The organism is Pseudomonas sp. TH10, assembly GCF_016651255.1.
GTDB lineage: Bacteria > Pseudomonadota > Gammaproteobacteria > Pseudomonadales > Pseudomonadaceae > Aquipseudomonas.
In genome coordinates, this window is the sequence record NZ_JAEKEG010000167.1 from 1 (window position 1) to 45,566 (window position 45,566).

Genomic DNA, 45,566 nt, shown 5'->3' on the forward strand with positions numbered 1-45,566 from the left:
TCCCGTTAGTGCGAGATAGGTCGACATTACCTTGTCGTATGCCGGAAAGAATGCAGGGCCCGTGCCGGATTAACGAAGCCGATGAGCCGCGCAGGAAAAAACTGGCGAAAGGTTGTTCAAAAATCCACCAGTCCCGGTATGATCGCGCGCCCTGATGCACACACGCCTGGTAACTCCCGATGATGAAGCCCAACCTGATTGCCGCCGCCGAGATCGATCGTCTCGATACGTGGGCAAAATATTCAGCCCCGATGTGCGGCTCCTGCGTGTCCAGCTGCTGCACGCTGCCGGTTGAAGTGAAGATCAAGGATCTGGTGCGCATCGGTGTGGTCGACGAGTTCGAACTGGGCGACCCGCCGAAAAACATCGCCAAGCGTCTGCAAAAGGAAGGCCTGGTCGAACGCTTCAATCAGAAATCGGGGATCTTTACCCTGCAGCGCATGAGCAACAACGATTGCTACTACCTGGATCGTAAGAGCCGCCTGTGCACCATTTATGACAAGCGCCCGGATACCTGCCGCAATCACCCGAAAATCGGCCCGCGGCCGGGTTATTGCGCGTACAAGCCGAAGGAAGTGGTGCGCGAGACCAGCAGCTCGCGGCGTACCCTTGAGAAGTTCTGATCCAGAATCTCGCTGACTGACCGGGCCTCATCGCTGGCAAGCCAGCTCCCACAGATAGTGCGCTGATTTGAAATAGCGCAGAACCCTGTGGGAGCTGGCTTGCCAGCGATAGCATCGGCCCTGACAACACCGAAATCCCAGACAAACAAAAACGCCCCCGGTCTCTCGACCGGGGGCGTTTTCATTCAGCCGGAACTAATGACTCAGTTCTTGGCTTTCTTGGCAGCGCGGGTACGCTCGCTTTCGTCCAGGATCTTCTTGCGAAGACGGATGGACTTAGGAGTAACTTCGCACAGCTCGTCTTCCTGGATGTATTCCAGAGCCTGTTCCAGAGTGAACTTCACTGGTGGAACCAGAGCGATGGTTTCGTCTTTACCCGAAGCACGCATGTTGTCGAGCTTCTTGCCCTTGGTAGGGTTAACGCCCAGGTCGTTGTCACGGCTGTTCTGACCAACGATTTGACCGTTGTAGATCTCTTGACCGTGTTCTACGAACAGCTTGCCACGAGCCTGCAGGGTTTCCAGCGAGTAGGTCAGTGCCTTGCCGGTTTCAACCGAAACCAGAACGCCGTTCTGACGGCCGGACATGTGGCCCGACTTGACGGTGTCGTAGCGATCGAAGATCGAGGTCAGGATGCCAGCACCGTTGGTCAGGGTCAGGAACTGGTTACGGAAACCAATCAGACCACGAGCAGGGATGTTGTATTCCAGACGAACACGGCCCTTACCATCCGGAACCATGTTGCTCAGGTCGCCCTTACGCAGACCCATCTCTTCCATGACCTTGCCCTGAGCTTCTTCAGGGATGTCGATGGTCACGTTTTCGAACGGTTCTTGCTTGACGCCGTCAACTTCACGAATGATTACTTCAGGACGGCCCAGGGCCAGCTCGAAGCCTTCGCGACGCATGGTTTCGATCAGTACCGAGAGGTGCAGCTCACCACGGCCGGAAACCTTGAACTTGTCAGCGGTGTCGCCTTCTTCAACGCGCAGAGCAACGTTGTAGAGCAGCTCTTTGTCCAGACGGTCCTTGATGTTACGGGACGTCACGAACTTGCCTTCTTTACCGCAGAAAGGCGAGTCGTTTACCTGGAAGGTCATCGAAACGGTTGGCTCGTCAACGGTCAGAGGCTTCATCGCCTCGACAGTGTCCGGGTGGCACAGGGTGTCGGAGATGAACAGCGAGTCCATACCGCTGATGCAAACGATATCGCCTGCTGCAGCTTCTTCAACGTCAACGCGGTGCAGACCGTGGTGACCCATCAGCTTCAGGATACGGCCGTTACGGCGCTTGCCGTCGGCACCGATCGCCACAACCGGAGTGTTCGGCTTGACGCGACCACGAGCGATACGGCCAACGCCGATAACACCCAGGAAGCTGTTGTAGTCCAGAGCGGAGATCTGCATCTGGAACGCGCCATCACGGTCAACGGCCGGAGGCGGAACATGGTCGACTACCGCTTGGTACAGCGGGGTCATGTCTTCAGCCATGGCGGTGTGATCCAGACCGGCAATGCCGTTCAGGGCCGAGGCGTAAACAACCTGGAAGTCCAGTTGTTCTTCGGTAGCACCGAGGTTGTCGAACAGGTCGAAGATCTGGTCCAGAACCCAGTCCGGACGCGCGCCTGGACGGTCAACCTTGTTGATTACCACGATCGGACGCAGGCCGGCTTCGAAAGCCTTCTTGGTCACGAAACGGGTTTGCGGCATAGGGCCGTCTTGAGCGTCAACCAGCAGCAGAACGGAGTCAACCATCGACATTACGCGTTCAACTTCGCCGCCGAAGTCGGCGTGGCCCGGGGTGTCCACGATGTTGATGTGGTAGCCGTTCCAGTTGATGGCGGTGTTTTTCGCCAGAATGGTAATACCGCGCTCTTTTTCCTGGTCGTTGGAGTCCATCACGCGCTCGTCGTTGAGCTCGTTGCGCTCCAGAGTGCCGGATTGACGCAGGAGTTTGTCTACCAGGGTGGTTTTACCATGGTCAACGTGGGCAATGATGGCGATGTTGCGTAGATTTTCGATCACTTGTGTATCTCGATCAGAGGATTCGGTTTGCTGACAAGTCTTGGCAGCGATTAGCAGTAGTGTCCGGCATGGCCGTTACAGCTTGACGGCGGTGTCGGGGGGCCGGTGACGCAGGCCACAGGCAAACAGCCCCGGGCACTTAGCTCGGTCGATAAACGCGCACATTGGCATGCCCCTCACTGAGCAAATGGTGAGCATGCAGGCGACTCATCACGCCTTTGTCGCAATACAGCAGGTACTGGCGAGTCGGATCCAGCTCCTTGAAACGAGCGTTCACTGCGTAGAACGGCATCGTCTGTACTTCTACGCCAGCGAGTTCCAGCGGCTCATCCTCGGCGGCATCCGGGTGACGGATGTCGATCACGATCTGGCCGGCCAGTGCTTCGCTGACTTCTTCAATCTGTACGTCCTGGCCCAGTTCGTCGATCACTCGATCGATCGGCACCAGTTTGGCGTTTTCGAGCGCTCGCTCGAGCACCGCCATGTCGAATTCTTTCTCTTCGTGTTCAACGCGCCCGCGTTTGGCGGCGGTCTTCGGATTGACCGAGATAACGCCGCAGTACTCCGGCATGTGCCGGGCGAAATCGGCGGTGCCGATCTCGTTGGCCGTGTCGATGATGTCCTGCTTGTGCGCGACGATCAGCGGCCGCAGGACCAGTTTGTCAGTCACGCAGTCGATCACCGACAGGTTCGGCAGCGTCTGGCTCGACACCTGGGAGACCGCTTCGCCAGTGACCAGAGCCTCGATTTGCAAGCGGTCGGCGATGTTGGACGCAGCGCGCAACATCATACGCTTCAAAACTACGCCCATATGACTGTTATCGACTTTCCCGAGAATTTCTCCCAGTACTTCCTCGAACGGTACACTGACAAATAACACGCGTTGGGAGCTGCCGTACTTCTTCCAGATGAAGTGCGCGACCTCCATCACCCCCAATTCATGGGCCCGCCCGCCCAGGTTGAAGAAGCAGAAATGGCTCATCAGCCCGCGGCGCATGATCTGGTAGGCGGCCACCGTTGAATCGAAGCCACCGGACATCAGCACAAGCGTCTGCTCCAGGGCACCCAGCGGATAACCGCCGATGCTGTTGTGCTGGTTGTGGATCACGAACAACCGTTTGTCGCGAATTTCGATACGAACTTCGATTTGCGGCTCTTTCAGAGAGATTCCGGCGGCGCCGCACTGACGACGCAGCTGGCTGCCGACGTATTTCTCGACATCCATGGAGCTGAATTCATGCTTGCCGGCGCGCTTGCAGCGCACCGAAAAATCTTCCCGGCCAGGGCATCACCGAAGTGCAGCTTGCACTTGGCGACGATGTCGTCGAAGTCGCCCAGCGGATACTCGTCGATCTGCAGAAAGTGCGCGATGCCCGGCATGCAGGTCAGGCGCTCACCCATCTCTTTCAAGGCTTTGGGGTCGGTAACGCGGGTTTCCAGCTCGAGATTGTCCCACACACCGTTCACCACCACGGCCGGGTCCAGGTCGCGGAGCACGGTGCGGATGTTCTTGGCCAACTGGCGGATGAATTTCGTCCGGACAGGTCGGCTTTTGATGGTGATCTCGGGGAAGACTTTTACGATTAGTTTCATGAAAACAGCGCGCGCTGGGCCAGCCGAAAAAGGGGGCGCGGATTATAGCGGAAATTGCTCAAGGTTTAACCAGTTAATATGCAGAACCTTTGTCGCGCACCAAAACGGGTCATTTGTGTGAAAATGCGCCACATAAAGGGGCGAGTTTTGCCGTTTATGAACGCCATACATCTATATAAGCGTGAAATTGGGGCAAAAAACCCATGCTGGGGCACTGGCATGCAATTTGCTCCCTTGTGAGGCAGGTTGCCTTGGCAGAGTATCTGCGCCGGCATCACCAAAATTCCAAGGGCTATCCACTACCAAGCCCGAAGCCACCCGGAGGACACTATGTCGAAGTCGGTTCAACTCATCAAAGATCATGACGTCAAGTGGATTGATCTGCGCTTCACGGACACCAAAGGCACTCAGCACCACGTGACCATGCCGGCTCGCGATGCGCTGGATGACGACTTCTTCGAAGTCGGCAAAATGTTCGACGGTTCCTCCATCGCTGGCTGGAAAGGCATCGAAGCCTCCGACATGATCCTGCTGCCGGACGACGACACTGCCGTTCTCGACCCGTTCACCGAAGACGCCACCCTGATCCTGGTGTGCGACATCATCGAACCTTCGAGCATGCAAGGCTACGACCGCGACCCACGTGCGATCGCCAAGCGCGCCGAAGAGCACCTGAAAGCCACCGGTATCGGTGACACTGTGTTCGCCGGTCCAGAGCCAGAATTCTTCATCTTCGACTCGGTTAAATTCAAGTCGGACATCTCCGGCTCGATGTTCAAGATCTACTCCGAGCAAGGTTCGTGGATGTCCGACCAGGACATCGAAGGCGGCAACAAAGGTCACCGTCCAGGCGTCAAAGGTGGCTACTTCCCGGTTCCGCCGTTCGACCACGACCACGAAATCCGTACCTCCATGTGCAACGCACTGGAAGAAATGGGCCTGACCGTCGAAGTTCACCACCACGAAGTGGCAACTGCCGGCCAGAACGAAATCGGCGTCAAGTTCAACACCCTGGTGAAGAAAGCCGACGAAACCCAAACCCTGAAGTACGTTGTACACAACGTTGCTGACGCCTACGGCCGCACCGCGACCTTCATGCCGAAGCCACTGTACGGCGACAACGGTTCGGGCATGCACGTACACATGTCGATCTGGAAAGACGGCAAGAACACCTTCGCAGGTGAAGGCTATGCCGGCCTGTCCGATACCGCTCTGTACTTCATCGGCGGCATCATCAAGCACGGTAAGGCCCTGAACGGCTTCACCAACCCGGCGACCAACTCCTACAAGCGTCTGGTGCCAGGCTTCGAAGCCCCGGTAATGCTGGCCTACTCGGCTCGCAACCGTTCCGCTTCGATCCGTATTCCTTACGTGTCGAGCCCGAAAGCCCGCCGTATCGAAGCACGCTTCCCGGATCCGGCTGCCAACCCGTACCTGGGCTTCGCAGCTCTGCTGATGGCCGGTCTGGACGGTATCCAGAACAAGATCCACCCAGGCGACGCTGCTGACAAAAACCTGTACGACCTGCCGCCTGAAGAGGCGAAAGAGATCCCACAAGTTTGCGGCAGCCTGAAAGAAGCCTTGGAAGAGCTGGACAAGGGCCGCGCGTTCCTGACCAAGGGCGGCGTGTTCTCCGACGACTTCATCGACGCTTACATCGCGCTGAAATCCGAAGAAGAAATCAAGGTTCGCACCTTCGTACACCCACTGGAATACGAGCTGTACTACAGCTGCTGATCCGGTAGCGCCAGCACTCGCGGCGTGACAAAAAGAGGCCTCCTTCGGGAGGCCTTTTTTATGCGTACAAGATCAAAAGATCGCAGCCTTCGGCAGCGCCCACAGGCGCGTAGGAGCTGCCGAAGGCTGCGATCTTTGCTCCTGCTTTTTCATACCGAAATATTAACGAGTTGGGTCAAGCGCCAGCCCTGACCTATGCTGCAACCCATCGCTTTCGTTTCTGGTCGATTTCATGGGTCGCACCTTTTCATACATCCTGCTGGTGATCGCCCTGCCCGCCGCCGCGCAGATCTACAAGTACACCGACGCCAACGGCAACACGGTGTACAGCGATCACTCGCCGGACGGGGTCAAGGCGCAGCCGGTGGAGTTGCCGCCGCTAAACAGCGTCGAATCACAACCACCTGCTGCGCCGCCTGTTGACGCCGTCACTGACGAACAGCCGCGCAGCGCATACGAAGTGCTGGAATTGACCAACCTGCCCACCAGCGAAGCGTTACGCGCCAATAACGGCACCTTCACCGTGAACGTGTTGATCAAACCACGCCTGCAGGGCCCGCATCTGTTCCGGCTGCTGCTGGATGACCAGCCCTACGGCCAGCCTGGCAACGTGCCAGTCCTGCAGTTGGTAAACATCGATCGTGGCACCCACAGCCTCGCGGTACAGGTGATCAGCGGGGAAAACGTCGTGCAGCAAAGCCCGACCGTGACCTTCACCGTGCAGCGAGTCCACAAGCCTTGAAAGGGTGGCTGTTGGCCGGACTGCTGATTGCGCTGCCCGCGTCGGCAGAAATATTTACCTACGTCGATGCCCAGGGCAATCGGGTCTTCACCGATCAGCCCGGCTCCGGCAACGCGAAGCGCGTACCGCTGGTGCCGGGTAATCGCATGTCCGCCAATCCGGGCAACGCCAAACCGGCGACACCCAGACAACAAGCCGCAGCGCCCTCCCTTTTTCGCTACGACCTGCTGAGGGTGCTGGTACCCGAACCTGACGCCACGCTGCGCAGCAGCGCCGGTGAACTGATCGTCAGTGTGACCAGCGAGCCCGGCCTGCAACGGGGTCACCGGTACCGCCTGCTGCTGGACGGCAAACCCACCGCCGAACCCGGCCTCAGCCCGGTTTTTGCCCTGACCAACGTCGATCGCGGCAGTCACAACCTGTCCGTTGAAATCCTCGACCAGCAAGGACGCACCGTAGAGCGCACCGCCAACCAGCCCTTTCATATGCTGCGAATTTCCCTTGCCCAGAAACGCCAGGTCAAACCCTGCGCCCTTACCGACTTCGGCCAGCGCCCGGAGTGCCCGCTCAAGGACAAACCCGAAGAGGAGAAAAATCCCTTTCTGAAGTTCTTTTAGCCCTCAGCCTGCTTGCGCACTATATTGGTGCGCGCAGAGGCGCAGTACCCACTTCTCATCCCATTTTGGTTCGAAACTACCCGTCGAAGCTGGCAAAACGCCACGCAAAAGAGCGTCAAACGCCTGTTTCAGGCGATCGACGCTTCTTTTCAGAGCCTTGGTTTGTTTTTTGCATTTTCCAGTCACAAACGCTTTTTCTTGCGCACGCCCTGCTCCAAAAGAGGTCCTGATGACCATTAGCGACGCAATCCACCGTTTGCTGCTCGACAACCTGACCACCGCCACCATTCTGCTCGACGCACAACTGCGCCTGGAGTACATGAACCCGGCGGCAGAAATGCTCCTGGCAATCAGCGGGCAGCGCAGTCACGGGCAATTCATCAGTGAATTGTTCACCGAGTCCACCGAAGCGCTGAATTCCCTGCGCCAAGCGGTAGAACAAGCGCACCCGTTCACCAAGCGCGAAGCGATGCTCACCGCCCTCACCGGCCAGACCCTGACCGTGGATTACGCTGTGACGCCGATTCTCAGCAACGGCGCGACCATGCTTCTGCTGGAAGTCCACCCGCGCGACCGCTTGCTGCGGATCACCAAGGAAGAGGCGCAAATTTCCAAGCAGGAAACCAGCAAGATGCTGGTGCGCGGCCTCGCCCATGAGATCAAGAACCCGCTCGGCGGCATCCGTGGCGCGGCGCAGTTGCTGGCCCGCGAACTGCCGGAAGACAGCCTGCGCGACTACACCAACGTGATCATTGAAGAGGCCGACCGTCTGCGCAACCTGGTCGATCGCATGCTCGGTTCGAACAAACTGCCGTCGCTGGCGATGTGCAATATTCACGAAGTGCTCGAACGCGTCTGCCATTTGGTCGAAGCCGAAAGCCAGGGTTGCATCACCTTGGTGCGCGATTACGACCCGAGTATTCCCGACGTACTGATCGACCGTGAGCAAATGATTCAGGCGGTGTTGAACATCGTGCGCAATGCGATGCAGGCGATCAGCAGCCAGAACGAGTTGCGCCTGGGCCGCATCAGCCTGCGCACCCGCGCCATGCGCCAGTTCACCATCGGCCATATCCGCCATCGTCTGGTGACCAAGATCGAGATCATCGACAACGGCCCGGGGATCCCCGCGGAACTTCAGGAAACCATTTTCTTTCCCATGGTCAGCGGCCGTCCGGACGGTACCGGGCTGGGCCTGGCCATTACCCAGAACATCATCAGCCAGCACCAGGGCCTGATCGAGTGTGACAGCCATCCAGGCCACACCACGTTCTCGATCTTTCTGCCACTGGAACAAGGAGCCACATCGACATGAGCCGTAGTGAAACCGTCTGGATCGTCGATGACGACCGTTCTATCCGTTGGGTTCTGGAAAAGGCCTTGCAGCAGGAAGGCATGACCACGCAGAGCTTCGACAGCGCGGATGGCGTGATGAGTCGCCTGGCCCGTCAGCAGCCGGATGTGATCATTTCCGACATCCGTATGCCGGGTGCCAGTGGCCTGGATCTGTTGGCGCGGATTCGCGAGCAGCACCCACGGCTGCCAGTGATCATCATGACCGCTCACTCCGATCTGGACAGCGCTGTCGCGTCCTATCAGGGCGGCGCGTTCGAGTACCTGCCAAAACCGTTCGACGTCGACGAAGCCGTATCGCTGGTCAAGCGGGCGAACCAGCACGCCCAGGAGCAGCAAGGTCTTGAAGTCGTTCCGACCCTGACCCGCACTCCGGAAATCATCGGTGAAGCGCCGGCGATGCAGGAAGTGTTTCGCGCCATCGGACGCTTGAGCCACTCCAACATCACCGTGCTGATCAACGGCGAATCCGGCACCGGTAAAGAACTGGTCGCCCACGCCCTGCACCGCCACAGCCCACGCGCGGCTTCGCCGTTCATCGCGCTGAACATGGCGGCGATCCCCAAGGATCTGATGGAATCCGAGCTGTTCGGCCATGAGAAAGGCGCGTTCACCGGTGCAGCAAACCTGCGTCGCGGGCGCTTTGAGCAGGCTGACGGCGGCACACTGTTCCTCGACGAAATCGGCGACATGCCGGCGGACACGCAAACCCGTTTGCTGCGCGTTCTGGCCGACGGCGAGTTCTATCGTGTTGGCGGGCATGTGCCGGTCAAGGTGGATGTGCGCATCATCGCGGCGACTCACCAGAACCTGGAAACCCTGGTGCACGCGGGTAAATTCCGCGAAGACTTGTTCCACCGCCTCAACGTCATCCGCATCCACATTCCACGACTGTCGGACCGCCGCGAAGACATCCCGACCCTGGCCAAGCACTTCCTCAGCCGCGCCGCGCAGGAACTGGCAGTGGAGCCCAAGCTGCTCAAGAGCGAGACCGAGGAGTACCTGAAGAACCTGCCGTGGGGCGGCAACGTGCGTCAGCTGGAGAACACCTGCCGCTGGATTACGGTGATGGCTTCCGGTCGCGAAGTGCACATCAGCGACCTGCCGCCAGAACTGCTGAACCTGCCGCAGGACTCGGCACCGGTGACCAACTGGGAGCAGGCGCTGCGCCAGTGGGCAGACCAGGCACTGGCCCGAGGCCAGTCGAGCTTGCTCGACAGCGCAGTGCCGGCGTTTGAGCGGATCATGATCGAGACGGCGCTCAAGCACACGGCTGGGCGTCGACGTGATGCGGCGGTGTTGTTGGGTTGGGGGCGTAATACCCTGACTCGCAAGATCAAGGAATTGGGGATGAAGGTTGATGGTGGGGATGATGATGAGGGGGAAGAGGGCTAAGTACCCTGTAAATCATCGTCGCTGCATAGATCCATTCGCGGGCAAGCCCGCTCCCACAGAGAACCCGGTGTTTTCACGATTGCGTGAACAACACTGGCCCCTGTGGGAGCGGGCTTGCCCGCGATGCTTTTGGCCCCACCGTGCACCGACTGAATGCACCGTGAACCGCAATCGCGCACGAATGCTGATTTAGAACCCCGCCTGCTTTCGCAATCGAACCCTGACCGAAAAAACACGAAAGCCCCGAATTCCGGGGCTTCCGCGTTTCTGAGCGGTTTTTTTGTTTCATCAGATTAAAAACTGGCACGCCCCCTGCAATACCTCTTTCAGGTGATTCGATTCACCACCCGTTTCGGGGACCTTGGTACAGGCAGGCCGGGGATTCCCCTCTTTACACCGGGCTCACACCGCACAAGCGACGAGCCCAAACAGTTTTGGGGCCCTTGATACAGGCAGGTCAGGGGTTCCTTCTTTACACCGGGCTTTCGTCGCCATGCGCGAGCCCTGCCGTTTTGGGATCCTTGGTACAGGCAGGCCGGGGGTTCCCTCTTTACACCGGACCGACGCGTCACGCGAAGTCCACGCCGTTTTGGGAACCCTGATACAGGCAGGTCAGGGATTCCCGCTTTTATTGCTCGCGCAGATGAATCTCCAGCCGCCAGCGGTCATCGACCTCGCTGCCGGCCCAGTCGCCCTGCAGCGGCCGCGCCGCCAGCACCGTCAGCAACAACCCACCATCACTCAAACGCACTCGCCAGTTCACGCTTTTATCATTGAGCTTGAGCTGCCCTTTCTGCGCCTTGCCTTCGGCCGCGAATAGCAGCGCAAGGCTGCCGTCGACGATCTCGCCATGGGTCTTGGGTTCGTTGCTGAACCACACCACCAATCCGTCACTCGTCACCTCGACCTGTTGCAGCACGGTCGGGTCCGGCGTGGTCAGGCGGCCGATCATCAAACCGATCATCAAGCCGACAATCGCCAGCGAACCGATCACGCGCGGGAATAGTTTCGAACGGTTGTCCACAGGCGGCGTAGAATGCCGCTCATCTTTACCTTCGGAGCCGTGCATGTTTCACGTCATCCTTTTTCAACCAGAAATTCCGCCGAACACCGGCAACGTTATCAGGCTGTGCGCCAACAGTGGCTGCCACCTGCATTTGATCGAACCGCTGGGTTTCGAGATGGACGACAAGCGTCTGCGCAGGGCGGGCCTCGACTACCACGAGTATGCCACCCTGCAACGTCACGCGGATCTCGCCAGCTGCCTGGAAAGCCTCGGTCACCCGCGCCTGTTCGCCTTCACCACCAAGGGCTCGCGACCGTTCCACGATGCCAGCTTCGCCGAGGGCGATGCGTTCATGTTCGGTCCGGAAAGCCGTGGCCTGCCGCCAGAAGTACTGGACGCTCTTGCGGCCGAACAGCGCCTGCGCCTGCCGATGCGCGAAGGCTGCCGCAGCCTGAACCTGTCCAACACCGTCGCAGTCGCGGTGTATGAAGCCTGGCGCCAGAACGACTTCAAGTAACCCGAAGATTATTTTCGCCTGACAGAAACAATCGCGGGCAAGCCCGCTCCCACAGGTTTTGCTCAATCCTGTGGGAGCGGGCTTGCCCGCGATTGCAGCAGCGCCGCTTATTGAACGGTTGGCGTCTCGCCGCTTTCCTGCATGCGCTGCAGTTCTTGCGCGTACAGGGCGTCGAAGTTCACCGGGGCCAGCATCAGCGCCGGGAACGAGCCACGGGTGACCAGGCTGTCCAGGGTCTCGCGAGCATACGGGAACAGGATGTTCGGGCAGAACGCACCCAGCGTGTGGCTCATCGAAGCCGCATCCAGGTTCTTGATCAGGAAGATACCGGCCTGTTGCACTTCAGCGATGAAGGCCACTTCGTCACCGTTTTTCACGGTCACGGACAGGGTCAGTACGACTTCGTAGAAATCGCCTTCGAGTTCTTTCTGGCGAGTGTTCAGATCCAGACCAACGGTCGGATCCCACTGCTGACGGAAGATCGCCGGGCTTTTCGGGGCTTCGAAGGACAGGTCGCGAACGTAGATGCGCTGCAAGGAGAATTGCGGTGCGGTGTCTTCTTCGCTGGCTGCAGTGTTCTGTTGGTCAGTCATCTCAGATCCTTTCTGATCTTGGGTCTTTTAGGGAGTGCTGTACGTGGGTGCAGCCGTTCAGGCCTTGAGCAGCGCGTCGAGCTTGCCGGCGCGCTCCAGGGCAAATAAATCGTCACAACCGCCGACGTGCTGGCTGCCGATCCAGATCTGCGGCACGGACGTGCGCCCCGCTTTCTGGGCCATGGCGGCACGCACCTGCGGCTTGCCATCGACCTTGATCTCTTCGAAGGCCACACCTTTGTTCGCGAGCAGTTGCTTGGCTCGCATGCAATAAGGGCAGTAATCGCTGGAGTAGACGATGACTTCGCTCATTTATTTCACCAGCGGCAGGTTGTCGCCTTTCCAGCTGGAGATCCCGCCGGACAGCTTGGCGGCGGTGAAGCCGGATTTCATCAGTTCGCGGGCGTGGGTGCCAGCAGTCTGGCCCAATGCGTCGACCAGAATGATGGTCTTGGCCTTGTGTTTTTCCAGCTCGCCGATACGCGCAGCAAGTTTGTCCTGGGGAATGTTCACGGCGCCAACGATGTGGCCGGCGGCGAAATCCTTCGCTGGGCGGATGTCCACCACCACGCCTGCTTCTTTGTTGACCAGCGCGGTCAGTTCGCCGGTGCTCAGGCTTTTACCGCCGCCCTGCATCGTGTGCGCCAGCAGCAGAGCCAGCAGTACGACGAAGATACCGACAAGAATGTAGTGGTTAGTGGCAAATTCAATCAGGTGAGCAACCATCGAAGGAGGTTCCAGGGCGTTAAAATGTCGGCCAGTATACACAGCCACTATGGTCGGCCAAACCCCGTCCGGCGGTGACGCGGTCGGAACTTAGCTTTAAACTCCAACTCCCTTTTCCATCGCCCTCTTCTTTATTAGCCACGAGTGGATTCCATGACTACCACGCCTAAACCTTTGGTTCTGATGATTCTCGACGGCTTCGGTCACAGTGACAGCCACGAGTCCAATGCCGTTTATGCGGCAAACAAGCCTGTACTGGATCGCCTTTGCGCCACCGTGCCGAACGGCTTGATCTCGGGCAGCGGCATGGACGTCGGCCTGCCGGACGGGCAGATGGGCAACTCCGAAGTCGGCCACATGAACCTCGGCGCCGGTCGCGTGGTGTATCAGGATTTCACCCGCGTGACCAAGTCGATCCGCGACGGTGAGTTCTTCGAGAACCCGACCATATGCGCCGCTGTGGATAAGGCCGTGGCCGCCGGCAAAGCCGTGCACTTCATGGGCCTGCTGTCCGATGGCGGCGTGCACAGCCACCAGGATCACCTGATTGCCATGGCCGAACTGGCGTTCAAGCGCGGCGCCGAAAAAATCTACCTGCACGCCTTCCTCGACGGTCGCGATACGCCACCGAAAAGTGCTGCATCGTCGATCGAACTGCTCGACGCGACCTTCCAGGCGCTCGGCAAGGGCCGCATTGCCAGCATCATCGGTCGCTACTTCGCCATGGACCGCGACAATCGCTGGGACCGCGTAGCCCAGGCTTACAACCTGATCGTCGATGGCAACGGCGAGTTCAATGCCGCCACCGCCCAGGAAGGCCTGCAAGCCGCCTACGACCGTGGCGAGAGCGACGAATTCGTCAAGGCCACCTCCATCGGTGAGCCGGTCAAGGTCGAAGACGGCGATGCCGTGGTGTTCATGAACTTCCGCGCCGACCGCGCCCGGGAACTGACCCGAGTGTTCGTCGAGGACGATTTCAAGGAATTTGCCCGCGCCCGCCAGCCGAAACTGTCCGGTTTTGTCATGCTGACCCAATATGCCGCCAGCATTCCTGCCCCATCGGCTTTCGCCGCAGGCAGCCTGGACAACGTACTGGGCGATTACCTGGCGAAAAACGGCAAGACCCAGCTGCGCATCGCCGAAACCGAGAAATATGCTCACGTGACCTTCTTCTTCTCCGGCGGGCGCGAAGAACCGTTCCCGGGCGAAGAGCGCATCCTGATCCCGTCGCCCAAAGTCGCCACCTACGACCTGCAGCCGGAAATGAGCGCACCGGAAGTCACAGACCGGATCGTCGACGCCATTGAAAACCAGCGTTATGACGTGATCGTGGTCAACTACGCCAACGGCGACATGGTCGGCCATAGCGGCGTATTCGATGCAGCAGTCAAGGCGGTTGAGTGCCTGGACCTGTGCGTGGGCCGAATCGTGGACGCGCTGGAAAAAGTGGGCGGCGAAGCGCTGATCACCGCCGACCACGGCAACGTCGAGAAAATGGCCGATGAAGAAACCCACCAGGCGCACACCGCGCACACCACCGAGCCAGTGCCGTTCATTTATGTCGGCAAGCGCGACCTCAAGGTGCGTGAAGGCGGCGTGCTGGCGGACGTGGCACCGACCATGCTGAAACTGCTGGGCCTGGAAAAACCGACGGAAATGACCGGCACCTCGATTCTGGTGTAATTCGCCCGATCAAACACCGTAAACCCTGTGGGAGCTGGCTTGCCAGCGATAGCAATCTGACAGCCAACAACTATGTTGAATGAGCAGACGCCATCGCTGGCAAGCCAGCTCCCACAGTGGTTTATGGAGTTTTCGAAATGGAATTCGCTGTATTGCTTGGTCCAGTTATCACACAGGCCCAATTGGGCGTTTTTTTTGCAGCCTCGGGCGGGCATACTAGGCCGTCCCTTACCCTGGTGCCGCCCGCCTCTATGCTCCGCGTCCTGATCGCCCTCGCTCTGACCTGCCTGCTCCAACCGGCCTTCGCTGACGAGCGCGCGCAAACCCAACAGCAGTTGGACGCCACGCGTCAGGACATTGCCGAGCTGAAAAAACTGCTGGGCAAGGTCCAGGAAGAAAAATCCGGCGTGCAGAAGGAGCTCAAGGGCACCGAGACCGAGCTGGGCAAGCTACAGAAACAGGTCGACGCCCTGCAGAAAGAACTGCAGAAAAGCGAATCCGAGCTGCAGCGACTCGATGCAGAGAAAAAAAAACTCCAGAGCGCGCGCACTGAACAGCAGCGATTGATCGCCATTCAGGCCCGTGCGGCCTATCAGAACGGTCGGCAGGAATATCTCAAACTGCTGCTCAACCAGCAGAACCCGGAAAGATTCGCCCGCACCCTCACCTATTACGACTACCTGAGCCAGGCCCGCCTGGAGCAGTTGAAAAACTTCAACGAAACCTTGCGCCAGCTGGCCAATGTCGAAAAAGACATCGACATGCAGCAGGCTCAATTGCTGGTGCAGAAAAGCACGCTCGATAGCCAACGCGACGAACTGGAAAATGTCCGCAAGGAACGCCAGCAAGTCCTCGCCAAGCTCAACGATGACGTGAAAGCCCGCGACCAGAAACTGGCCGCGCGCGAGCAGGATCAGGCAGACCTGTCTAAAGTCCTTAAAACCATTGAAGAAACCCTGGCCCGTCAGGCCCGTGAGGCAGAAGAAGCGCGGCAGAAAGCGCTGATCGCCCAGCAGGAAGCGGAAAAAAAGCGTTTACGTGAGGCGCAGGCTGAAAACAGCGACGCCCCACGCAAACCAGCCAGATCAACACCCGGCGCGCTGGTTTCCAGCAGCGGCGAGACCTTCGGTGGCCCTTTTGCTGCAACGCGGGGAAAACTTCCTTGGCCGGTTGATGGTCGACTGCTGGCACGCTTCGGCGAAAGCCGTGGCGACGACGCCCGCACCAAGTGGGATGGCGTGATGATCAGCGCCTCCGCCGGCAGCCAGGTGCATGCCGTACACGGTGGTCGCGTCGTCTTCGCCGACTGGTTGCGTGGTGCCGGGCTGCTGGTGATCCTTGATCACGGCAACGGTTTTCTGAGTCTTTACGGTCACAACCAGACGCTGCTCAAGTCGGCCGGTGACGTGGTAAAAGCCGGTGAGTCGATCTCCACTGTCGGTAATAGTGGCGGTCAGGACACACCAGCGCTGTATTTCGCAATTCGTCAGCAGGGTCACCCGAGTGATCCGGCGCAATGGTGCCACGCGCAAGGATAGGCGTTGAGTCACCAATTTTAGGAGTTCGTTCGACATGCTGCATTTGTCCCGTCTTACCTCGCTGGCCCTGACGATCGCCCTGGTGATCGGCGCGCCTCTGGCGTTTGCCGCTCAACCGGCCCCGGCCGTCGCTCCGGCAGGCACTGCCGCGACCTCCAAGGCCCCGCTGCCACTGGATGAGTTGCGCACCTTTGCCGAGGTCATGGACCGGATCAAAGCGGCCTACGTCGAACCGGTGGACGACAAGACCCTGCTGGAAAACGCGATCAAGGGCATGCTCAGCAACCTCGATCCGCACTCGGCTTACCTCGGCCCTGAAGATTTCACCGAGTTGCAGGAAAGCACCAGCGGCGAATTCGGCGGCCTGGGCATTGAAGTCGGCTCCGAAGACGGCTTTATCAAAGTCGTCTCGCCAATCGATGACACGCCAGCATCGAAGGCCGGCATTCAGGCTGGCGACTTCATCGTCAAGATCAACGGTCAGCCAACGCGTGGCCAGACCATGACCGAAGCTGTCGACAAGATGCGCGGCAAGATCGGCCAGAAAATCACCCTGACTTTGGTACGTGACGGCGGCACGCCATTCGACGTGACCCTCGCCCGCGCGGTGATTCAGGTGAAGAGCGTGAAAGCGCAGCTGCTTGAATCGGGCTACGGCTACATCCGCATCACCCAGTTCCAGGTCAAGACCGGCGAAGAGGTCTCCAAGGCCCTGGCGAAGATGCGCAAGGACAACGGCAAGAAGCTCAACGGCATCATTCTCGACCTGCGCAACAACCCGGGCGGCGTGTTGCAGGCAGCGGTGGAAGTGGTCGACCACTTCATCACCAAAGGCCTGATCGTTTACACCAAGGGCCGCATCGCCAACTCCGAACTGCGCTTCTCGGCCACCGGCAAAGACGAAAGCGAAGCGGTGCCGATGGTCGTGCTGATCAACGGTGGCAGCGCCTCGGCCTCGGAGATTGTCGCCGGCGCCTTGCAGGATCAGAAACGCGCCGTGGTCATGGGCACTACCAGTTTCGGCAAGGGCTCGGTGCAAACCGTGCTGCCACTTAATAACGACCGCGCCCTGAAGATCACCACGGCGCTGTACTTCACGCCGAATGGCCGCTCGATTCAGGCTCAGGGCATCGTCCCGGACATCGAAGTGCGCAAGGCGAAGATCACCAACGAAGCCGACGGCGATTACTTCAAGGAAGCCGATCTGCAAGGTCACCTGGGCAACGGCAATGGCGGCGAAGACAAGCCGACCGGCTCCGGCGGCAAAGCCAAGGCGATGCCGCAGGATGATGATTACCAGCTGGCCCAGGCGCTCAGCCTGCTCAAGGGTTTGAGCATCACCTCTGGCCGCTGAGATGTGCGTGCGGTTGCTGCTCGCCCTGTTGTGCTGCCTGGCGGGTGTTGCTCACGCGACGCCCGCCGCCGCCACGGCGCACAAGGCCTACATCAGCCTGATCATTGACGACCTGGGGCAGAACCTGCCCCGGGATCGCCGCGTGCTCGCGCTGCCTGGTCCGGTGACCACGGCAATCATGCCCGACACCCCGCACGCCACCGAGTTTGCCCGCGAAGCCCATCGCGCGGGCAAGATCGTCATCCTGCACATGCCCATGGACCCGGCCACCGGGCCTTATGCGTGGCACCCCGAACTGCCCATCGAAGAACTCGAAAAACGCCTGAACGCCGCGTTCAAAATGGTTCCTTACACCGCTGGCATCAATAACCACATGGGCAGCCGCATGACCGCGCAACCGGTGGCGATGGCGTGGTTGATGGGTGAGTTGCAGCGCCGACACAAATTCTTTGTCGACAGCCGCACCAGCGCGCAGACCGTCGCTGCGCAACAGGCGCAGAAGATCGATCTGGCGAGTGTTTCGCGGGATGTGTTTCTCGATGACGAGCGTACTGAGGCGGCAATCTACACGCAGCTACAGACGGCAATCAGCCTGGCGCACAAGCAGGGTTCGGCGGTGATGATCGGCCATCCGTATCCGCAGACGCTGGCGGTGCTGGAGCGAGAATTGCCGAAGCTGAAGGCCCAAGGGATTGAGTGGATTGATATTCGGCAGATGATCAGTGTGCGCAGTAACAAAGCCACTGCGGCACATGGGAAGGATGGCGTTTATCGCTAAAAGATCGCAGCCTTCGGCAGCTCCTACACGTCGGGGCGTTCGGCAACTCCTACACGTGGGTGCGTTCGGCAACTCCTTCACGTGGGTGCGTTCGGCCGCACCTGCAGGGTGGTGCGTTCGGCGTAGGAGCTGCCGAAGGCTGCGATCTTTCGATTTACCTAGAGATAGCGCGCCATGATCTCATCCACCACGCCTTCCTTGCGCAACTGATCCAGCGCGGCCTGCAGTTTGGCAACGGTGGTATCCGGCACGTCTTTGTTCAGCGCCAGATACAGCTCGGCGCTGTTAAATCGCAACACCGTCTTCAGCCCCGTCACGCCATCCTGCCGCGCCAGATAGCGCCCGGCCGGATCGCCCGTGGCCCATAGATCAATCTGGCCACTGACGAGTTTCTTGGCGTTGTCCTGATCACGCAACACCACCACCGGCTTCAAGCCTTGCTTGGTCAGCGTCTCGGCAATCGCATCGCCCTTGTAGGCGCCGATCTTGTATTTGCGCGCATCGTTGAGAGTTTCGAGGGTGATCTTGCTGTCGGCCTTGGCCAACATGATCCAGTCGTCCGGGCCGATCGGCCCGACCCATTTGAAGAGTTTTTCGCGATCCGGCAGGCGCGCCATCACGAAGGCCCCGTAGCCGGGATTTTCCAGCGCAAGTTTGTAGACGCGCTCCCATGGGAAACGCAGGGTCAGGCTATAGGTAATGCCGGCGCGCTGGAACATCTCACGGACGATATCGGTGGCGATGCCGTTGATGTTCTCACCCTGGGCGAAGTTCTTGCCGTTCTTCGCCATGTTGTACGGCGGGAAGTTTTCGGTGAGGAGCACCAGATCGGTGTCAGGACTGTTTTCGGCCCGGGCGTTGTTGATGAGCAACAACGAGGCACTGGCGAGAACAAGAAGCAGGCGTTTGATCATGTCGGGCTACCGAAATCCATGGCGTGCCCAAGAGTGCCTTGGGTACGCCATGCTGTCCACTGGCCTGTACGGTTTAGCGCATCACGATGCCGCGTTTGGCCATGTAAGCCTTGGCTTCCTGCACGGTGTATTCGCCGAAGTGGAAAATACTCGCCGCCAATACCGCGCTGGCGTGGCCTTCGAGAATGCCGTCGGCCAGATGCTGCAGGTTGCCGACACCGCCGGACGCGATCACCGGAATGCCCAGCGCATCGCTGATGGCGCGGGTCACGCCGAGGTCGAAACCGTTTTTCATGCCGTCCTGGTCCATGCTGGTCAACAGGATTTCACCGGCGCCCAGGCCTTCCATCTTCTTCGCCCACTCCACCGCGTCGAGGCCGGTTGGCTTGCGCCCGCCGTGGGTGAAGATCTCCCAGCGCGGGGTTTCGCCCGGGCCGGAGACTTTCTTCGCGTCAATGGCGACAACGATGCACTGCGAACCAAAATGCTGGGCAGCTTCGCCGACAAATTCCGGGTTGAACACGGCTGCGGTATTGATCGAGACCTTGTCCGCGCCGGCATTGAGCAAGTTGCGAATGTCCTGCACGGTACGCACGCCGCCGCCTACGGTCAGCGGAATAAACACCTGGCTGGCCATGCGCTCGACGGTATGCAGCGTGGTATCGCGGCCATCAACGCTGGCGGTGATGTCGAGAAAAGTAATCTCGTCGGCACCCTGCTCGTCATAGCGACGGGCGATTTCCACCGGGTCACCGGCGTCGCGGATGTTCTCGAACTTCACGCCTTTGACGACCCGACCGTTGTCCACGTCCAGGCAAGGGATGATGCGTTTGGCCAGCGCCATGGTCAGTCCTCAGCCTTTGTACGAATCGCAGAAAGCTTGCGCTTCGGCGACGTCGAGGGTGCCTTCGTAGATCGCTCGGCCGGTGATGGCGCCGATGATGCCCGGCGCTTTGGCGTCGAGCAGCGACTTGATGTCACCGAGATTGTGGATACCGCCGGAAGCGATCACCGGAATCTTGGTCGCAGCGGCCAGCGCAGCGGTAAACGGTACATTGCAGCCCTGCATCATGCCGTCTTTGGCGATGTCGGTATAAACGATCGAGGACACGCCGTCGGCTTCGAATTGCTTGGCCAGGTCGATGACGTTCACGGTGCTGATCTCAGCCCAGCCATCGGTGGCGACAAAACCGTCTTTGGCATCCAGACCGACGATGATCTTGCCCGGGAACGCACGGCACGCTTCAGCGACGAATGCCGGATCTTTCACGGCTTTGGTGCCGATGATCACGTAGCTGACGCCAGCCTTGACGTAGTGCTCGATGGTTTCCAGCGAGCGGATGCCGCCACCGATCTGGATCGGCAGGTTCGGGTAGCGTTTGGCAATCGCCGTAACCACTTCACCGTTAACCGGCTGACCTTCAAAAGCACCGTTCAGATCGACCAGATGCAGACGACGGCAACCGCCCTCCACCCACTTGGCAGCCATGCTCACCGGGTCATCGGAGAACACTGTGGAATCTTCCATGCGGCCCTGGCGCAGACGTACGCAGGCACCGTCTTTAAGATCGATAGCGGGAATAATCAGCATCTGGCAAACCTTCAAATTCGATTGTTCAGCTTCGCTCGGAAATCAGTTTTTTTCGAGCGCCCACAGGTCGCTTTCGATGCTTTCAAACCGCTCCTTGAGGTGGGTCTGCACATCGAAAATCGCCCTGTTGTAATAGTGCGGAGCAATTTCGCGGGTAAACAGCTCAAGAATCTCCGCCGCCTCGAACGACCCGAGGTCGAGTTCGAAACGATCTTCCATGAAGCGTTTGATCTTGTGATTGGCCTCGCTCTCCTGCTCGGGAGTGAGGGTCAGGATCGGCGGCTTGGACTTCTTGGCGGCCATTTACCAGCGACCATCCCACGCGGCGAAGTTCTGCAGCAATTGCAGGCCATGGGTATGGCTCTTCTCCGGGTGGAACTGCACGGCAAAGCGCGAGCCATCAGCCAGCGCCGCAGCGAAATCGACGCCGTAATGACCGCCACCCACCACTTGCCGCGCGTTGGCAGCCGCAATGTAGTAGCTGTGCACGAAGTAGAAACGCGCCATGTCCGGGATGTCATGCCACAGCGGGTGGCTGACCTTCTGCTGCACCTCGTTCCAGCCCATGTGCGGGACTTTCAGGTGCTCGCCGTCTTCATGCAGATCTTTGCCGAAAAACTTCACCGCGCCCGGAAACAGGCCGATGCAGTCGACGCCGTCGTTCTCTTCGCTGGTGTCGAGCAAGGCTTGCATGCCAACACAGATGCCGAGGAACGGACGATCCTGACTGACTTCACGCACCAGCGAGTCGAAACCGAGGCGACGGATCTCCGCCATGCAATCGCGAATCGCGCCGACGCCGGGGAACACCACGCGGTCGGCTTCGCGAATCACATTGGCATCGCTGGTGATCAGCACTTTGCCGGCACCGACATGCTCGAGGGCCTTGGCCACCGAGTGCAGGTTGCCCATGCCGTAGTCGATAACTGCAACCGTCTGCATTACAGAACGCCTTTGGTCGACGGCATTTGCCCGGCCATGCGTTCATCCAGCTCCACAGCCATGCGCAGCGCGCGGCCGAAAGCCTTGAACACGGTTTCGATCTGGTGGTGAGTGTTGGTGCCGCGCAGGTTGTCGATGTGCATGCTGACAAGCGCATGGTTGACGAAGCCCTGGAAGAATTCCTGGAACAGGTCAACGTCGAAGCCGCCCACGGTAGCGCGGGTGTAAGGCACGTGCATCTGCAGGCCTGGACGACCGGAGAAGTCGATCACTACGCGCGACAGCGCTTCATCGAGCGGCACGTAGGCGTGGCCGTAGCGACGGATGCCCTTTTTGTCGCCGATGGCTTTGGCAAACGCCTGGCCGAGGGTGATACCGACGTCTTCCACCGTATGGTGGTCGTCGATATGCAGATCGCCCTTGCATTCAATATCCAGGTCGATCAACCCGTGACGGGCGATCTGATCCAGCATGTGCTCAAGAAAAGGAACACCGATATCGAATCGGGCCTTTCCGGTGCCATCAAGGTTGATCGAGGCTTTGATCTGGGTTTCCAGAGTGTCGCGCTCGACAGAAGCCTTACGTTCGGCCATCACCAGCTCCGCAAAATCATTGGGCGAAAAAGGCAGCCATTATAGGCACGCGGGGCCGAAACAGAAACACGAGAGGTGATATCCCTGACAGACAGAAGCCCCGGTTGTCGCGGGTAGACATGTGCATACAAGCCATTACAGGCAACGTAAAAACAAATGTGGGAGCGAGCCTGCTCGCGAATGCGGTGGGCCAGCCAACATTTATGTCGACTGACATTCCGTCTTCGCGAGCAGGCTCGCTCCCACAGGGAACTGCGTTTTACCCATTACTTAGTGAAACAGTACCGCCGTTTTCTGCAAGGTCACCCACACACCCCACGCCAACGGAATACCCACCACCAGCCACGCAGCAATCGCCAATGGCTTGCTGCCCGGCGCGGCTTTCCACTCCAGCACGGTGGTTGCATCAGCACCTTTGTCGTGGCCCAGCGCCTGTTCGGCAGCCAGTTCGGCGTCGGTCATGAAGTACTTGTCGGCCACCGGGCGTACCAGCATGTTGCACAGGAAGCCCAGCACCAGCAGACCGGCGAGGATGTACAGCGTGATGTCGTAAGCCGCGGCGCGTTCCACGCCGATGCTCAACTGATACTCACGCAGGTAGTTCACCAGTACCGGACCGAGCACACCGGCCGCAGCCCAGGCAGTCAGCAGACGACCGTGGATCGCGCCGACCATCTGCGTACCGAACAGGTCAGCCAGATACGCCGGAACAGTGGCGAAACCGCCGCCGTACATCGACAGAATGATGCAGAACGCCGCCACGAACAGCGCAACGTTGCCCAAATGGCCGAGGTTCGGGATCAGCGCGTACAGGGCAAAACCCAGGGCGAAGAACACAAAATAAGTGTTTTTGCGGCCCAGATAGTCCGAGAACGATGCCCAGAAGAAGCGGCCACCGATGTTGAACAGGCTCAGCAGTCCGGTAAACCCGGCCGCAATCGCGGCAATCGAAGCCAGTTGGCCGGCGTCCAGTTGACCGAACGGCAGATCCACACCGATCAATTTACCGCCAAAGACTTCCTGCAACAGCGGCGACGCCATGCCCAGAATGCCGATACCCGCCGATACGTTCAGGCACAGGACCAGCCACACCAGACGGAATTGCGGGGTTTTCCACGCAACGTTCACGTGCACGTGACGGTGAGTGATCATCGAGTTCGAAGCTTTTTTCGCCGGCGCAGTCCAGCCTTCAGGCTTCCAGCCAGTTGGCGGTACGCGATACGACAGGGCGCCGCCGATCATGAACACGAAGTAGATCGCGGCCATCACCAGGAAGCTCTGCCATACGCCGACGCTGGTTGGCGAAGCGAAGTGGCCCATCAGCGCTGCGGCCAACGGCGCACCGACCATCGCGCCGCCACCGAAGCCCATGATCGCCATTCCGGTGGCCATGCCGCGTTTGTCCGGGAACCACTTGATCAGGGTCGACACCGGCGAGATATAGCCCAGGCCCAGACCGATACCGCCGATCACGCCGGAGCCGATCCACATCAGCCAGATTTGGTGGGTATAAATCCCCAACGCCGAAATCAGCAGACCACCGCACCAGCAAAGTGCCGATACAACGCCAGCCTTGCGTGGCCCGGCGTGTTCCAGCCAGCCACCCCAGATCGCTGCCGAGCAGCCGAGGAAGATGAAGAACAGGGTGTAGATCCAGCCGAGCATCGAGATCGGCCAGTCGCATTGCGAAGAGAAGACTTGTGCGATGAAGCTCATGTCCGGTGCGCAGGCCACTGGCGCGGTGATGCCCAGTGCCTTCGACAACGGCAACCAGAACACCGAAAAACCGTAGGCCATGCCGATGCACAAGTGAATGGCCAATGCGGCCGGTGGCACCAGCCAGCGGTTGAAACCGGGCTTGGCGATGATGCGTTCCTTGGACAGGAACGCAGGCTGGTCGGCTTTGAGACCGTCCGCCGTAATGCTCGTGCTCATTGTGTATCCCCCAATTATTAGTATGGTTCGCCAGCCACTGTTCACCCTCGGCCTTATGCACGCAGGCATGACCGTTTTTTAAGGTGAAGCTCCTTGAAGGCGCGACGTTAAGTCGCAGAAGGACGGACGAACCGGCAAAGGTTACCATTTGCAGGTGACAGAAAAACCAAACTGATATCACCTTTTTCATGTCATCTGATCTCCTCCCTGCTGGAGCCGCCATGCCGATCGTTGTCGAGTCGCTCAAAGAAGCCAACTATCAGGATCAGCAAGACTTGCAGAAGATCTATCGGGATGCGCCGCAGTGGCTCTTCGCACCCTTTGCCTCGCAGCAGCAGTTGATCGAAGCCTGCCTGGGCGATGGCTCGCTGATCGCCGGGCGCTTCAATGACCGCTTGCTGGGTGCCGCCCGCCTGCAACGGCACCAGAACGTCTGGCACCTGTCCCAACTGTGCGTGCGCAAGATCACCCGTCGACGCGGCGTCGCCGAGCGCCTGGTGGACGAGGCGCGGAAAATGGCCCGCGACGCCGGCGCCACCTTGCACCTGCTGGCCCCCGCCGGCCATCTTGACGCCCAGGCGCTCGCCGCCAAGCTGAAAGTGTCGCTGGATGAACTGACAACGTGATCGCCGACCGATCGTCGTCCCCGGAGCGCTATACTCCCCGGCTGTATTTCGAATTTGACTAACTACAAGGACTCGCCCATGAAAGCGTTCGGCAAAATCCTGGGTCTGGTACTTCTCGGGCTATTGCTGATCATTGTGGCTCTGGGGTTTGCCCTGACCCACCTCTTTGATCCCAATGACTATAAAGACGAGATCCGCCAGATAGCCCGCGACAAGGCCCACATCGAGCTGACGCTCAATGGCGACATCGGCTGGAGCCTGTTCCCGTGGCTCGGCCTGGAATTGCACGACGCCAGCGTCGCCACGCTGGTCAAACCTGCCGAACCGTTTGCCGATTTGCAGATGCTCGGCCTGTCCGTGCGCGTGCTGCCGCTGCTGCGCCGCGAAGTGCAGATGAGCGACGTGCGCGTCGAAGGCCTGAACCTGCGCCTGAACCGCGACAAGGACGGCCATGGCAACTGGGAAGACATCGGCAAGGTGCCTGCCACTCAGGCCACGCCACCTGCCACCCCCGGTGAGCCTGCCAGCGAGACCACGGCCCAGGCGGAAAAACCCGCCCAGCCCATTCGCCTGGACATCGACAGCCTGACCGTCAATAACGCCCGGGTTGAATACAGCGACGAAAAGACCGGCAAGCAGTTCAGCGCCGAAAGCATCCAGCTCAGCACTGGCGCCGTGCATGACTCGACCAATATTCCGGTCAAACTCACGGCGTTCCTTGGCACCAATCAGCCTGTCCTGCGGGTTCGCACTGAACTGAACGGCGAACTGCGTTTCGAACGCGCCCTGCAGCGCTACAAGTTCGAAGACATGAAACTGACCGGGGAACTGGCTGGCGATCCGTTGCAAGGCAAGACCATGACGTTCTCCGCGCAGGGCCAGTTGTTGCTGGATAAAGCTGCGAACGTCGCCGAATGGACAGGCATCAAGATCTCCGCCAACCAATTGCGCGCCTTGGGTGAGCTGAAAGCCAATGACCTCGACAAGACCCCGCAGATCACCGGCGGCGTCTCCATCGCCCAGTTCGATCTGGCTAAATTCGTCGACAGCATCGGCCAGAAACTCCCGGCCATGGCCGAAGGCAGCCTGAGCAAGGTCGAATTGGTCAGCCGTGTTGCCGCCACACCAACCAGCGTTGCCTTCGACAACATCAACCTGAAACTCGACGACAGCAGCTTCAGCGGGCGCATCGCCGTCGAAGACTTCGCCAGGCAATCGCTGCGTGCTGTGCTCAAGGCTGACACCTTCAACGTCGACCGTTACCTGAAACCAAAATCTGCCGAAGCCAATAGCGCAACTCAAGTGCGCCAGGCCGAAGTGGCCAGCACCGAAGCCAATGCCATGGCCGGGGCAGGCAGCACTCCGTTGCCGGATGCGCCGAGCAAAACCGCCTGGAGCACCGAGCGCCTGTTGCCCGTGGAGCGCCTGAGCAAACTCGATCTCGACGCCGACCTGACGTTCGGCCAACTCACCCTCGACAAACTGCCGATCCGCAACGCGGCCCTCAAGGCTACCGGCCAAAATGGCCTGCTGACCCTGGAAAACCTGCGCGGCGAATTGTACGAAGGTAACTTCGAAGCCAAAGGCACCCTCGATGTGCGCCAACAGGTCCCGGCGCTGAACCTGCAGACCCAGATCAACAAAGTGCCGGTGGAAAAAATCCTTGAAAGCCAGGGTAAAAACCCGCCGGTCAAAGGCCTGGTTACCCTCAACAGCAACCTGACCGGCAGCGGTAACAGCCAGAAAGCCCTGGTCGATACCCTCAACGGCACCGCCAGTTTCGCGATCAATAATGGCGTGCTGCTCAATGCCAACCTTGAACAGCAGCTGTGCAAAGGCATCGCCACGCTCAACCGCAAGACCCTCAGCGGCGAGCCGCGCGGCAAGGACACGCCCTTCCAGGAGCTCAAGGGCAACCTGACCTTGCGTAACGGCATTGCCAGCAACCCGGACCTGAAAGTGCGCATCCCCGGCATGACCGTCAACGGTGATGGCGACATCGACCTGCGCGTGCTGGGCATGGACTACCGCGTCGGCATCATCGTCGAAGGCGATACCAGCGCCATGCCGGATCCGGCGTGTCAGGTCGGCGACAAGTTCGTCGGCATCGAATGGCCACTGCGTTGCCGTGGCCCGCTGGAACTCGGCGCCAAGGCTTGCCGCGTCGACAATGAGCGTCTCGGTCAGGTCGCGACCAAAATTGCCGGCAACAAACTGAGCGAGAAGATCGACGAAAAACTGGGCGACAAAGTCAGCCCGGAACTGAAAAACGCATTGAAGGGGCTGTTCAAGCGATGAGAGCGGAGCAGTTTTCAACGGCGGTGCTGGAATGGTTCGACCGCCACGGCCGCCACGATTTGCCTTGGCAGCAGGACATCAACCCGTATCGGGTATGGGTGTCGGAGATCATGTTGCAGCAGACCCAGGTCAGCACCGTGCTGAATTACTTCGACCGTTTCATGGCCGCGCTGCCGACGGTCGAAGCCCTGGCTGAAGCGCCGGAAGACGAAGTGCTGCACCTGTGGACCGGCCTGGGCTACTACACCCGCGCGCGCAATTTGCAGAAGACCGCGAAGATTGTCGTCAGCCAGTACGGCGGCGAGTTTCCGCGTGACGTCGAAAAGCTTACCGATCTGCCGGGCATCGGCCTGTCTACCGCTGGCGCCATCGCAAGCATCAGCATGGGTTTGCGCGCGCCGATTCTCGACGGCAACGTCAAACGCGTGCTGGCGCGCTTTACCGCGCAAGAGGGCTACCCCGGCGAGCCGAAGGTGGCCAAGCAGCTGTGGGCCAACGCAGAGCGCTTTACGCCGCACGATCGGGTCAACGCCTACACCCAGGCAATGATGGATCTCGGCGCCACACTCTGCACGCGCAGCAAGCCGAGCTGCCTGCTGTGCCCGCTGGAGCGTGGTTGCGAGGCGCACATGCTCGGCCTCGAAACCCGCTACCCGATCCCCAAGCCGCGCAAAGCCATCCCGCAGAAGCGCACGCTGATGCCGATGCTCGCCAACGGCGACGGCGCGATTCTGCTTTACCGTCGCCCGTCGAGCGGTTTGTGGGGCGGCCTGTGGAGCCTTCCGGAGCTCGACGACCTCGACGACCTGCAACATCTCGCCGATCAGCACTCGCTGACCATGGGCGAGCAGCAGGCGCTGCCCAACCTCGTCCACACGTTCAGCCATTTCCAGCTGTCCATCGAACCCTGGCTGGTTCAAGTGCAGGAGGCCACCCATCACGTGGCCGAGGCCGACTGGCTCTGGTATAACCTCGCCACCCCGCCGCGCCTGGGCCTTGCCGCCCCGGTCAAGACCTTGCTCGAACGCGCGGCCGCCGTATTGAACGCAGGAGAGTCGTCATGACCCGCACCATCATGTGCCGCAAGTACAAAGAAGAATTGCCTGCCCTGGAGCGCGCTCCTTTCCCGGGCGCCAAAGGCCAGGACATTTTTGACCACGTCTCGGCCAAGGCCTGGGCTGACTGGCAGAAACACCAAACCCTGCTGATCAACGAAAAGCGTTTGAACATGATGAACGCCGAAGACCGCAAATATCTTCAGGGCGAAATGGACAAGTACTTCTCCGGCGAGGAATACGCCAAGGCCGAAGGCTACGTTCCGCCCGCAGAGTAAACCCCCGAAAATCGGGGGTCGGATCGTAAGCGACGGAATTAATTTAAGAAATTTTAAAAAAGTCGTTGACGTAAATCCGAAAAACCCTTTTAATGCGCCCCGTTGCCCAGATAGCTCAGTCGGTAGAGCAGGGGATTGAAAATCCCCGTGTCGGCGGTTCGATTCCGTCTCTGGGCACCAAATACCGAAAACCCTGAATCGCAAGATTCAGGGTTTTTTTATGCTTGCGATTTGACCGGCGCAGCCGTGATGTACTTTCCCGCACACCCCGGCCTCGGCCTGGATTGTCCAAATGCCGCCCGAAGACTATCGTTGTCAGCTACCCGCACTGGTAAGACGCCGATGAATTTGCAGGACATGCCGTCACTGGCACCCAGCCACATCGAGTTACCGCTGCCCGCGATCGCGCCCGGCGAACCGTTCAAGGAACCCGCTGCAGACGGTTTTATCCTCGGCGGCTTTACCTGGCGCCATGCCTCCCATGACAGCGCGCGCCCGATTGTGATCATCAACGCCGCCACTTCCGTGCGCTGCCGCCACTACGCGCGGTTTGCCGACTATCTGCATGCCAATGGCTTCGACGTCATCACCTACGATTACCGCGGCATCGGGGAATCGCGCCCCGCTTCGATGAAAGGCCTGAGGGCGTCATGGTCCGACTGGGGCACCCTGGACTTCGAGGCGATGCTCAAGCGCGCCCAGCGCGAATTCCCTGGCCAACCCATCGATGTGGTGGCTCACAGCTTTGGCGGCTGTGCAGCGGGCCTGGGAGCGTCGGGGCCGGTGATTCGTCGCCTGGTGACGGTAGGGGCGCAATTCGCTTACTGGCGCGACTACGCGCCCGCCCATCGCTGGCGCATGTTGGGCAAGTGGCACCTGGTGATGCCGTTGCTGACGATGCTGTACGGTTATTTTCCCGGCAAGCGCCTGGGCTGGCTGGAAGACACCCCTGCCGGCGTCGTCCGTGACTGGAGCACACCCACCGCCCGTTACGAAAAGCGCCCCAGCGGCCGCGACCTGCATGTGAAAACCTTTGCGGCAGTCAAGGCGCAAACCCTGGCGATCAGCATCAGCGACGATCCGTACGGCACGATCCCGGCCATCGAACGCCTGCTCGGCTACTTCAGCAACGCGGCAAAAACCCACCTGCGCATCGAACCGCAGGACATCGGCGAACAACAAGTCGGACATTTCGCCTTTTTTCGCAGCGCATACCAAGCCACACTATGGCCCATCGCTCTGACCTGGCTGCAAACCGGCGCACTGGCCCCCGACACACCCGGGCAGCAAGTGCCGCGCAGCTGAGCCCTCTCAACGCACGACGGAACACATCATGGCCTCCGCCAACAAGCAGCAAAAACGCGCCACCCGGGCCAAAGCCAAGGCCAAGCAGAACCGCACCAAACGCGCTGAAGCGCCGGTCGAGCTGGACCCGAACGATGACCGCATCGACTTCGAATCGGTGGATCTGACCGAGCTGTTCAAGAAAATGATCGACGCCGAGAAGATCAGCCAGCAAGCGATGTGCACGGCCTTCCTCGAACACCCGCTGCTCGCACTGGTGCTGGAACAGGAAGGCGAGGAGATCGCCACTGACTTCATCATCGGCGCGCTGATCGAGTATCGCCAGTGGTCGCAGGAAACTGACGAGGCAGGCGCCTTGGCATGGATCGAATCACCGGCCTTCCAGGCCGACTATGTGGCGGCGTCCGACGCGATCGCCGCAAACACCCAACAGAAGAACTGAGTTCCCATGGCATCCCTGAACAAGCAACAGAAACGCGCCAAACGCGCCAAGGCCAAAGCCAAACAAATCCGTATGGTCGGCCGCAAGCCGCTGGAACAGGACGACGACCTCGACCACCTCGCCGAGCCGGTGCCGGAATACGTCCTGGCGATGTTCAGCAAAATGCGCGACGCCGAAGCCATCAGCCGCAACGAAATGCTCCTGACGCTGCTGCGCGAACTGGCGTTCGTCATCGTTGATCATCCAGAGCTGCTGGACATGGAAAACGCCGACAACGAAGGCATGGCCGCCACTCACCTGGCCGCCGACATGCTGATCGACTACCGCATGTGGGCCGAAGGCGTAACGATCGAAGAAGCCCAGGCCTGGCTGAGCGAGCCACAGTTCATCACCGATTTCGGGGTTGCGCTGGATGCTTATGGCAAGTCGGTGGAAGCGCAGGAAGACAAGAGCGAATAACCACCGTTCACAAACAAAAACGGCCGCTTGTCATCACTGACAGCGGCCGTTTTGCATTACGCGCTACGGATCAGTTCAACACCGGCGCGCCACGTTTTTCCAGCTTGCGACGGCGTGCTACCAGCAAACCGGCTGCCACCACCATCAGGCTCAGCAAACCAGTCGCGAGGATTTCCACGCGATGCGCTTCCTGGAACAACATGATGGTCAGGGCCGCAACGATGAAGATGATCACCGCGTAGGTCAGGCCCGGGAACAGCCACATGCTGAATTCGATTTTCTCGCCGCGCGCCACGCGTTGTTTGCGCATACGCAGTTGCGAGAAGGCGATTACCAGGTACACCAGCAGGGCGATGGCGCCGGAGCTGGCCAAGAGGAACTCGAACACGGCGGCTGGGGCTACGTAGTTGGCGAAAGTGCAGAGGAACGCTGCGCCAGTCGACAACATCACTGCCCAGTAAGGCGTGCCGCTTTTGTTGGTGCGGGTCGACATGGCCGGGGCATCGCCACGCTTGCCAAGGGAGAAGAGCATGCGCGACGACGTGTAGAGCGCCGAGTTCAGGCAGCTGGTCACTGCGACCAGAACGACGATGTCGACGATCATTTTCGCGTTAGGAATGCCCATGCGTTCAAGCACGGTCTGGTAGGAACCGAGGTTGGCCAGCGTAGGGTCGTTCCAAGGCACCAGGGCCACAACGATGAAGATCGATACCAGATAGAACAGGCCAATCCGCCAGATCACCGAGTTGGTAGCCTTGGAGATCTGCTTGCCCGGGTTCTTCGATTCCGCGGCCGCGATGGTCACGATCTCGGTACCCATGAAGGAGAACATGGTCGTCAGGATTGCACCCAGTACCGCGCCCATACCGTTTGGCAGGAAGCCGCCGCTGTCGAACAGGTGCGACACACCGCTGACCTGGCTGTTCGGCAGGTAGCCGAAGATCGCTGCGAGACCGAGGCCGATGAAGCCGATGATCGCCAGCACTTTGATCAGGGCAAACCAGAATTCGAATTCACCGTAGTTCTTCACGCTGAACAGGTTGGTGACGGTCAGCAGCATGGTGATGATCAGCGCGAAAGCCCAGATGCCTACACCGGGAAACCACGCGTGCAGGATGGTCGCGGCGGCGTTGGCCTCCAGCGGAATCACCAGTACCCAGAACCACCAGTACAGCCAGCCGATGGTGAAACCGGCCCAATGCCCAATCGCACGGTCGGCGTAAGTCGAGAACGAACCGGTGTCCGGCGAGGCAACAGCCATTTCGCCGAGCATGCGCATCACCAACACCACCAGAGTACCGGCGGCAGCATAAGCCAGCAGTACGGCAGGGCCAGCAGCAGCGATGGCGTGGCCGGAGCCAACGAACAGACCGGCGCCGATCACACCGGCGATCGACAACATGGTCACATGACGCGGTTTGAGCCCCTGTTCGAGGCCATTGGAGCTTGGGGTACTGCTCATCGAAACTACCTTTGCGAGGAAAGCGATTGCGTCCGGCCCGTCTGGCATTTCTTTCTCGTAAAAAGAATCCAACGGGGCGTTCCTTATTCTGCACGCAATAAATGCGCCAAAATGTTTCAAAGTCTTCTGGAGCGCGGCTTTGCGCGCGACCGGACGGTCATCGCAAGTCTTTGAGATTAATGGCAATTCGCCAGAGCGTTACCCTGCGACTCACTTTCAAGACGAATCCGCGCACCAGAAACACAACAAAAAATGCCCGTCGCACAATAAAAGTGCAGTTCAGGAACGTTTGTCCGGTTAACGCTTCCAACCCCCGGCAAAGCTGGCAACATCGCGCCTTTTTTTACGGCAGGACGTCGTTTTTCCATCGCCGGGCAGGTTCAAACACCTGTTCGTTTGATAGCAGCGCGACAGTCTGCTGTGCCGATGCGACAACCTGCCACACGCCACCCGTTAACCGCTCGCAGCGCTGTTGGCTGCCATTGAAACGCTATGCTAGCTTGGCCGCCTCCCCAGGACGGCCATCCAACAGCTGGAGCGCAACATATATGAGGAACGCACATGGCTGAGGCCACGCCCGCGCTTGAAATCCGCAACTTGCACAAACGCTACGGGAAGCTTGAGGTGCTCAAAGGCATCTCGCTGACCGCCCGCGACGGCGATGTGATCTCGATCCTCGGTTCCTCCGGTTCCGGCAAGTCCACGTTCCTGCGTTGCATCAACCTGCTGGAAAACCCGCACCAGGGCCAGATTCTGGTGGCCGGTGAAGAACTCAAGCTCAAGCCCGCCAAGAATGGCGAACTGGTTGCCGCCGACGGCAAACAGATCAATCGCATGCGCTCCGAGATTGGTTTTGTGTTTCAAAACTTTAATCTGTGGCCGCACATGAGCATCCTCGACAACATCATCGAGGCGCCGCGTCGCGTACTAGGTCAGAGCAAAGCCGAGGCCATCGAAGTCGCCGAGGCGCTGCTGGCCAAGGTCGGCATCGCTGACAAGCGCCACGCGTACCCGGCGCAATTGTCCGGTGGTCAGCAACAGCGCGCGGCGATTGCCCGCACGCTGGCGATGCAACCGAAGGTGATTCTGTTCGACGAGCCCACCTCCGCGCTTGACCCGGAAATGGTTCAGGAAGTACTTAGTGTCATCCGCGCACTGGCCGAAGAAGGCCGCACCATGCTGCTCGTGACCCACGAAATGGGTTTCGCCCGTCAGGTCTCCAGCGAAGTGGTGTTCCTTCATCAGGGCCTTATAGAAGAGCAAGGATCGCCTCAGCAGGTGTTCGAGAACCCGCTTTCGGCGCGCTGCAAACAATTCATGTCCAGCAACCGCTAACGGAGCAACATGCATGCAGAATTTTAAAAAGGTCTTCCTGGCCGCCGCCGTCACCCTCGCGTTCAGCGCCGGTGCCATGGCCGAGACCCTGAAGATGGGCATCGAAGCGGCTTACCCGCCGTTCAACAACAAAGACGCCAGCGGCAACGTGGTCGGCTTCGACAAAGACATCGGCGACGCCCTCTGCGCGAAGATGAAAGTCGAGTGCACCGTGGTCACATCCGACTGGGACGGCATCATTCCGGCCCTGAACGCGAAGAAATTCGACTTCCTGATCTCCTCGCTGTCGATCACCGACGAGCGCAAAGGCGCGGTGGACTTCACCGACCCGTACTACTCGAACAAGCTGCAATTCATCGCACCGAAGAATGTCGATTTCAAAACCGACAAGGACTCGCTCAAGGGCAAGACCATCGGTACTCAGCGTGCGACCCTGGCCGGTACCTGGCTGGAAGACACCTACGCCGATGACATCAAAGTCAGCCTCTACGACACCCAGGAAAACGCCTACCTCGACCTGACTTCCGGTCGTGTCGACGCGATCCTCGCCGACAAGTACGCCAACTATGACTGGCTGAAAAGCGACGCGGGCAAGAACTACGAGTTCAAGGGTGACCCGGTTGTAGAAAGCGACAAGATCGGCATCGCTGTGCGTAAAGGCGACCCACTGCGTGAGAAGCTGAACGCAGCCCTGAAGGAAATCGTCGCTGACGGTACCTACAAGAAGATCAACGACAAGTACTTCCCGTTCAGCATCTACTGATCCTGACCTGTGGGACTGGCGCCGTTCGTTGAGCGGCGCCGGCTCCCGACTTTGCCTGCCGCAATTTGAACAGAACTCCATGATTATCGACCTCTACGGATTCGGCCCGGCCCTCGCTGCCGGCGCGCTGATGACCGTCCAACTGGCCCTCACGGCCCTGTGCCAGGGATTGGTGCTCGGTCTGCTCGGCGCCTTGGCCAAGACTTCCCCGTACAAGCCGCTGCAATGGCTTGGCGGCACTTATTCCACATTGGTGCGCGGCGTCCCGGAATTGCTCTGGGTGCTGTTGATCTACTTCGGTACGGTCAATCTGATGCGCGCCCTCGGTGAATTCTTCGGCAACCCCGACCTGCAACTCAACGCCTTTGCTGCCGGTGTAATTGCACTGGGCCTGTGCTTCGGCGCCTACGCCACGGAAGTGTTCCGTGGTGCGATCCTCGCCATTCCCAAAGGCCACCGTGAGGCCGGTCAGGCCCTGGGCCTGTCGAAATGGCGGATCTTCACCCGGCTGATCATGCCGCAGATGTGGCGCATCGCCCTGCCCGGCCTGGGCAATCTGTTCATGATCCTGATGAAGGACACCGCACTGGTCTCGGTCATCGGCCTTGAAGAAATCATGCGTCACGCGCAAATCGGCGTGACCGTGTCGAAACAACCGTTCACCTTCTATATGGTCGCCGCGATCATGTACCTGGGCCTGACAGTGCTGGCGATGACCGGCATGCACTTCCTGGAAAAACGCGCCGCTCGCGGCTTTGCGAGGAGCGCTTAATGAACTGGGAAGTCATCATCAAGTGGCTGCCGAAACTGGCGCAGGGCGCGACCCTGACCCTCGAATTGGTCGCCATCGCCGTGATTGCCGGTCTGCTACTGGCAATTCCGCTGGGCATCGCCCGCTCGTCGAAGCTGTGGTACGTGCGCTCGCTGCCTTACGCCTACATCTTCTTTTTCCGTGGCACGCCGTTGCTGGTTCAACTGTTCCTGGTTTATTACGGCCTGGCGCAGTTCGACGCGGTGCGTGAAAGCGCGTTTTGGCCGTACCTGCGCGATCCGTTCTGGTGCGCCACCGTAACCATGACCCTGCACACGGCGGCGTACATCGCCGAAATTCTGCGCGGGGCGATTCAGGCGATTCCGCCGGGCGAAATTGAAGCGGCTCGAGCCTTGGGCATGTCCAAGCCGAAAGCGATGTTCTACATCATCCTGCCGCGTGCCGCGCGCATCGGCCTGCCGGCCTACAGCAACGAAGTGATCCTGATGCTCAAGGCCAGTGCGCTAGCCAGCACCGTGACCTTGCTGGAACTGACCGGCATGGCGCGCACGATCATTGCGCGCACCTATCTGCCGGTGGAAATCTTCTTCGCTGCGGGTGTTTTCTATCTGCTGATGGCTTACGTGCTGGTACGCGGCTTCAAGCTGCTGGAGCGCTGGCTGCGCGTCGATGCCTGCCAAGGGCGCTGACATTTCCCACGTGCTAACGGGCGAGGACTTACTCGCCCGCTTCACGGCGCTGGATGCTTTTTTGATTGAACATCAGGCGCTGTGGAAACCTCGACCCTTCACTCACCTTTCGCTTGATTGGGAAGCGTCCTACCCGGAGCTGGCGCAGTGGCTGCGTGGCCGCTCACTGGAAGAGGCTGAACTCGCCCACAACCACCCCGCCCTGCTGGACGCGCCCGAGCCCTTCGCTTCCCTGGCCGCGCAGTCGCTGCAACTCAGCGCCATCGGCCAATTACCGGCCCATGCGCTGGAGGAAGCCGGGCACCGCCTGAATGTCGATGTGCCGGGGCGCAAATGGCAGCAGATCGAAGCGTTCGCCAGCCGCCTGGAATTCACCCAGCCGTCCAGACACTGGCTCGACTGGTGCGCCGGCAAAGGACACTTGGGCCGACGCCTGTTGCAGGCCGGCCAGCAACTCACCTGCCTGGAATACGACCCGGCACTGGTCGCCAGCGGTCAGGCACTCAGCCAGCGCCATCACCTGCACGCCCTGCATGTTGAACAGGATGTGCTCGCCGCCGAAGCTGCCCGCCTGCTGCACGGCGGCCATACCCCGGTCGCGCTGCACGCTTGCGGAGACCTGCACGTCAGGCTGATCCAGCTCGCCAGCGCCGCAGGCTGCAAACAGCTGGCTGTCGCCCCTGCTGCTACAACCGGATCAGTCTCACAGCCCACCAGGCGCTTTCCTCACCGGGCCAGCAATCCACCCTGCAGCTGTCCCTGGACGACCTGGCGCTGCCTGCCAGCGAAACCGTCACCGCCGGCGCCCGGGTCCGCCAACAACGCGACACTTCCATGGCCCGCCGCCTGGGCTTCGACCTGCTGCAAAGGCAACTGCGCGGAGTCGATCAATACCTGCCCACGCCGTCTCTTCCCAGCGCCTGGCTGGATAAACCCTTCGCCGAATACTGCCATCACCTGGCCGCGCTCAAGGACTTATCCACAATCGGGCCGCAAAATTGGCCCGCCCTGAAGGCCGCCGGCTGGCAACGCCTGGCACAGGTGCGCAACCTCGAGCCGCTGCGCGGGCTGTTCCGGCGTCCGCTGGAGCTGTGGCTGGTGCTCGACAGGGCCATTTTCCTCTCCGAGCAGGGTTACACCGTTCGGCTCGGAACCTTCTGCGAAAGCCCCCTCACTCCGCGTAATCTGCTGATCCTGGGTGAGCGCTGCTGAAGCACCCAGCCTGTGGATAACTCTGTTGATGGAATTATCCTGGATCCAATGTATACAGCTGTTTCCTCCCTGAAACACCTGTGTTCATTTTTCGTACACATGGATAAAAAACCATAAAAACAGGCATTTGCGGACTAATGAGAACGGGTCCACAAAATCGGTAATGAACAGTAACGGCCATCACGCCCGTTGTGCATAAGCAATTCGCGAAAAGGACATAACCGCCGAATTCGGGACCACGCCCGCAGGCATTTGCACCCCGACCGCGACCCTTGCTATACAGGCAAACAAGTGCCGACACTGCGGCCGTTAAAAATAAAAACAAAACACAGGACTCGACTCGTGACGTTCATTTCCTACGCACAGAACTTCGAAGACATCCGCCTGTGGCGCGCCCTCAGAAACGTCGAAAATGGCTTCTACATCGACATTGGCGCCAACGATCCCGTCCACGACTCAGTCACCAAGGCTTTTTATGACCACGGCTGGACCGGCATCAACGTCGAGCCCGTCGCCAATTACCACCAGGCCCTGTGCGAACAACGCCCCAAAGACACCAACCTGCAATGCGTCGCGGGCGAAAACGCCCAGGACCTGACGTTCTACAGCATCGCCGACACCGGCCTGTCGACACTGGAACCCACCGTCGCCCAACAGCGCAAAGACGCCGGCATGGACGTGCGTAGCCACACCGTGCAATCGCGCACCCTGACCTCCATCTGCGAGCAGCACGCCCAAGGCAAGCCCATCCACTTCCTGAAAATCGACGTCGAAGGCCACGAAGAAACCGTGTTGCGCGGCATGGACTTCAGCCAGTGGCGCCCGTGGATCATCCTCATCGAGACCCCGTGGGAGCGCAACCAGACCTGGGAAACCCTGCTCACCGACGCCGGCTACCAGTCCATCCTGTTCGACGGCCTCAACACCTACTACCTGGCCGAAGAACACCTGAACCTCAAACCCGCCTTCGACATCCCGCCCTGCAACCTGGACAACTTCCAGCTCTGCCGCGGCCACACATTCAGCCACCCCCTCAGCGACGCCGACCAACACCTCTCCGCCGCTCTACAACGCGCCGAACAGGCCGAAGCGCAACTGCACGCCATCCAAAACAGCCGCACCTGGAAAGCCCTACACAAACTCCGAACAGCACTGCGCCGCGCCTGACCCAAGGCCCGCGCAAAAATAGTCTGAATTCAGGGGTTTACAGAACCATTCCAATCGCTATAATCGTCGCCCAACACGCCGGTATAGCTCAGTTGGTAGAGCAACTGACTTGTAATCAGTAGGTCCCGGGTTCGACTCCTGGTGCCGGCACCATACAAAACGAAGCCCCTGCAGAAATGCAGGGGCTTTGTTGTTTCCGGGTCGCTTGTTTTTTGTCCGCACCTTGAAGCTTTCGGGACCACCTACGGGGGCTACCTGAAAAGGGAAACCTGTGGGAGCGAGCTTGCTCGCGATGAGGCCGCCAGCCTCACTGTAGACATCCGGTCATAACTAGCTTCCTGCCCCTTCCCGCCATCTAACCGCCCCGCTGTTCGGCTGGCGCGCGAAAACTCTTCAGCGGTCGGTATGCCATCTACGATGTTCATTACACTGTCCGCTGGGATCCCTGTATCCCGCTCTACTTGGGCAGAAGTGCACGATGAAGCATTCGGCTGACTTCCTGCTTGATCCATCCAACGAGCCATTCTTTGGGGAAATAAACTCGTCAGGACGAGCCCGTGCTGCCTATACCCCCACCGATCGCAACCGACACATTTCCGACGGTCAGCACCGGAGGGCAGCAGTCGGCCATAAGTGGTCATTCCCTAACGGCCTTCAGCGGAAAAAGCGGATGCTCCGCCGCCGGCGCCAGAGGCAGTCATAGAATTGCCAGGATCTGGTTAGGCGTAGGAGAAGAACTCAATTCCTGAAGTTTACATTTCTCATTGTAAAACCCGACTAAGATACCCTGATGAATTTTTGAAGCTCCCGCAATCTCCTGAGGTTTGTGAATGAAGGCGCAAAATAAGAATCCAAGGATTAGCCTGCGAAATGTTCAAGCTAACATACTGACCACCGGCCTCCTTTTCAATCTGGGGGTGGGAAGAAAGGAGATTGCACCGAGTGAGTTTTCTTCTTTGCTCACTTGGACTATGACAGCCACAAAGAAGGGCAAGCCAGTTGGACAAAAGCTTAGGCAGATATTATTTCCCTGAACTATCAAAGAGTTGAAGTGTGCACCCTTACTACAAAAGGTTTCTCTTGAGAGAGAGATGAGCTGGTTTACCGCTTTAGTTGTCGCTAACGCAAAGCGCATCTCCAGATACCTAGAGTTATCCCATGAATATGAGGTGAAGCTTCTTGAAGCCAACTCGCAGGCATGTTTGCTTGCTCTCGAAACCATTGAATTAGAGTTTGGGTTGTCAGTGTGGTTGATCGAAACAAGAATCGCACATCTTCAGCATTTCGAAGGTGTTGAGGCGCAAAAAAGTATTTGGCCACAGTTAAATCCGAAGGGCAAGGAAATGTACCTTGGCTTGCGACAAACTTCAGCGTAAGAAATGAACAACCTACTACTTTCTTCAGATACTTGTCGCAGACCATAGACGCTTTGGATGATGTGAAAGACTTGTCGTTGCGAGCATCGTTAAAATTTCAATCTATTGGCATTATCCCTAATGATGCAGGCGAATTAAGTGGCGCACTTCACTACGAAACGAACTCTGCTCTTATTGATATTTATAATTCACTGTTTGAGATTCTTCAAAAGTATGTGATAGACGCAACTTCTGACATGCATCAATCGGCAACAAATAAGCTGATTCAGCTCGCAGGTAAAGTAAACGACATACGTCTTAATCGATTGATGTTTTTGGCTGGTAAAACTGACAAAGTTTTTCAGATAGGGTTTGAGCAGAGCAAGCTGCTTTATAGGAACGTGGTTAACGATACGCGTATTGATGAAGAATACTCACTGGTGCCAAATTCTTGGCCGGCAGCCTGGAGAGTTTTAGCAGAGCGACTGGTTGACTCGGAGGTCTTACCTACCAGTACCGAAAATATCCAGGGCAAGTGCGTCAGTGCCCTATACGAAATTTATTCCAAAGGCTTTTTAGCTGAACATAAATTAGCTGAAACTCTTAAGTCAGTATTCGCATTTAGATGGACCGCCTTCTCCCGCACTCTTCACGGAATATTACTCGAAGAACTATCAGTTCTTCCGATCTTGGACTTGGATGATGCTTTGACGCGGTTCGTTTTTACTCCATATTTGGACTCTGACTTTTTGCCGTATCTACCGAATTATTGTAGAAGTGTCTATATAGCCGAAATATCTAACGCTTACAAAATTCCAGCTGGGACACCAATTGATATTTGGACTCAGAAGGATCTCTATGTCGACCTTCCGACAATCTGCGGCTTGGATGAGAATCGCCAGACTTTGAAGGCAGCCGAATATTTATACTCTAACGGCGAATTTCCTCAGTCAATTAAGGTGGCCACCGAGGCCCTTCAGATCTCATCGATTAGAAGAAAGCGGTTAGCCGCCCGCTTGATTTCGGCTTCACTTGGCCAACTGGGCGACGTTGAAGCGCTCGTTAAATTGATTGCGGATAATGTAGTCGCTGACCCAGGGGCGACCGATCTGATGCCCGTTGCTGAATGCGCTAAAATATTGAATGGAAAAGAAATTAGGAAAAAGCTTGCGGGTAACATTGCCGTACCAATTGTATTGCTTCTCAATTCTACAAATTATAATGATGAATACGACAAGGCACTTGCATATTCATATGAAGACTTTCTAATTCAACACGGCTTGGATAGGCCGAGTCAATTGAACTCAAAATCATCAGATTTTGACAAACGCCTGCTGGTTTTTTATCTAAGATACGTCTGCACACCCGCAATCATGAAGGTTTCGTCTGTATTTAAGGGTTCCGTTGAGGTTCAGAATGAGCGCTTAGCTGTTTTTACATTATTATTAGATATAGATGAGCCGAATGCGAAAATTTATGAGTCTGAAATTAGAGAAATAACACGCGCTCAGGTAATTCGAAGCGGGGTCAGGCATGTTGAACAAAGCAAAATGTCCATCGACGTTCCTGCAATCCGAAAGTTGTGTGATAAAAAGTTAAAGGAGTCGTTTTTTAGATATCGAGCAATGGTTGCCGCCGGCATAAGTCCATCTTCTGATTTTGCAGAAGCGTACTTGCAGTTGCTTTCAGATGGCAAACCCTTACCTTCCGAATTTTTACAGGTGCCTACCGATGAGGCGGGTACATTATTACGAGAACTCGTAAGTGCGATATTCCTAGAGTCCACCAATAATCCTATGCATGGATTAGATTGTTATTTGAGCATGCGTATTCGGCATGGCGCACTATCAGGGCAGTTGCGCGGACCTCTAGAGCTGGAAAAAGTTATTACGCAGCGAACCGCAGGAATAAATAGTTACGCGTCGAATGAGATTTGGTTGGAACGATTAGTCGGTATCACAGCCACTGCTAAGGACAATATTGACTTGGGTCTTTGCATTTTCTCAGCTCGTTACGACAACCTGATAGAACGACTGACGAATGACTTAGTGCAAGTACGTTCGCTTGAGAAGCCAAGCGGGTTGTTTTATCTGGATACCACTCCCATCCATTTGCGTTTTCTCGCAACCACGGTAACGCCTACTACTACTTTCGATGAGTTCTTTGATGAATGTATTAATTTGTTTTGGGCTAGTGTCGAAAATTGCCTTCGCATAGTGCACTCAGCTATAGAGAGCAAAATCAAACCAGATATAAATGAAGTATTTTATACGCTGCAGTCAACTATTAATCATGCTGCACCCTCGCAGTTTACAGCTGATTTAGATCGCGCTGTTCGAACAGCACAAACCAACTCATTGCAAGCGTGTGAGCAAATGAAAGATTGGTTTAAGCTTCCCACTCCTCGAGCTGAGCCATTTTTTGAGGTGGAGCAGCTTATAGATATCGGACTACAGTGCGTTCAAAGAATCCATAAAGATTTTAATCCAATTATCACAAAGGATATTCTAGAACTCCCTCCTGTTGCGGGAGCATTAACAATGTTTTCGGACATTTTCTTCATACTTTTTGATAATGCGAGGAAGTATTCGAATCTTGGCACATCTCCTAAGCTCTGGATAACAGTTGAACGGGATAGTAAGCAGGCATTAAGCTTTCTGGTTGAAAATGAAGTCAGCGCCGAAGCCGATATGCAATCATGTACGGAAAAAATGAGAGCAATCAGGGATCTGATTGAATCGGGTGGATATCATGGTTCTTTAAGAACAGAAGGTGGGACTGGCCTCATAAAACTGAAGAAAATCATTGGTTCAAATCATTTGCTTGAGTTCGGGTATGTCAATGAAACAAGGTTTTTCGTAAAGTTTAACTTGACGCTGAGAGAGATATCAATATGAGTATTCTCGTAGTAGAGGATGATGAAAACAAACGCATTCAATTACAGCGTTTTTAGAAAGCGTTATCCCTAATGAAGATGTCATGTTTGAGAGATCATTACAAAGCGGCGTGAGAAAAATCAGGAGTGATCATTTTGATTTGGTAATTCTCGATATGACCTTGCCGCAATATGATCTAAGTCCTGATGAGCCATCGGATGACACCCACATTTTTGGTGGACAGGAGTTTTTAGCTCAAATGGATAGGTTTGATGTTTCCACTCCAGTTTTGGTTTTTACTCAGTTTGAGGTTTTTGGAAAACCACCCCATGAGATGAATCTCGAAAGCTTAAACGTAAATCTTAAGTTGGAATACCCGACGATTTATAAAGGCTTCGTCTATTACCATGCTTCTATAAACACATGGAAAATTGATCTTCGTAAAAAGCTTGCTGAGCTTGGATTTTTACAAGGAGGTACGCAGTGATAAAAATACTTGTGGTTGAGGATGAAAGAGATAAACTCAAAGCTGTCATGATTGGGTTATTATCTGTTGCTGGAATAACTGATGAAAGCATCAAGAAAGCAAGAGATGCTAACGAAGCAAAGCATTGGCTTAGAACAGAACACTATGACTTGATGATTCTTGATATATCAATCCCTGAAACTTCCGACCTGGATCCCAGGCCAAATGGGGGCTCTTGCTATTAGATGAAATTCTTGAGCGAGATATATATATTAGACCAAGAGAAGTTGTTGGGCTAACTGCTTTTCCTGAAGCTCAAGACGCTTCAATCCCAAGATTTAATAGTGAATTGTGGACGGTTTTACATTACACAACTAATAGTGACGATTGGCTTATACAGCTACAGCGAAAAGTGATGCACATTATCCGTAATAATCAATCATCTGGCGAGCAGATTGTTCATTCGGCAGATATATGTATTCTTACTGCACTGTATAAACCTGAGCTGACGGCAGTGCTTCGGCTACCATGGGCCTGGGAGGATTACGTCATTGAGGGTGATCCGACCCAATACTATCGGGGTTACGTTAGCACCCGCGAAGGTAAGCTTTCTGTTGTGGCTGCTAATTCGTCCCGTATGGGCATGCCTGCAGCGGCAGTTCTCTCTATGAAAATGGTATCTACATTTAAGCCTAAATATTTAGTCATGGCAGGCATTACGGCTGGCATAGTAGGCCGCGTTGAACCAGGCGACATCATTGCTGCGGATCCTAGTTGGGACTATGGTAGCGGTAAAAAGACGAAGTCTGATACTGGGCCATTTTTTCAGCCATCACCTCACCAGCTTAGCCTTGATCCATTCATCAAATCTAAACTGCAACGTTTTAGTCAGGATGCTTCAGTTCTAAACGCTATACGGTTGGAATGGCCGGTGCATACTCCCCACTATTAAATCTCCATATAGGGCCACTTGCTTCCGGCGCTTCCGTTTTGGAAGATCCAGACGTCACTACCGGTATTCAAGGCCAGCACCGGAAAGTATTAGGTGTCGAAATGGAGGCATATAGCGTGTTCGCTGCGGCCATAGACTCACCAAATCCTCAGCCTTTAGTGTTAGTTATGAAGTCTGTTTGTGATTTTGCAGATTCGCACAAAAGTGACGATTATCAGGACTACGCATCTTATACAAGTGCTAAAGCGGTGCAATTTTTTCTTCGAGAAATATCTCTGACGCATAATCCCCACTTCGCGTGTCGATATTCAATGTCGACTAATGGCCAAAGCGGATCGGTTTGCCCTTCCGCTGCTTGGCCTGTAGCAAGTGCCCGCTTCTGGCCGATTGCTGCCTGTCGCGAAGCCTAAAAACGCTCTAATGCAGCCGCGGCAATGGCTAATAGGCTTACTCCCTATCGGTAAAACACTGTAATCAGGCCCGAAACCGGTCGAATAGTTTTCTCAGAAATACATCGCCTGCCATAGAGTCTGAAAGCAAGTAATGCCCAGACCAATTGTCCCAACCCGACGCAAGGCTGAACTCAGCACACTGGAAATCGTGGTGAATTTGTTCACTAACACTCGTGACGGACGAGCCTGCGCGTTTCAACCCTTGGAGAGTGGTCAGCTCTTCAGCTATCGATAGCCAACCAGCCTCTGACAACTCGTTGAAATCAAGCCCCAGATGCCCATTAGCTGCCATATGAAGCGTTAGATTCATTCGTTGCCGTCCAAGGGATGATGCGAAGCGCTGCATAGCGCGGTTGAAGAAGAACCAGGGTTAAGTAGCGCATCTGCGTTGCTGCACAAATTACGTCTTAGTAGCTGGGGTGTCTACGGATCGCCTCCGGCCGAGAGCTACGTTTCGCCAATCTCGGTTTTGGGATCTTAGCGGCCTCATCAAGGCCATCGATGAGCCAAAAGGAGCGCAGATGACCTCATCCTGCGAATTTCAGAAGTCAGTCCTAAGTTGTCGGTGGTTGCAGGGGAGGAACGCTCGCGATACCCTGACGCCGTCGCTGCCAATTCAGCGGCCGGGCTTGGTAACCCGAGGTAAATCACTGCGCAACAGTGCTATGCGTTCGCAGGCGCTTTTTTTCGCCTGAGATATGCGTTATGGCGGCTGTGCGTGGGACGTCTTCGGACGTGCCGGTTTCCTTGATTTCCCGGTTTACCAACCTGCGCACAGCTGTCACCCATTCGCTTGGTAACGAATTGTGGCAGCTCTTCAAATTAAGGAGCTTCACTATGCGCAGCATAAATCCGTTCGAAATTTGGCTTCCCCCTCTACGCAGTTCCCAGTTGCGTAACGCCCCACCACCCACCCTCCCCGGCTGCATCTCCCAAATCGGAGGTGGCAAATGACCGACAATCACGAACTCAAAACCATCGGCTTCACCCCCGCGATCTATCTCGGTAATCAAGCGATGTTTCACGTCATTGGTGGTGTGCCCATTGCCGATGCGTTATCGATGGCTTCGGATTTTCTTTGCCTTGCCAAGTCGCTGACTGAAGATGCTGCTTATGCGAAAGACAATGGACGGCATGCTTGGGCTGCGCATTATCTGGTGACTATGGGTAAGGCGTTGGTTGATGATTCGGCAAAGGTTTTGATGCGGGAACGGGGGGACTCTGGTGGTTAGCCTGAGGTTGGGCTTGCGATGGTGCTGGGTCATTTGGGTTTGTTGTGGATGATCTGGCGCTATCGCGGGCAAGCCTTGCTCCGACAGAGGTAGTTCCCACTGGAGGTATTCCAGAG

Annotated in this window: 43 protein-coding genes, 2 tRNA genes and 2 pseudogenes; 32 read left to right on the forward strand and 15 right to left on the reverse strand. The window is 57.5% G+C overall.

Annotation, left to right across the window (positions count from 1 at the left end; all coding sequences use genetic code 11):
- The first annotated feature begins 179 nt into the window (after positions 1 to 179).
- A complete protein-coding gene (locus JFT80_RS21845; RefSeq protein WP_201149359.1) occupies positions 180 to 623 on the forward strand; it encodes a YkgJ family cysteine cluster protein in 444 nt (147 codons plus the stop codon).
- 203 nt (positions 624 to 826) lie between these two features.
- Here the strand turns inward: JFT80_RS21845 and typA are convergent, their stop codons facing one another.
- Together typA and thiI are read right to left on the reverse strand one after the other, a co-directional pair.
- The gene (gene typA, locus JFT80_RS21850; RefSeq protein WP_064117050.1) at positions 827 to 2,647 is read right to left on the reverse strand and encodes a translational GTPase TypA; all 1,821 of its coding nucleotides are present in this window, start codon (positions 2,645 to 2,647) and stop codon (positions 827 to 829) included.
- A 139-nt stretch (positions 2,648 to 2,786) separates the two neighbouring features.
- Positions 2,787 to 4,240, reverse strand: a pseudogene (thiI, locus tag JFT80_RS21855) (tRNA uracil 4-sulfurtransferase ThiI).
- 330 nt (positions 4,241 to 4,570) lie between these two features.
- On the opposite strand from thiI, the gene glnA reads away from it, so the two are divergent.
- From glnA to JFT80_RS21870, 3 genes are all read left to right on the forward strand, one after another.
- Entirely contained in the window at positions 4,571 to 5,977 is a 1,407-nt protein-coding gene (gene glnA / locus JFT80_RS21860) for a type I glutamate--ammonia ligase (RefSeq protein ID WP_201149360.1), read from the forward strand.
- 232 nt (positions 5,978 to 6,209) lie between these two features.
- Positions 6,210 to 6,719 carry a DUF4124 domain-containing protein gene (locus JFT80_RS21865; protein ID WP_201149362.1) on the forward strand — a complete coding sequence of 170 codons (510 nt, stop codon included), beginning with the start codon at positions 6,210 to 6,212 and terminating at the stop codon, positions 6,717 to 6,719.
- Complete coding sequence (locus JFT80_RS21870; protein ID WP_307833120.1) at positions 6,716 to 7,336, forward strand: DUF4124 domain-containing protein; 621 nt, start codon at positions 6,716 to 6,718, stop codon at positions 7,334 to 7,336. Before JFT80_RS21865 ends, JFT80_RS21870 begins: the two co-directional genes overlap by 4 nt.
- 3 nt (positions 7,337 to 7,339) lie before the next feature.
- Here JFT80_RS21870 and JFT80_RS21875 read toward each other — a convergent pair whose 3' ends face one another.
- The gene (locus tag JFT80_RS21875; protein ID WP_201149366.1) at positions 7,340 to 7,573 is read right to left on the reverse strand and encodes a hypothetical protein; all 234 of its coding nucleotides are present in this window, start codon (positions 7,571 to 7,573) and stop codon (positions 7,340 to 7,342) included.
- Here JFT80_RS21875 and glnL point away from each other — a divergent pair.
- Both glnL and ntrC read left to right on the forward strand, forming a co-directional pair.
- Positions 7,566 to 8,651, forward strand: coding sequence for a nitrogen regulation protein NR(II) (gene glnL / locus JFT80_RS21880; RefSeq protein ID WP_201149368.1), 1,086 nt, complete (start codon positions 7,566 to 7,568; stop codon positions 8,649 to 8,651). The two genes, JFT80_RS21875 and glnL, sit on opposite strands and share 8 nt — an antisense overlap.
- Positions 8,648 to 10,084, forward strand: coding sequence for a nitrogen regulation protein NR(I) (ntrC, locus tag JFT80_RS21885; RefSeq protein ID WP_201149370.1), 1,437 nt, complete (start codon positions 8,648 to 8,650; stop codon positions 10,082 to 10,084). Before glnL ends, ntrC begins: the two co-directional genes overlap by 4 nt.
- Before the next feature lie 628 nt (positions 10,085 to 10,712).
- Here ntrC and JFT80_RS21890 read toward each other — a convergent pair.
- Positions 10,713 to 11,153, reverse strand: coding sequence for a hypothetical protein (locus JFT80_RS21890; RefSeq protein ID WP_201149372.1), 441 nt, complete (start codon positions 11,151 to 11,153; stop codon positions 10,713 to 10,715).
- Here JFT80_RS21890 and trmL point away from each other — a divergent pair.
- The gene (trmL, locus tag JFT80_RS21895; RefSeq protein WP_201149374.1) at positions 11,152 to 11,607 is read left to right on the forward strand and encodes a tRNA (uridine(34)/cytosine(34)/5-carboxymethylaminomethyluridine(34)-2'-O)-methyltransferase TrmL; all 456 of its coding nucleotides are present in this window, start codon (positions 11,152 to 11,154) and stop codon (positions 11,605 to 11,607) included. The genes JFT80_RS21890 and trmL overlap by 2 nt on opposite strands.
- A 107-nt stretch (positions 11,608 to 11,714) precedes the next feature.
- On the opposite strand, the gene secB is transcribed toward trmL, so the two are convergent.
- The 3 genes from secB to JFT80_RS21910 are packed head-to-tail and all read right to left on the reverse strand — an operon-like array spanning position 11,715 to position 12,926.
- Positions 11,715 to 12,200: a protein-export chaperone SecB gene (gene secB / locus JFT80_RS21900; protein ID WP_201149376.1), complete on the reverse strand. Its 486-nt coding sequence runs from the start codon at positions 12,198 to 12,200 to the stop codon at positions 11,715 to 11,717.
- A gap of 57 nt (positions 12,201 to 12,257) precedes the next feature.
- Positions 12,258 to 12,512, reverse strand: a complete 255-nt coding sequence (gene grxC / locus JFT80_RS21905; protein WP_201149378.1) for a glutaredoxin 3 — start codon at positions 12,510 to 12,512, stop codon at positions 12,258 to 12,260.
- The gene (locus tag JFT80_RS21910) at positions 12,513 to 12,926 is read right to left on the reverse strand and encodes a rhodanese-like domain-containing protein (protein ID WP_102354619.1); all 414 of its coding nucleotides are present in this window, start codon (positions 12,924 to 12,926) and stop codon (positions 12,513 to 12,515) included.
- A gap of 153 nt (positions 12,927 to 13,079) precedes the next feature.
- Here JFT80_RS21910 and gpmI point away from each other — a divergent pair, with 153 nt between their 5' ends.
- The 4 genes from gpmI to JFT80_RS21930 all read left to right on the forward strand — a co-directional run bounded on the left by gpmI (position 13,080) and on the right by JFT80_RS21930 (position 18,279).
- The gene (gene gpmI / locus JFT80_RS21915; RefSeq protein ID WP_201149379.1) at positions 13,080 to 14,609 is read left to right on the forward strand and encodes a 2,3-bisphosphoglycerate-independent phosphoglycerate mutase; all 1,530 of its coding nucleotides are present in this window, start codon (positions 13,080 to 13,082) and stop codon (positions 14,607 to 14,609) included.
- A gap of 251 nt (positions 14,610 to 14,860) precedes the next feature.
- Entirely contained in the window at positions 14,861 to 16,147 is a 1,287-nt protein-coding gene (locus tag JFT80_RS21920; protein ID WP_201149380.1) for a murein hydrolase activator EnvC, read from the forward strand.
- A 34-nt stretch (positions 16,148 to 16,181) separates the two neighbouring features.
- Positions 16,182 to 17,501, forward strand: a complete 1,320-nt coding sequence (locus JFT80_RS21925; RefSeq protein WP_201149381.1) for a S41 family peptidase — start codon at positions 16,182 to 16,184, stop codon at positions 17,499 to 17,501.
- Between the two features lies 1 nt (position 17,502).
- Positions 17,503 to 18,279 carry a divergent polysaccharide deacetylase family protein gene (locus JFT80_RS21930; protein WP_201149382.1) on the forward strand — a complete coding sequence of 259 codons (777 nt, stop codon included), beginning with the start codon at positions 17,503 to 17,505 and terminating at the stop codon, positions 18,277 to 18,279.
- A 158-nt stretch (positions 18,280 to 18,437) separates the two neighbouring features.
- Here the strand turns inward: JFT80_RS21930 and JFT80_RS21935 are convergent, their stop codons facing one another.
- The 7 genes from JFT80_RS21935 to JFT80_RS21965 form a co-directional block, all read right to left on the reverse strand.
- Positions 18,438 to 19,193: an ABC transporter substrate-binding protein gene (locus tag JFT80_RS21935; protein ID WP_201149383.1), complete on the reverse strand. Its 756-nt coding sequence runs from the start codon at positions 19,191 to 19,193 to the stop codon at positions 18,438 to 18,440.
- Between the two features lie 73 nt (positions 19,194 to 19,266).
- Positions 19,267 to 20,037: an imidazole glycerol phosphate synthase subunit HisF gene (hisF, locus tag JFT80_RS21940; protein WP_007909211.1), complete on the reverse strand. Its 771-nt coding sequence runs from the start codon at positions 20,035 to 20,037 to the stop codon at positions 19,267 to 19,269.
- Positions 20,038 to 20,046: 9 nt separating this feature from the next.
- The gene (gene hisA / locus JFT80_RS21945; protein ID WP_201149384.1) at positions 20,047 to 20,784 is read right to left on the reverse strand and encodes a 1-(5-phosphoribosyl)-5-[(5-phosphoribosylamino)methylideneamino]imidazole-4-carboxamide isomerase; all 738 of its coding nucleotides are present in this window, start codon (positions 20,782 to 20,784) and stop codon (positions 20,047 to 20,049) included.
- A gap of 42 nt (positions 20,785 to 20,826) precedes the next feature.
- Positions 20,827 to 21,087, reverse strand: a complete 261-nt coding sequence (locus JFT80_RS21950) for a DUF2164 domain-containing protein (RefSeq protein ID WP_095190078.1) — start codon at positions 21,085 to 21,087, stop codon at positions 20,827 to 20,829.
- Positions 21,088 to 21,726: an imidazole glycerol phosphate synthase subunit HisH gene (gene hisH, locus JFT80_RS21955; RefSeq protein ID WP_075947168.1), complete on the reverse strand. Its 639-nt coding sequence runs from the start codon at positions 21,724 to 21,726 to the stop codon at positions 21,088 to 21,090.
- Positions 21,726 to 22,319 carry an imidazoleglycerol-phosphate dehydratase HisB gene (gene hisB / locus JFT80_RS21960; RefSeq protein WP_042557195.1) on the reverse strand — a complete coding sequence of 198 codons (594 nt, stop codon included), beginning with the start codon at positions 22,317 to 22,319 and terminating at the stop codon, positions 21,726 to 21,728. The genes hisH and hisB overlap by 1 nt, the downstream gene beginning before the upstream one ends.
- Before the next feature lie 270 nt (positions 22,320 to 22,589).
- Positions 22,590 to 24,254: an OFA family MFS transporter gene (locus JFT80_RS21965; RefSeq protein WP_201149385.1), complete on the reverse strand. Its 1,665-nt coding sequence runs from the start codon at positions 24,252 to 24,254 to the stop codon at positions 22,590 to 22,592.
- Between the two features lie 221 nt (positions 24,255 to 24,475).
- On the opposite strand from JFT80_RS21965, the gene JFT80_RS21970 reads away from it, so the two are divergent.
- The 8 genes from JFT80_RS21970 (at position 24,476) to JFT80_RS22005 (ending at position 30,717) form a co-directional block, all read left to right on the forward strand.
- A complete protein-coding gene (locus JFT80_RS21970; RefSeq protein WP_201149387.1) occupies positions 24,476 to 24,880 on the forward strand; it encodes an acetyl-CoA sensor PanZ family protein in 405 nt (134 codons plus the stop codon).
- 78 nt (positions 24,881 to 24,958) lie between these two features.
- Positions 24,959 to 27,178 carry an AsmA family protein gene (locus JFT80_RS21975; RefSeq protein ID WP_201149389.1) on the forward strand — a complete coding sequence of 740 codons (2,220 nt, stop codon included), beginning with the start codon at positions 24,959 to 24,961 and terminating at the stop codon, positions 27,176 to 27,178.
- Positions 27,175 to 28,242 carry an A/G-specific adenine glycosylase gene (gene mutY, locus JFT80_RS21980; protein ID WP_201149391.1) on the forward strand — a complete coding sequence of 356 codons (1,068 nt, stop codon included), beginning with the start codon at positions 27,175 to 27,177 and terminating at the stop codon, positions 28,240 to 28,242. Before JFT80_RS21975 ends, mutY begins: the two co-directional genes overlap by 4 nt.
- On the forward strand, positions 28,239 to 28,511 hold the full coding sequence (locus tag JFT80_RS21985; RefSeq protein WP_008024947.1) for an oxidative damage protection protein: 273 nt from the start codon (positions 28,239 to 28,241) through the stop codon (positions 28,509 to 28,511). Before mutY ends, JFT80_RS21985 begins: the two co-directional genes overlap by 4 nt.
- A gap of 104 nt (positions 28,512 to 28,615) precedes the next feature.
- Positions 28,616 to 28,691 (forward strand) — tRNA-Phe (locus JFT80_RS21990).
- Positions 28,692 to 28,853: 162 nt separating this feature from the next.
- The gene (locus JFT80_RS21995; RefSeq protein WP_201149393.1) at positions 28,854 to 29,816 is read left to right on the forward strand and encodes an alpha/beta fold hydrolase; all 963 of its coding nucleotides are present in this window, start codon (positions 28,854 to 28,856) and stop codon (positions 29,814 to 29,816) included.
- A gap of 28 nt (positions 29,817 to 29,844) precedes the next feature.
- Positions 29,845 to 30,258, forward strand: coding sequence for a hypothetical protein (locus tag JFT80_RS22000; protein WP_201149395.1), 414 nt, complete (start codon positions 29,845 to 29,847; stop codon positions 30,256 to 30,258).
- 6 nt (positions 30,259 to 30,264) lie between these two features.
- A complete protein-coding gene (locus JFT80_RS22005; protein ID WP_201149397.1) occupies positions 30,265 to 30,717 on the forward strand; it encodes a hypothetical protein in 453 nt (150 codons plus the stop codon).
- Between the two features lie 70 nt (positions 30,718 to 30,787).
- Here JFT80_RS22005 and gabP read toward each other — a convergent pair whose 3' ends face one another.
- Positions 30,788 to 32,179: a GABA permease gene (gene gabP, locus JFT80_RS22010; protein ID WP_201149399.1), complete on the reverse strand. Its 1,392-nt coding sequence runs from the start codon at positions 32,177 to 32,179 to the stop codon at positions 30,788 to 30,790.
- 561 nt (positions 32,180 to 32,740) lie between these two features.
- Here gabP and JFT80_RS22015 point away from each other — a divergent pair.
- The 13 genes and pseudogenes from JFT80_RS22015 (at position 32,741) to JFT80_RS22065 (ending at position 45,450) form a co-directional block, all read left to right on the forward strand.
- On the forward strand, positions 32,741 to 33,514 hold the full coding sequence (locus tag JFT80_RS22015; RefSeq protein ID WP_201149401.1) for an ABC transporter ATP-binding protein: 774 nt from the start codon (positions 32,741 to 32,743) through the stop codon (positions 33,512 to 33,514).
- Positions 33,515 to 33,527: 13 nt separating this feature from the next.
- On the forward strand, positions 33,528 to 34,277 hold the full coding sequence (locus tag JFT80_RS22020; RefSeq protein ID WP_008080539.1) for an ABC transporter substrate-binding protein: 750 nt from the start codon (positions 33,528 to 33,530) through the stop codon (positions 34,275 to 34,277).
- Between the two features lie 79 nt (positions 34,278 to 34,356).
- Positions 34,357 to 35,049 (forward strand): ABC transporter permease, encoded by a 693-nt coding sequence (locus JFT80_RS22025; protein ID WP_201149403.1) that lies wholly within the window; start codon positions 34,357 to 34,359, stop codon positions 35,047 to 35,049.
- A complete protein-coding gene (locus JFT80_RS22030) occupies positions 35,049 to 35,738 on the forward strand; it encodes an ABC transporter permease (RefSeq protein WP_201149405.1) in 690 nt (229 codons plus the stop codon). The genes JFT80_RS22025 and JFT80_RS22030 overlap by 1 nt, the downstream gene beginning before the upstream one ends.
- Positions 35,719 to 36,950: pseudogene (locus tag JFT80_RS22035) on the forward strand (methyltransferase). Before JFT80_RS22030 ends, JFT80_RS22035 begins: the two are co-directional and overlap by 20 nt.
- Before the next feature lie 342 nt (positions 36,951 to 37,292).
- Positions 37,293 to 38,117: an FkbM family methyltransferase gene (locus JFT80_RS22040; RefSeq protein ID WP_201149407.1), complete on the forward strand. Its 825-nt coding sequence runs from the start codon at positions 37,293 to 37,295 to the stop codon at positions 38,115 to 38,117.
- Positions 38,118 to 38,194: 77 nt separating this feature from the next.
- Positions 38,195 to 38,270, forward strand: a tRNA-Thr gene (locus tag JFT80_RS22045).
- A 938-nt stretch (positions 38,271 to 39,208) separates the two neighbouring features.
- The gene (locus JFT80_RS24650; RefSeq protein ID WP_242483025.1) at positions 39,209 to 39,493 is read left to right on the forward strand and encodes a hypothetical protein; all 285 of its coding nucleotides are present in this window, start codon (positions 39,209 to 39,211) and stop codon (positions 39,491 to 39,493) included.
- The gene (locus tag JFT80_RS22050) at positions 39,430 to 42,369 is read left to right on the forward strand and encodes a hypothetical protein (protein WP_242483026.1); all 2,940 of its coding nucleotides are present in this window, start codon (positions 39,430 to 39,432) and stop codon (positions 42,367 to 42,369) included. The genes JFT80_RS24650 and JFT80_RS22050 overlap by 64 nt, the downstream gene beginning before the upstream one ends.
- A gap of 82 nt (positions 42,370 to 42,451) precedes the next feature.
- On the forward strand, positions 42,452 to 42,835 hold the full coding sequence (locus JFT80_RS22055) for a response regulator (RefSeq protein ID WP_242483027.1): 384 nt from the start codon (positions 42,452 to 42,454) through the stop codon (positions 42,833 to 42,835).
- Positions 42,832 to 43,059 carry a hypothetical protein gene (locus JFT80_RS24655; RefSeq protein WP_242483028.1) on the forward strand — a complete coding sequence of 76 codons (228 nt, stop codon included), beginning with the start codon at positions 42,832 to 42,834 and terminating at the stop codon, positions 43,057 to 43,059. Before JFT80_RS22055 ends, JFT80_RS24655 begins: the two co-directional genes overlap by 4 nt.
- Positions 43,050 to 43,766 (forward strand): hypothetical protein, encoded by a 717-nt coding sequence (locus tag JFT80_RS24660; RefSeq protein ID WP_242483029.1) that lies wholly within the window; start codon positions 43,050 to 43,052, stop codon positions 43,764 to 43,766. The genes JFT80_RS24655 and JFT80_RS24660 overlap by 10 nt, the downstream gene beginning before the upstream one ends.
- Before the next feature lie 1,402 nt (positions 43,767 to 45,168).
- On the forward strand, positions 45,169 to 45,450 hold the full coding sequence (locus JFT80_RS22065) for a DUF3077 domain-containing protein (RefSeq protein WP_201149409.1): 282 nt from the start codon (positions 45,169 to 45,171) through the stop codon (positions 45,448 to 45,450).
- Positions 45,451 to 45,566 lie beyond the last annotated feature (116 nt).

Bases quoted from the DNA above. Each gene is read 5' to 3' on its own strand.
- JFT80_RS21845 (WP_201149359.1), top strand. From the start codon at position 180: ATGATGAAGCCCAACCTGATTGCCGCCGCCGAGATCGATCGTCTCGAT.
- glnA (WP_201149360.1), top strand. From the start codon at position 4,571: ATGTCGAAGTCGGTTCAACTCATCAAAGATCATGACGTCAAGTGGATT.
- JFT80_RS21865 (WP_201149362.1), top strand. From the start codon at position 6,210: ATGGGTCGCACCTTTTCATACATCCTGCTGGTGATCGCCCTGCCCGCC.
- glnL (WP_201149368.1), top strand. From the start codon at position 7,566: ATGACCATTAGCGACGCAATCCACCGTTTGCTGCTCGACAACCTGACC.
- JFT80_RS21875 (WP_201149366.1), bottom strand. From the start codon at position 7,573: ATGGTCATCAGGACCTCTTTTGGAGCAGGGCGTGCGCAAGAAAAAGCG.
- ntrC (WP_201149370.1), top strand. From the start codon at position 8,648: ATGAGCCGTAGTGAAACCGTCTGGATCGTCGATGACGACCGTTCTATC.
- trmL (WP_201149374.1), top strand. From the start codon at position 11,152: ATGTTTCACGTCATCCTTTTTCAACCAGAAATTCCGCCGAACACCGGC.
- JFT80_RS21890 (WP_201149372.1), bottom strand. From the start codon at position 11,153: ATGCACGGCTCCGAAGGTAAAGATGAGCGGCATTCTACGCCGCCTGTG.
- secB (WP_201149376.1), bottom strand. From the start codon at position 12,200: ATGACTGACCAACAGAACACTGCAGCCAGCGAAGAAGACACCGCACCG.
- grxC (WP_201149378.1), bottom strand. From the start codon at position 12,512: ATGAGCGAAGTCATCGTCTACTCCAGCGATTACTGCCCTTATTGCATG.
- JFT80_RS21910 (WP_102354619.1), bottom strand. From the start codon at position 12,926: ATGGTTGCTCACCTGATTGAATTTGCCACTAACCACTACATTCTTGTC.
- gpmI (WP_201149379.1), top strand. From the start codon at position 13,080: ATGACTACCACGCCTAAACCTTTGGTTCTGATGATTCTCGACGGCTTC.
- JFT80_RS21920 (WP_201149380.1), top strand. From the start codon at position 14,861: ATGCTCCGCGTCCTGATCGCCCTCGCTCTGACCTGCCTGCTCCAACCG.
- JFT80_RS21925 (WP_201149381.1), top strand. From the start codon at position 16,182: ATGCTGCATTTGTCCCGTCTTACCTCGCTGGCCCTGACGATCGCCCTG.
- JFT80_RS21930 (WP_201149382.1), top strand. From the start codon at position 17,503: ATGTGCGTGCGGTTGCTGCTCGCCCTGTTGTGCTGCCTGGCGGGTGTT.
- JFT80_RS21935 (WP_201149383.1), bottom strand. From the start codon at position 19,193: ATGATCAAACGCCTGCTTCTTGTTCTCGCCAGTGCCTCGTTGTTGCTC.
- hisF (WP_007909211.1), bottom strand. From the start codon at position 20,037: ATGGCGCTGGCCAAACGCATCATCCCTTGCCTGGACGTGGACAACGGT.
- hisA (WP_201149384.1), bottom strand. From the start codon at position 20,784: ATGCTGATTATTCCCGCTATCGATCTTAAAGACGGTGCCTGCGTACGT.
- JFT80_RS21950 (WP_095190078.1), bottom strand. From the start codon at position 21,087: ATGGCCGCCAAGAAGTCCAAGCCGCCGATCCTGACCCTCACTCCCGAG.
- hisH (WP_075947168.1), bottom strand. From the start codon at position 21,726: ATGCAGACGGTTGCAGTTATCGACTACGGCATGGGCAACCTGCACTCG.
- hisB (WP_042557195.1), bottom strand. From the start codon at position 22,319: ATGGCCGAACGTAAGGCTTCTGTCGAGCGCGACACTCTGGAAACCCAG.
- JFT80_RS21965 (WP_201149385.1), bottom strand. From the start codon at position 24,254: ATGAGCACGAGCATTACGGCGGACGGTCTCAAAGCCGACCAGCCTGCG.
- JFT80_RS21970 (WP_201149387.1), top strand. From the start codon at position 24,476: ATGCCGATCGTTGTCGAGTCGCTCAAAGAAGCCAACTATCAGGATCAG.
- JFT80_RS21975 (WP_201149389.1), top strand. From the start codon at position 24,959: ATGAAAGCGTTCGGCAAAATCCTGGGTCTGGTACTTCTCGGGCTATTG.
- mutY (WP_201149391.1), top strand. From the start codon at position 27,175: ATGAGAGCGGAGCAGTTTTCAACGGCGGTGCTGGAATGGTTCGACCGC.
- JFT80_RS21985 (WP_008024947.1), top strand. From the start codon at position 28,239: ATGACCCGCACCATCATGTGCCGCAAGTACAAAGAAGAATTGCCTGCC.
- JFT80_RS21995 (WP_201149393.1), top strand. From the start codon at position 28,854: ATGAATTTGCAGGACATGCCGTCACTGGCACCCAGCCACATCGAGTTA.
- JFT80_RS22000 (WP_201149395.1), top strand. From the start codon at position 29,845: ATGGCCTCCGCCAACAAGCAGCAAAAACGCGCCACCCGGGCCAAAGCC.
- JFT80_RS22005 (WP_201149397.1), top strand. From the start codon at position 30,265: ATGGCATCCCTGAACAAGCAACAGAAACGCGCCAAACGCGCCAAGGCC.
- gabP (WP_201149399.1), bottom strand. From the start codon at position 32,179: ATGAGCAGTACCCCAAGCTCCAATGGCCTCGAACAGGGGCTCAAACCG.
- JFT80_RS22015 (WP_201149401.1), top strand. From the start codon at position 32,741: ATGGCTGAGGCCACGCCCGCGCTTGAAATCCGCAACTTGCACAAACGC.
- JFT80_RS22020 (WP_008080539.1), top strand. From the start codon at position 33,528: ATGCAGAATTTTAAAAAGGTCTTCCTGGCCGCCGCCGTCACCCTCGCG.
- JFT80_RS22025 (WP_201149403.1), top strand. From the start codon at position 34,357: ATGATTATCGACCTCTACGGATTCGGCCCGGCCCTCGCTGCCGGCGCG.
- JFT80_RS22030 (WP_201149405.1), top strand. From the start codon at position 35,049: ATGAACTGGGAAGTCATCATCAAGTGGCTGCCGAAACTGGCGCAGGGC.
- JFT80_RS24650 (WP_242483025.1), top strand. From the start codon at position 39,209: ATGAGCTGGTTTACCGCTTTAGTTGTCGCTAACGCAAAGCGCATCTCC.
- JFT80_RS22055 (WP_242483027.1), top strand. From the start codon at position 42,452: ATGTTTGAGAGATCATTACAAAGCGGCGTGAGAAAAATCAGGAGTGAT.
- JFT80_RS22065 (WP_201149409.1), top strand. From the start codon at position 45,169: ATGACCGACAATCACGAACTCAAAACCATCGGCTTCACCCCCGCGATC.